Annotated in this window: 51 protein-coding genes (2 of these 51 running past the window's edge); 19 read left to right on the top strand and 32 right to left on the bottom strand. The window is 65.2% G+C overall.

Annotated elements, in window-relative coordinates:
- The 3 genes from G4D77_RS23385 to pbpC form a co-directional block, all read left to right on the top strand.
- Positions 1-764: the 3' portion of an endonuclease/exonuclease/phosphatase family protein gene (locus G4D77_RS23385; RefSeq protein WP_154833672.1), read on the top strand. Its footprint begins 106 nt before the window's first position; the window shows 764 of its 870 coding nt (coding positions 107-870); the start codon falls outside the window, past its left edge; its stop codon occupies positions 762-764.
- A gap of 94 nt (positions 765-858) precedes the next feature.
- Entirely contained in the window at positions 859-1,419 is a 561-nt protein-coding gene (locus tag G4D77_RS23390; protein ID WP_012207099.1) for an HdeD family acid-resistance protein, read from the top strand.
- Between the two features lie 33 nt (positions 1,420-1,452).
- Positions 1,453-3,777 (top strand): penicillin-binding protein 1C, encoded by a 2,325-nt coding sequence (pbpC, locus tag G4D77_RS23395; RefSeq protein ID WP_154833673.1) that lies wholly within the window; start codon positions 1,453-1,455, stop codon positions 3,775-3,777.
- A 49-nt stretch (positions 3,778-3,826) separates the two neighbouring features.
- Here the strand turns inward: pbpC and G4D77_RS23400 are convergent, their stop codons facing one another.
- Positions 3,827-4,792, bottom strand: a complete 966-nt coding sequence (locus G4D77_RS23400) for a bifunctional helix-turn-helix transcriptional regulator/GNAT family N-acetyltransferase (protein ID WP_154833674.1) — start codon at positions 4,790-4,792, stop codon at positions 3,827-3,829.
- 155 nt (positions 4,793-4,947) lie between these two features.
- Positions 4,948-6,606 carry an L-lactate permease gene (locus tag G4D77_RS23405; RefSeq protein ID WP_016447838.1) on the bottom strand — a complete coding sequence of 553 codons (1,659 nt, stop codon included), beginning with the start codon at positions 6,604-6,606 and terminating at the stop codon, positions 4,948-4,950.
- A 219-nt stretch (positions 6,607-6,825) separates the two neighbouring features.
- Here G4D77_RS23405 and G4D77_RS23410 point away from each other — a divergent pair, with 219 nt between their 5' ends.
- A complete protein-coding gene (locus G4D77_RS23410; protein WP_016447837.1) occupies positions 6,826-8,001 on the top strand; it encodes an alpha-hydroxy acid oxidase in 1,176 nt (391 codons plus the stop codon).
- Positions 8,002-8,065: 64 nt separating this feature from the next.
- On the opposite strand, the gene G4D77_RS23415 is transcribed toward G4D77_RS23410, so the two are convergent.
- Complete coding sequence (locus tag G4D77_RS23415) at positions 8,066-9,766, bottom strand: 2-isopropylmalate synthase (RefSeq protein ID WP_154833675.1); 1,701 nt, start codon at positions 9,764-9,766, stop codon at positions 8,066-8,068.
- 296 nt (positions 9,767-10,062) lie between these two features.
- Between G4D77_RS23415 and G4D77_RS23420 the strand changes: the two genes are divergently transcribed.
- The gene (locus G4D77_RS23420; RefSeq protein WP_016451140.1) at positions 10,063-10,920 is read left to right on the top strand and encodes an AraC family transcriptional regulator; all 858 of its coding nucleotides are present in this window, start codon (positions 10,063-10,065) and stop codon (positions 10,918-10,920) included.
- A gap of 19 nt (positions 10,921-10,939) precedes the next feature.
- Here the strand turns inward: G4D77_RS23420 and G4D77_RS23425 are convergent, their stop codons facing one another.
- Positions 10,940-11,488, bottom strand: coding sequence for a DUF3455 domain-containing protein (locus G4D77_RS23425; RefSeq protein WP_016447834.1), 549 nt, complete (start codon positions 11,486-11,488; stop codon positions 10,940-10,942).
- A gap of 304 nt (positions 11,489-11,792) precedes the next feature.
- Here G4D77_RS23425 and G4D77_RS23430 point away from each other — a divergent pair, with 304 nt between their 5' ends.
- The 5 genes from G4D77_RS23430 to G4D77_RS23450 all read left to right on the top strand — a co-directional run bounded on the left by G4D77_RS23430 (position 11,793) and on the right by G4D77_RS23450 (position 17,520).
- Entirely contained in the window at positions 11,793-12,377 is a 585-nt protein-coding gene (locus G4D77_RS23430) for an RNA polymerase sigma factor (RefSeq protein WP_016447833.1), read from the top strand.
- A 37-nt stretch (positions 12,378-12,414) separates the two neighbouring features.
- Positions 12,415-13,242, top strand: a complete 828-nt coding sequence (locus G4D77_RS23435; RefSeq protein WP_154833676.1) for an anti-sigma factor — start codon at positions 12,415-12,417, stop codon at positions 13,240-13,242.
- 232 nt (positions 13,243-13,474) lie between these two features.
- Positions 13,475-14,413, top strand: coding sequence for a DMT family transporter (locus G4D77_RS23440; RefSeq protein WP_017404187.1), 939 nt, complete (start codon positions 13,475-13,477; stop codon positions 14,411-14,413).
- A gap of 42 nt (positions 14,414-14,455) precedes the next feature.
- Positions 14,456-15,769: a Y-family DNA polymerase gene (locus G4D77_RS23445; protein ID WP_016447830.1), complete on the top strand. Its 1,314-nt coding sequence runs from the start codon at positions 14,456-14,458 to the stop codon at positions 15,767-15,769.
- A 191-nt stretch (positions 15,770-15,960) separates the two neighbouring features.
- Entirely contained in the window at positions 15,961-17,520 is a 1,560-nt protein-coding gene (locus G4D77_RS23450) for a methyl-accepting chemotaxis protein (RefSeq protein ID WP_016447829.1), read from the top strand.
- A 132-nt stretch (positions 17,521-17,652) separates the two neighbouring features.
- Here the strand turns inward: G4D77_RS23450 and G4D77_RS23455 are convergent, their stop codons facing one another.
- The 26 genes from G4D77_RS23455 to G4D77_RS23580 form a co-directional block, all read right to left on the bottom strand.
- The gene (locus tag G4D77_RS23455) at positions 17,653-18,423 is read right to left on the bottom strand and encodes a hypothetical protein (protein ID WP_154833677.1); all 771 of its coding nucleotides are present in this window, start codon (positions 18,421-18,423) and stop codon (positions 17,653-17,655) included.
- Positions 18,424-18,495: 72 nt separating this feature from the next.
- Positions 18,496-19,479: a phosphatidate cytidylyltransferase gene (locus tag G4D77_RS23460; protein ID WP_046239605.1), complete on the bottom strand. Its 984-nt coding sequence runs from the start codon at positions 19,477-19,479 to the stop codon at positions 18,496-18,498.
- Complete coding sequence (locus G4D77_RS23465; RefSeq protein WP_154833678.1) at positions 19,476-20,069, bottom strand: lysophospholipid acyltransferase family protein; 594 nt, start codon at positions 20,067-20,069, stop codon at positions 19,476-19,478. Before G4D77_RS23465 ends, G4D77_RS23460 begins: the two co-directional genes overlap by 4 nt.
- Before the next feature lies 1 nt (position 20,070).
- A complete protein-coding gene (locus tag G4D77_RS23470) occupies positions 20,071-20,817 on the bottom strand; it encodes a CDP-alcohol phosphatidyltransferase family protein (RefSeq protein ID WP_154833679.1) in 747 nt (248 codons plus the stop codon).
- Positions 20,818-20,853: 36 nt separating this feature from the next.
- Positions 20,854-21,399: a hypothetical protein gene (locus tag G4D77_RS30920; protein ID WP_227740921.1), complete on the bottom strand. Its 546-nt coding sequence runs from the start codon at positions 21,397-21,399 to the stop codon at positions 20,854-20,856.
- Entirely contained in the window at positions 21,357-22,379 is a 1,023-nt protein-coding gene (locus G4D77_RS23480) for a T6SS phospholipase effector Tle1-like catalytic domain-containing protein (RefSeq protein ID WP_227740923.1), read from the bottom strand. The genes G4D77_RS30920 and G4D77_RS23480 overlap by 43 nt, the downstream gene beginning before the upstream one ends.
- Positions 22,339-22,632, bottom strand: coding sequence for an RHS repeat-associated core domain-containing protein (locus G4D77_RS23485; RefSeq protein WP_080649843.1), 294 nt, complete (start codon positions 22,630-22,632; stop codon positions 22,339-22,341). Before G4D77_RS23485 ends, G4D77_RS23480 begins: the two co-directional genes overlap by 41 nt.
- A 27-nt stretch (positions 22,633-22,659) precedes the next feature.
- On the bottom strand, positions 22,660-23,205 hold the full coding sequence (locus G4D77_RS30925) for a hypothetical protein (RefSeq protein ID WP_227469494.1): 546 nt from the start codon (positions 23,203-23,205) through the stop codon (positions 22,660-22,662).
- A complete protein-coding gene (locus G4D77_RS23495) occupies positions 23,163-28,442 on the bottom strand; it encodes an RHS repeat-associated core domain-containing protein (protein ID WP_284071106.1) in 5,280 nt (1,759 codons plus the stop codon). Before G4D77_RS23495 ends, G4D77_RS30925 begins: the two co-directional genes overlap by 43 nt.
- Positions 28,442-29,374 carry a TadE/TadG family type IV pilus assembly protein gene (locus G4D77_RS23500; protein ID WP_154833680.1) on the bottom strand — a complete coding sequence of 311 codons (933 nt, stop codon included), beginning with the start codon at positions 29,372-29,374 and terminating at the stop codon, positions 28,442-28,444. Before G4D77_RS23500 ends, G4D77_RS23495 begins: the two co-directional genes overlap by 1 nt.
- 59 nt (positions 29,375-29,433) lie before the next feature.
- The gene (locus tag G4D77_RS23505) at positions 29,434-30,597 is read right to left on the bottom strand and encodes a hypothetical protein (protein WP_026062979.1); all 1,164 of its coding nucleotides are present in this window, start codon (positions 30,595-30,597) and stop codon (positions 29,434-29,436) included.
- Between the two features lie 157 nt (positions 30,598-30,754).
- Positions 30,755-31,135, bottom strand: a complete 381-nt coding sequence (locus tag G4D77_RS23510) for a DUF192 domain-containing protein (RefSeq protein ID WP_223275333.1) — start codon at positions 31,133-31,135, stop codon at positions 30,755-30,757.
- Between the two features lie 5 nt (positions 31,136-31,140).
- Entirely contained in the window at positions 31,141-32,073 is a 933-nt protein-coding gene (locus G4D77_RS23515; RefSeq protein WP_154833681.1) for a type II secretion system F family protein, read from the bottom strand.
- Positions 32,074-32,083: 10 nt separating this feature from the next.
- Positions 32,084-32,953: a type II secretion system F family protein gene (locus G4D77_RS23520; protein WP_016451158.1), complete on the bottom strand. Its 870-nt coding sequence runs from the start codon at positions 32,951-32,953 to the stop codon at positions 32,084-32,086.
- Positions 32,950-34,707, bottom strand: a complete 1,758-nt coding sequence (locus tag G4D77_RS23525) for a TadA family conjugal transfer-associated ATPase (RefSeq protein WP_016451159.1) — start codon at positions 34,705-34,707, stop codon at positions 32,950-32,952. The genes G4D77_RS23520 and G4D77_RS23525 overlap by 4 nt, the downstream gene beginning before the upstream one ends.
- Positions 34,704-36,932, bottom strand: coding sequence for a secretin GspD/PilQ domain-containing protein (locus G4D77_RS23530; RefSeq protein WP_250134230.1), 2,229 nt, complete (start codon positions 36,930-36,932; stop codon positions 34,704-34,706). The genes G4D77_RS23525 and G4D77_RS23530 overlap by 4 nt, the downstream gene beginning before the upstream one ends.
- A gap of 51 nt (positions 36,933-36,983) precedes the next feature.
- Positions 36,984-38,000: a Flp pilus assembly protein CpaB gene (cpaB, locus tag G4D77_RS23535; protein ID WP_016447815.1), complete on the bottom strand. Its 1,017-nt coding sequence runs from the start codon at positions 37,998-38,000 to the stop codon at positions 36,984-36,986.
- Between the two features lie 10 nt (positions 38,001-38,010).
- Positions 38,011-38,190 (bottom strand): hypothetical protein, encoded by a 180-nt coding sequence (locus G4D77_RS23540; RefSeq protein WP_016447814.1) that lies wholly within the window; start codon positions 38,188-38,190, stop codon positions 38,011-38,013.
- Entirely contained in the window at positions 38,187-38,918 is a 732-nt protein-coding gene (locus G4D77_RS23545) for a hypothetical protein (protein ID WP_227740929.1), read from the bottom strand. The genes G4D77_RS23540 and G4D77_RS23545 overlap by 4 nt, the downstream gene beginning before the upstream one ends.
- Positions 38,919-38,932: 14 nt before the next feature.
- Positions 38,933-39,745: a S24/S26 family peptidase gene (locus G4D77_RS23550; protein ID WP_126310827.1), complete on the bottom strand. Its 813-nt coding sequence runs from the start codon at positions 39,743-39,745 to the stop codon at positions 38,933-38,935.
- Positions 39,742-41,217 (bottom strand): pilus assembly protein TadG-related protein, encoded by a 1,476-nt coding sequence (locus G4D77_RS23555; RefSeq protein WP_046987435.1) that lies wholly within the window; start codon positions 41,215-41,217, stop codon positions 39,742-39,744. Before G4D77_RS23555 ends, G4D77_RS23550 begins: the two co-directional genes overlap by 4 nt.
- 12 nt (positions 41,218-41,229) lie before the next feature.
- Positions 41,230-41,496: a Flp family type IVb pilin gene (locus G4D77_RS23560; RefSeq protein ID WP_034363829.1), complete on the bottom strand. Its 267-nt coding sequence runs from the start codon at positions 41,494-41,496 to the stop codon at positions 41,230-41,232.
- Positions 41,497-42,247: 751 nt separating this feature from the next.
- Entirely contained in the window at positions 42,248-43,096 is an 849-nt protein-coding gene (gene queF / locus G4D77_RS23565) for an NADPH-dependent 7-cyano-7-deazaguanine reductase QueF (RefSeq protein ID WP_213757746.1), read from the bottom strand.
- A gap of 156 nt (positions 43,097-43,252) precedes the next feature.
- The gene (locus G4D77_RS23570) at positions 43,253-44,137 is read right to left on the bottom strand and encodes a 2OG-Fe(II) oxygenase (protein ID WP_154833684.1); all 885 of its coding nucleotides are present in this window, start codon (positions 44,135-44,137) and stop codon (positions 43,253-43,255) included.
- Positions 44,138-44,215: 78 nt separating this feature from the next.
- Positions 44,216-45,001 (bottom strand): peroxide stress protein YaaA, encoded by a 786-nt coding sequence (yaaA, locus tag G4D77_RS23575; RefSeq protein ID WP_016447806.1) that lies wholly within the window; start codon positions 44,999-45,001, stop codon positions 44,216-44,218.
- A 107-nt stretch (positions 45,002-45,108) separates the two neighbouring features.
- On the bottom strand, positions 45,109-48,231 hold the full coding sequence (locus G4D77_RS23580; RefSeq protein WP_154833685.1) for an Rne/Rng family ribonuclease: 3,123 nt from the start codon (positions 48,229-48,231) through the stop codon (positions 45,109-45,111).
- 535 nt (positions 48,232-48,766) lie between these two features.
- On the opposite strand from G4D77_RS23580, the gene G4D77_RS23585 reads away from it, so the two are divergent.
- Genes G4D77_RS23585 through G4D77_RS23600 form a run of 4 tightly spaced genes read left to right on the top strand, consistent with a single transcriptional unit; the run spans position 48,767 to position 52,005 of the window.
- Positions 48,767-49,828: an RluA family pseudouridine synthase gene (locus G4D77_RS23585; protein ID WP_016447804.1), complete on the top strand. Its 1,062-nt coding sequence runs from the start codon at positions 48,767-48,769 to the stop codon at positions 49,826-49,828.
- Between the two features lie 24 nt (positions 49,829-49,852).
- Positions 49,853-50,539, top strand: coding sequence for an HAD family hydrolase (locus G4D77_RS23590; RefSeq protein ID WP_016447803.1), 687 nt, complete (start codon positions 49,853-49,855; stop codon positions 50,537-50,539).
- A 49-nt stretch (positions 50,540-50,588) separates the two neighbouring features.
- The gene (locus G4D77_RS23595; RefSeq protein ID WP_016451170.1) at positions 50,589-50,957 is read left to right on the top strand and encodes a Rieske (2Fe-2S) protein; all 369 of its coding nucleotides are present in this window, start codon (positions 50,589-50,591) and stop codon (positions 50,955-50,957) included.
- Position 50,958: 1 nt separating this feature from the next.
- The gene (locus G4D77_RS23600; protein ID WP_016447801.1) at positions 50,959-52,005 is read left to right on the top strand and encodes a S49 family peptidase; all 1,047 of its coding nucleotides are present in this window, start codon (positions 50,959-50,961) and stop codon (positions 52,003-52,005) included.
- Between the two features lie 81 nt (positions 52,006-52,086).
- Here G4D77_RS23600 and G4D77_RS23605 read toward each other — a convergent pair whose 3' ends face one another.
- Together G4D77_RS23605 and G4D77_RS23610 are read right to left on the bottom strand one after the other, a co-directional pair.
- Entirely contained in the window at positions 52,087-52,878 is a 792-nt protein-coding gene (locus tag G4D77_RS23605; RefSeq protein ID WP_046985932.1) for an SAM-dependent methyltransferase, read from the bottom strand.
- Positions 52,875-53,495: a Maf family nucleotide pyrophosphatase gene (locus tag G4D77_RS23610; RefSeq protein ID WP_046985931.1), complete on the bottom strand. Its 621-nt coding sequence runs from the start codon at positions 53,493-53,495 to the stop codon at positions 52,875-52,877. The genes G4D77_RS23605 and G4D77_RS23610 overlap by 4 nt, the downstream gene beginning before the upstream one ends.
- Positions 53,496-53,520: 25 nt before the next feature.
- Between G4D77_RS23610 and G4D77_RS23615 the strand changes: the two genes are divergently transcribed.
- The 5 genes from G4D77_RS23615 to fabD all read left to right on the top strand — a co-directional run.
- A complete protein-coding gene (locus tag G4D77_RS23615; protein WP_154836327.1) occupies positions 53,521-54,078 on the top strand; it encodes a YceD family protein in 558 nt (185 codons plus the stop codon).
- A gap of 137 nt (positions 54,079-54,215) precedes the next feature.
- A complete protein-coding gene (gene rpmF / locus G4D77_RS23620; protein WP_012207072.1) occupies positions 54,216-54,398 on the top strand; it encodes a 50S ribosomal protein L32 in 183 nt (60 codons plus the stop codon).
- A gap of 113 nt (positions 54,399-54,511) precedes the next feature.
- On the top strand, positions 54,512-55,552 hold the full coding sequence (gene plsX, locus G4D77_RS23625; protein WP_016451174.1) for a phosphate acyltransferase PlsX: 1,041 nt from the start codon (positions 54,512-54,514) through the stop codon (positions 55,550-55,552).
- Positions 55,553-55,557: 5 nt separating this feature from the next.
- A complete protein-coding gene (locus G4D77_RS23630; protein ID WP_016447796.1) occupies positions 55,558-56,535 on the top strand; it encodes a beta-ketoacyl-ACP synthase III in 978 nt (325 codons plus the stop codon).
- 57 nt (positions 56,536-56,592) lie between these two features.
- Positions 56,593-56,801 carry the 5' end (the start) of an ACP S-malonyltransferase gene (fabD, locus tag G4D77_RS23635; RefSeq protein ID WP_026062373.1) on the top strand. It continues 736 nt past the right edge of the window, so the window shows 209 of its 945 coding nt (coding positions 1-209); the start codon lies at positions 56,593-56,595; its stop codon lies off the right edge, out of view.

Genomic DNA, 56,801 nt, shown 5'->3' on the forward strand with positions numbered 1-56,801 from the left:
TGCTGTGCCTGCAGGAAATCGCCATCCACTACCCCGGCCTGCAGGGCGCGCCCGGCGACCAGGTGGCGCAGATCCGCCAGGCCCTGCCCGAAGGCTGGAAGGTCTTCTTCGGCGCGGCCGTGGACGAGTTCACGGCCGTGGGCCGGCAGCGCTTCGGCAACCTGGTGGCCACGCGCCTGCCGGTGCTGCAATTGGCCCACCACCGCCTGCCGTATCCGCACGACGGCGGCGTGCGCAGCATGCCGCGCTGCTGCACGGCGGCCACGGTGATGGATGTCGCGCTGGGCCCCGTGCGGGTGATGAGCACCCACCTCGAATATTTCTCGCGCCGCCAACGCATGGCCCAGGCGCTGGCGCTGCGTTCCCTGCAGATCGAGGCCCTGGGCCAGGCCGAGGCGCCGCCCCAGCCCGCCAGCGACGGCTCGCCCCAGCAGACCAAGCCGCACACGCCGCATGCCGTGCTCTGCGGCGACTTCAACTTCGAGCCGCACGAGGATGAATACGCCGGCCTGTCCGCCCCCTGGGCGGCCGGCGAGCAGGGCGCCCTGAGCGCTGGCCAGTGGCACAACAGCTGGAGCGTGCTGCACCCGGACCAGCCCCAGCCGCCCACCTTCCGGTTGTTCGACCGCCAGTGGGGCCCCGAGCCCGGCGCCTGCGATTTCGCCTGGGTCAGCGACAGCCTGCGCGGCCATGTGCGCGGCTGGGCCGTGGACAGCGACACAAGGCTCTCCGACCACCAGCCCGTGCTGCTGCAGCTGGATTGATCCAGGTCAGGGACCGCCGCCAAGCCGGCCTTGGCCTACAGACAGTGCCGCAGGCCTGCTCCAAGGTCATGGGGACTGTTTTGAAGGAGCATCCATGAGCCCCAATCCGCTGTCCACGATTCTTCACCGCACCTGGTGGGTGCTGCTGCTGCGCGGCCTGGTCGCCATCGCCTTCGGCGTGCTGACCTGGGCGCAGCCGGCGGTATCGCTGGCGGCGCTGGTGCTGACCTTCGGTGCCTTCACCTTCGTCGATGGCCTGCTGGGCGTGTATTCGGCCATCCAGGGGCGCGACCAGATGCGCCATTGGTGGGTGCTGCTGCTGTGGGGTCTGGCCGGCGTGGTGGTGGGCGTGCTAACGGTGGTCGCGCCCGGCGTCACGGCCCTGGTCATGACGCTGTACATCGGCGCCTGGGCCCTGGTCACGGGCCTGCTGCAGATCGTGGCGGCCGTGCGGCTGCGCAAGGAGATCACGGGCGAGTGGCTGCTGATCCTGGGCGGCGTGCTGTCCGTGCTGTTCGGCGCCTTCGTGCTGGCCCAGCCGGGCGCGGGCATGATGGCCATGCTCTGGGTGCTGGCCACGTATGCGGTGGTCTTCGGCGTGCTCATGGTGCTGCTGTCCTTCAAGCTCAAGAAGGGCATACGCCATTCTTCCTGAGCCGCTGGTGCAAAGGCGGACAATGCCGGCTCCATGATCGAATCCCGGCGACCTTCTCCCTTCATGCGTCTTCCCCGCGCGGCCCTGGCGGCCGCGCTGCTGTTCGCGGCGGCCGGTGCCGCCCAGGCGCTGCCCAGCTTTTCCGAAGTCCGCGAAGGCCACCGCTCCTCCGAGACCGAACTGCTCTCGCGCGAGGGCGAGGTGCTGCAGCGCCAGCGCACCGACGCCAGCGTGCGCCGTGGCGACTGGGTGGCCCTGGCCGACATCTCTCCCGCGCTGCGCACGGCCCTGGTGCTCAGCGAGGACAAGCGCTTCTACGAGCACGGCGGCGTGGACTGGGCGGCCGTGTCCGCCGCCGCCTGGGGCAACCTCTGGAACCAGCGCACGCGCGGCGCCAGCACCATCACCATGCAGTTGGCGGGCCTGCTGGACGGCGACTGGCGCCAGGGCCCGGGCGGGCGCAGCGTGGTGCAGAAACTGGGTCAGACCGTCTCTGCCCAGGTGCTGGACCGGCGCTGGCGCAAGGACCAGATCCTGGAGGCCTACCTGAACCTGGTGCCCTTCCGGGGCGAGATCGTGGGCATCGATGCGCTGTCGCGCACCCTGTTCGGCAAGGCCGCGCACGGGCTGGACGCACGTGAGGCCGCCATTGCCGCCGCCCTGGTGCGCGCGCCCAACGCCTCGCCCGAGCGCGTGGGCCGGCGCGCCTGCGGCGTGCTGCAGTCGCTGGCGCCCGAGGATGCGGCGGCGCGCGACTGCACTGCCATGGAACTGCTCACCGCCAGCGTGCTGCTGCGCCGGCAATGGGCGGCCAGCGAAGGCCAGGCCCCGCATCTGGCGCGCCGCCTGCTGGCCGAGCCGCAGTCCAAAGGCCAGGCCCGCGTGCGCTCCACGCTGAGCGCGCCCGTGCAGCGCTTTGCCGTGCAAAGCCTGCAGCAGCAACTGCGTGAGCTGCAGGGCCGCAACGTGGAGGACGGCGCCATCGTCGTGCTGGACAACGCCACGGGCGAGGTGCTGGCCTGGGTGGGATCGTCGGGCGAATTGAGCCAGGCGGCCGAGGTGGATGGCGTCACGGCCATGCGCCAGCCCGGCTCCACGCTCAAGCCCTTTCTCTATGCCCAGGCCATTGCCGAGCGGCGGCTGACGGCGGCCTCGCTGATCGAGGATTCATCGGCCCACATTCCCACGCAGAACGGGCTCTACATCCCGCAGAACTACGACCGGCGCTTCAAGGGCTGGGTCTCGGCGCGCACGGCGCTGGCGTCGTCGCTCAACGTGCCGGCCGTGCGCACCCTGGTCATGGTCACGCCCGATGCCTTCTTCTCGCAACTGCAGCGCCTGGGCCTGCCGCTGCGCGAAAGCGGCGGCTACCACGGCTTCAGCCTGGCGCTGGGCAGTGCCGAGGTGCCGCTGCTGCAGCTCACCAACGCCTACCGCGCCCTGGCCAACGGCGGGCAGCTGACGCCCGTGCGCTGGGCGGCGCAGCCCACGGGCGCGGGGTCCGCAGCGCAAAAGCCGGCTGCGCCCGTGCAGGCCATCGATGCACGCGCGGCCTTCATCGTGGGCGACATCCTGTCCGATCCCATGGCGCGCGCGCCCACCTTCGGCACCGACAGCGTGCTGGCCACGCGCTTCTGGACGGCCGTCAAGACCGGCACCAGCAAGGACATGCGCGACAACTGGGCCGTGGGCTGGTCGCAGCGCTACACCGTGGGCGTGTGGGTGGGCAATGCGCGCGGCGAGGCCATGCACTCGGTCAGCGGCACCAGCGGCGCGGCACCTGTCTGGGCCGCCGTGATGGGCTTCCTGCACGCCCACACGCCCAGCCGCGCGCCCAAGGCGCCGGCGGGCGTGCTGCAGCAGGCTGTGCGTTTCGGTCCCGATGCCTCGGGCCTGCCGCTGGAGAGCGCGCGCAGCGAATGGTTCGTGGCGGGCACGCAGCAGAGCCTGTTCGCCATGGCGGGCAGCGGCCTGCCTGCCGCATCCGCATCAACACGCGGGACTTCGGCCGCCTCGCGCGTGCGCATTGCGCGCCCGGCCAACGGCACCATCCTCGCGCTGGACCCCGACATTCCGCCAGACCGCCAGCGCGTGCAGCTGTCGGCTCGCCCGGCAGGCACGGCCGCCACGCAGGAATGGCAGGACGCCAGCCTGCGCTGGCGCATGGTCAGTGCTGCCGCGCCCGGCGCGGCCGAGCCGCCGCCCAAGGAGATCGGCCGGGGGGCTGCCGCCGCCTGGATGCCCTGGCCCGGCCGCCACCGGCTGGAGCTGGTCGATGCCAAGGGGCAGGTGCTGGACAGCGTGCAGGTGGAGGTGCGCGGCGCCGGCGTGGTGGCTTCGCGCGCGGGCGGGCGCTGAAGGCCGCAGTGCGGCATCAGTGAGGCATCAGTGCGGCCCCAGGGCAGCATCAGGGCCGAGCCCGCACGAAGCGCTGCTCGGTCACGGTCTCGCCCCATTGCTGGCCCGGCCATTCCTCTGCCAGGGTGAAGCCTGACGATTCGTAGAGCCGGCGTGCCGCATCCAGGCCGCTGAACGTCCACAGCTGGGTGGCCTCGAAGGCCTGCTGGTCGCAGAACGCCAGGGCCTGCTGCAGCAGCTGGCGCCCCGTGCCGGCGCCGCGCAGGCCGTCGTCCAGGATGAACCAGCGCAGGTGCGCCTGGCGGTCCTCGGGGTGCTTGGCCAGGTCTTCGCCATCGATGGCCACGGAGCCCACGACGCGGTCGCCGTCCAGCGCTGTCCACAGCTGGTTGCAGGGCTTGTCCAGCCGGCTAGCGAACTCGGCCAGGCCGCTGGCCACGCGGCTTTCGAAGAAGACGCCGAAACCTGCGTGGCGTGCATAGAAGCGCGCATGCATTTCCACGATGCGGCCGATGCAGCCGGGCCGGTATCCGGGCAGGACCTGTATCTGCGCGGGTGCGGGCAGGGGCTCCGCCTGCCGATGCGCCTGCAGTGCCTGGGCGTAGAGGGCCAGGCCGCGCGAGACCGCCTGTTGTTGCGGCGGCTGCATGCGGTCCAGCGCGGCCGTCACCTGCTGGCGCCCGAAGGCCTCGATGGCGGCCAGCGTGCGCCGGCCCTTGGCGGTGAGGGCCAGCCGCTTGACGCGGCCGTCCTCGCCATCGGCGGTTTCCTTCAGCTCGCCGGCCTCCACCAGCTTGCGCACCATGCGGCTGACGCTGGATTTCTCCAGCCCCAGCGCCTGGGCCAGCTGCGAGGCCGCCATGGACCCCTGCGCGCCGATCTCCAGGATGGCGTGCACGGCCGAGGGCGGATAGTCCGTGGCCGCCAGCGTGGCCTGCATGAAGCCCAGCTCGCGCACCATCTGGCGCGAGGCGGCGCGGATGTCGTCCACCAGGGAAAGATCGTGCTGCGGCATGGGTGCTCCTTGGGGCCGTGCAGGGTTTGAATATGGTTGCATGGTACAACCATAAATGCCGCTGCGCATCTGTTGATGCAGCGATGCGTACCCCAGGCGCAAAAAAGCCGCCCGGCGCATGCGGGCGGCTGGGGCCTGACGCAGATGCGCAAGGCTCAATTGACCATCAGGCGGAACGGCCAGACATAGGCCTGCAGCGTCACGAAGATGCCCATCAGGCAGGCCAGGGCGACGGAGTGGAAGAACACGTAGCGCAGGATGTCGCCCTCGTGGTTGAACCAGCGCGTGGCCGTGGAGGCGACGACGATGGACTGCGCATCGATCATCTTGCCCATCACGCCGCCCGAGCTGTTGGCCGCGCCCATGAGGTTGGGCGACAGGCCGAGCTGCTCGGCCGCCACCTTCTGCATGCCGCCGAACAGCACGTTCGATGCCGTGTCCGAACCCGTGAGCGCCACGCCCAGCCAGCCCATCAGCGTGCCGAAGAAGGGGTAGAACACGCCGGTGTTGGCGAAGGCCAGGCCCAGCGTGGTGTCGGTGCCCGAGTAGCGCGTCAGCGTGCCCAGCGCCAGCATCAGCACGATGGTGATGAGCGAATAACGCACCAGCCAGAGGGTGCGCACGAACTGGCTGACCAATTGCACGGGGTTGTACTTCATGACCAGGCCGCCCACGATGGCCGACAGCAGGATGCCCGTGCCCGTGGCCGACAGCAGGTTCAGCGTGTAGATGGCGCCTTCCTTGGTGGGCTGGCGCACCACGGGCGGCACCTTCTCGACCATGTTGTGCAGGCCTTCCATGGGAAAGGCCGGTGCGAACAGGCCATTGAGCGCCGCCTTGACCGAGGGCAGGCCCCAGATGAAGACGAAGACCGTGAGGATGGCCCAGGGCGTCCAGGCGCGGATCACGTCGGCGCGCGGGTGCTGGGTCACGGCGCGGGGCGCCTGGGCTTCGCCGCCGCTGCTCTCATGGCCCTTGAGCGAGGTCGAGCGCCAGATGGTCCTGGGCTGCCATATGCGCAGGAAGCCGACCGTGCAGACCATGGAGACGATGGCCGCGATGATGTCCACCAGCTCGGGGCCGATGAAGTTGGACACCAGGTACTGCGGAATGGCGAAGGACACGCCGGTCACCAGGATGATGGGCCAGATCTCCATCATGGCCTTGCGCCCGGCAAAGGCCCAGATCAGCCAGAACGGCACCAGCACCGAGAAGAACGGCAGCTGGCGGCCGACCATGGCCGTGACCTCCATCAGGTCGTAGCCATGGACCTTGGCCAGCGTGATCACCGGCGTGCCCAGCGCGCCGAAGGCCACGGGCGCGGTATTGGCGATCAGCGACAGGCCCGAGGCGGCCAGCGGCGAAAAGCCCAGGCCGATGAGGATGGCCGCCGTCACGGCCACGGGCGTGCCGAAGCCGGCCGCGCCCTCGAAGAAGGCGCCGAAGGCGAAGGCGATCAGCAGCAGCTGGATGCGCCTGTCCTCGGTGATGCCGGCAATGGAGTCCTGCAGGATCTTGAAGCTGCCGTTCTTCTCGGTCAGCTGGTGCAGGAAGATGATGTTCAGAACGATCCAGCCGATGGGCAGCAGCCCCGTGAAGCCGCCGAACAGCGCCGCGCGCCCGGCCATGCCGGCCGGCATGTTGTAGACGAAGACCGCGATCACCAGCGCGGCAACCAGCCCGGCGCCGGCCGCCAGATGGGCCTTCATGTGCAAAAAGCCCAGTCCCACCAGCATGACCACGACCGGAATGGCCGCAAGCAGTGTGGACAGCCACATGTTGGAAAGAGGGTCGTAGACCTGTTGCCAAACCATAGGAGCTTCTCCTGAAGAGTTTTTAGGATGTTGTGCGGGGCGGATCGTTACTCCCATGGCGGTTTGGCGCACTAGCGTTAGCCCTGGGTTGGGCTGCGAGAGAGAAAATTTCAATCGGCGCACAAATCACTTCAAACCCGAACGGGTGGCCGGAGCCCGCGCACGGCACTACCATGCTCGGCAGTCCCGCGGCATGCGGGTTCCAGAAAGCCAGCAAACGTGTCCACCGACCTTTCCAAAATCACCTGCATCGAAGACCTGCGCGTCGTGGCCCAGCGCCGCGTGCCGCGCATGTTCTATGACTACGCCGATTCGGGTTCCTACACCCAGGGCACCTACCGCGCCAACGAGGACGACTTCCACCGGATCAAGCTGCGCCAGCGCGTGGCCGTGAACATGGAGGGGCGCAGCACGCGCACCACCATGATCGGCGAGCAGGTCGCCATGCCCGTGGCCATCGCGCCCACGGGCCTGACCGGCATGCAGCATGCCGACGGCGAGATCCTGGGCGCGCGCGCGGCCAAGGCCTTCGGCATTCCGTTCACTCTGTCCACCATGAGCATCTGCTCCATCGAGGACATTGCCGAGCACACGGGCCGCCATCCGTTCTGGTTCCAGCTCTATGTGATGCGCGACCGCCGGTTCATGGAGCGCCTGATCGAGCGTGCCCGCGCGGCCAACTGCTCGGCCCTGGTGCTGACGCTGGACCTGCAGATCCTGGGCCAGCGCCACAAGGACATCAAGAACGGCCTGTCCACGCCACCGAAGCCCACGCTGCGCAACCTGGCCAACCTGGCGACCAAGCCGCACTGGTGCCTGGGCATGCTGGGCACCAAGCGCCGCACCTTCGGCAACATCGTCGGCCATGTGGATGGCGTGGCCGACATGAGTTCGCTGTCGTCGTGGACCGCCAGCCAGTTCGATCCCAGCCTGAACTGGGGCGACGTGGAGCGCATCAAGAAGCTCTGGGGCGGCAAGCTCATCCTCAAGGGCATCATGGACGCCGAGGACGCGCGCCTGGCGGCCGACAGCGGCGCCGACGCGCTCGTCGTCAGCAACCACGGCGGGCGCCAGCTCGACGGTGCACCCTCGTCCATCGAGGCGCTGCCGGGCATTGCCGAGGCGGCGGGCAAGGACATCGAGGTCTGGATGGACGGCGGCATCCGCAGCGGGCAGGACGTGCTCAAGGCGCGTGCCCTGGGCGCCCAGGGCACCATGATCGGCCGCAGCTTCCTCTACGGCCTGGGTGCCTACGGCGAGCATGGCGTGACGCGCGCCCTGCAGATCATCCAGAAGGAGCTGGAGACCACCATGGCCTTCTGCGGCCACACGCAGATCGATACCGTGGACCGCAGCATCCTGCTGCCCGGAACCTATCCGGGCGCCGTGCGCTGAACCGGCAAAAGCTGCACGAGAAAAGGACCGCCTCGGCGGTCCTTTTCTCCTTTCAGGCTGCGCCTCAGGCTTGGGCAGGTACGCGCCGGTTTTCCGGCTGCGCCGCCACCAGCCGGCCCGCCGCATGCAGCACGGCCAGGATGGACGCGGTCACGATGTTGGCATGGCGCCCCGCACCGAAGCGCGTGCCCGCCACGCCGGGCAGGGCGGCCTCGACGATGGCCAGCGCCGTGGCGCCGGCGCCCTGGCCCAGGCTGCGCTCCTCGTAGTGGTCTATGCGCAGCGCCACGCCCAGGTGCTGGCCGATGGCAGCGGCCACGGCGTCGATGGGACCGCTGCCCTCGCCATGCAGCTGCATTCGAAGCCCGTCCGTCCGCACCACTTCCAACGCAATGCCCTGGCCCTTGGCGCTGTCGAACAGATGGTGGCTGTGGTAGCGCCAGGGAAGCTGCCGGGGTGCGAGGTAGGTGGACTCGAACAGCTCCCACAGGTCTTCACTGGCCAGCTCGGCCTCGCTGGCGTCGGCCTGGCGCTGCACCACGGCGCTGAATTCCACCTGCATGCGCCGGGGCATGGTCACGCCATGGTCGTGCTGCAGCAGGAAGGCGATGCCGCCCTTGCCCGACTGGCTGTTGACGCGCACGATGCTGTCGTAGGTGCGGCCCAGGTCCTGCGGGTCGATGGGCAGGTAGGGGACGCGCCAGGGCGCATCGGGCCGTTGCGCCGCAAAGCCCTTGGCGATGGCGTCCTGGTGCGAGCCCGAGAACGCCGTGAACACCAGGTCGCCCACATAGGGGTGGCGCGGGTGGATGGGCAGGGCCGTGCATTCCTCCGCAATGCGCGCCACGGCGGCGATGTCCGAGAAGTCCAGTCCCGGCGCGATGCCCTGCGTGTACAGGTTGAGCGCCAGCGTCACCACATCGAGGTTGCCGCTGCGCTCGCCATTGCCGAACAGGCAGCCTTCCACGCGCTGGGCGCCGGCCAGCAGCGCCTGCTCGGCGCAGGCCACGCCCGTGCCCCGGTCGTTGTGCGGGTGCACGGACAGCACGATGTGCTCGCGCCGCTCCAGGCGGCGGTGCATCCACTCGATCTGGTCGGCGAAGACATTGGCCGTGCTCACCTCCACCGTGGTCGGCAGGTTGATGATCATGGGCCGCGCGGGGCCTGCATCCCAGGCGCGGATGGCCGCGTTGCACACGGCCAGCGATACCTCCAGCTCGGCCATGCAGAACGTCTCGGGCGAGTACTGCAGAACCCATTCGGTCTCGGGGTGGGCATCGGTGAGTTCGCGCAGCAGGGCGATGTGCCGCTCCACCATGGCGATGATCTCGGGCACCTGCATGCCGAAGACGATCTCGCGCCAGGCCGGTGCCACGGCGTTGTAGAAGTGCACGATGGCGCGCCGCGCGCCGGCCACGCTGTCCACCGTGGCGCGGATCAGGTCCTCGCGCAGCTGGGTGATGACCATGGGTGTCACATCGGCGGGGATCAGCCCTTCGTCGATCAGGTGGCGCACGATGGCGTAGTCGGTCTGCGAGGCAGAGGGAAAGCCCACCTCGATCTCCTTGAAGCCTATGCGCACCAGCTCGTGGAACAGGCGCAGCTTGCGCTCGCGGTTCATGGGCTCGAACAGGGCCTGGTTGCCGTCGCGCAGGTCGGTGGACAGCCACACGGGCGCCTGGCTCAGCTGGCGCGAAGGCCATTGGCGGTCGGGCAGGTCGACGGCGGGGAAGGGAAGGTATCTGGACGCGGGATTCTTCAGCATGCGGGCCTCGCAGGAAACGCTGGGTATGCAGCCACCGGATCGGCCGGCAGCCCCGCTCTCCTGGCTTCCCGGTGTGGGGAAGCTGCGCCAGGCCGGGATCAGGGAGAGTCGGTGCGAAATGCGGCGCCTGCGCAGGCGCCCGGACCCCGGCCATGGGCCAGGGATGGTAGGGAGGGCGAGGGCAGGCGGTGCATGGTGCGATGGCGGTGAATCACAGGGAACGGGTGCCAGTTTGCGGGCAGGGCATTTGTCTGTCTTTATAGAATTTCTCATTTTCTCCATGGATCTGGACAAACATGCGCACTGCCGCCGACCTTCCCGCCGTGCCCTGTGGCCATGCCGGCCTGCCTGAGCTGCAGGCTGCCGCGCCCTTGCCCGTCACGGGCGTGGCCGGTGACTATCCGGCCGGGATGGAAGTGCAGGAGCACTCCCACGAATGCTGCCAACTGCTCTATGCCGTGCAGGGCGTGCTGGAGGTGCGCGCGCGCAGCGGGCGCTGGGTGGTGCCACCCACGCGCGGCGTCTGGCTGTGCTCGGGCGTGCCGCACAGCCTGCGCATGCGTGGTGCCGTGCAGGTGCGCAGCCTGTTCGTGGATGCCCAGGCGGCGCAGGGGCTGCCGGTGGCGGACTGCGTGATCGAGGTCTCGCCGCTATTGCGCGAGCTGATCAGCGAGGTCGCGCGCTGGCCGGCGGCGCCGCAGCGCGGACAGGATGAAACGAGAAACCGGCTGGTCGTCGAACTGCTGCTGCAGGAATTGCGCCAGCCGCCTGTCGTGCCATTTCACCTGCCCTGGCCGCAGGATGCGCGCATGGCGGCTGTCTGCCGCGCGCTGGCCGAAGAAGGCCAGGCCGTGGGCCAGGGCGGTGAACGGGCTGAAAACCTGGCCGCCACGGCCGCCGACTGGGCCGCACGGCTGGCCATGGGCGAGAAGACCTTCCACCGCCATTTCCTGCAGGCCACCGGCCTGAGTTTCGGCCGCTGGCGGCAGCGCGCGCGGCTGCTGTCGTCCATGCAGGCCCTGCTGGCCGGCCGGCCCATCGTGCAGGTGGCGCTGGAGGCCGGCTATGAAAGCCACAGCGCCTATTCGCTGGCCTTCAGGCGCCAGTTCGGCATGCCGCCCTCGGCCTTCGGGGCAGGGGGCGGGCAGCCGTAGCGGCACCGGTGGCGGCGGATCAGGAAGCCTTCCAGATGATGTAGTCGGCCTGGTACTGCACCACCTGCTTTTGGCCCAGCGTGGAGCTGTTGCAGGCCATGGCCGGCGCCACGCCGCCGCGCGTGGCCACGCGCTGGATATAGGTCACGCCCTGCATGGCGCCCATGCCGGTGGCAGGTTCGGCCTTGACCAGTTGCAGGGGGATGTTGCCTGCGCTGGACGGAGCCACCGCGACCTGGGTGGCCGTGACCTTGGAGCCGTCCTGGTGCGCCCAGGTGGCGGGCGGGCCGAAGTAGCGGCCGATGACGCGGCCCTGGCGGTCCGTCAGGCGGGCATCGGGGCCGACGAAGGCCCACTCCTGCTCCATCGCCTGGTCCTTCTTGGCGCGGCACTCGTAGGTGATCTGGCCGATGCCGACGGTTTCCATGGCGACCTTGTGGCCTGCGGGCACCTGCACGGCGGCCGGCAGGCCGGACTGGGAATAGCTCTTGCTCATGTCCATGGAGGAGCAGGCGCCAAGCGTCAGTGCAGCCATGGTGGCCAGGCCGAGGGGGAGGATGTAGCTCATGAGGTTCTCCAGGTCGAGGGGTTGAGGGATGTCGCCTTGGACCGCTGTCCGGGGCGCGACACACGGAATACGCAGCATGGGTGAGGTTGGATTCACCTGGGTGCAAAAAAAATTTATCCGCATCCGGTTCGCAATGTGCTGCGTATTGCCCAGTGAGAGCCGGCGCAGGCCGGCAGACCGGTACCAGACCCCCTGCAGGCCACCGATATGACCCCTGCAGCCGATTGAAGGACACGACAAGCCCCCCGGGGCGGCGACGCAACAGTGCGGGCCACGGGGCCGCCCGCTCGCCCACAATGCGTGCATGGGCACCACACCAACCGACCAAGAGCTGATGGACCTTCTGGACCGCATCGCAGCGCAGGACGAGCCCGCGCTCCGCAGCCTGTACGAGGCCACCTCGTCCCGGCTGTACGGGCTTGCGCTGCGCATCCTGCGGCACAAGGACTGGGCCGAAGACGTGCTGCAGGACAGCTACCTGCACATCTGGCGCAGCGCCTCGGGCTACCGGGGCTCGCTGAGCCCGCCGCTGGCCTGGATGGGCCTGGTGGTGCGCAGCAGGGCGCTGGACTTCCTGCGCCGGCGCCGCGCCGAACGCCTGCACCTGAACGAGGAGTTCGATGAGGCGCAACTGGCGGCCCATGGCGGCGGTAGCGATGAAAGCCAGGGCCCGCTGCAACTGGCCGAGGCCAGCGAGCAGGCGGTGGCGCTGTACCAGTGCCTGGAGCGGCTGGAAGGCCGCCAGCGCGAGGTGGTCAGCCTGGCCTACCTGCGTGACCTCAGCCACGGCGAACTGGCCGGCCAGCTGCAGTTGCCGCTGGGCACGGTCAAAACCTGGATCCGGCGCGGCCTGGAGCAGTTGCGCCGCTGCCTCTCGCGCCATGCGTGATGCAGATGACATGCTCTGAGCGGCCCAAGGATTTGCCATGAATATTTCCCGACACCCCGAACTGCTGGACCGGCTGGCCGCCGCATACGCCCTGGGCACGCTGCGCGGTGCGGCACGCCGCCGCTTCGAGCAACTGGCCCGTGACCAGGCCCCGGTGCGCGCCGCCGCCCTGCTGTGGCAGGGCCGCTGGTCGGCCCTGTCCGAAATGCAGGCTCCCGTGCGCCCCGACGATGCGGTCTGGGTCCGCTTCGACAACCTGCTGCAGGCCGAAAAAGCCCGCGCCGCCCAGCCGCACCGGCGGCGCGCCGTTGATGGGCAAGGCCTGGACGAACGCGCGAAATCCGGCGTGGGCCGTGCCCTGGCCTGGTGGCGCGGCGCGGCCCTGCTGGGCGCCTGCGCCACCGTGGCGGCCGTGGCCGTGGGGCTGTGGTCGCACCAGGACCTGCGCCAAAGCGGTGAGCGCCAGCTGGCCGTGCTGCGCAACCAGCTGCAGGCCGCCCAGGTCGCGCTGCAGGCAACGCCCCAGATCCAGTACGTGGCCGTGCTGGCCGACGACAAGGCCGATGCCTCCATGCTCGTGACCTTCGACCCCGGCAAGAACAGCCTGGTGCTGCAGCGCGTGGGCGACTTCCACGAGGCCGCAGACAAATCGCTGCAGCTGTGGGCCCTGCCGCCCCAGGGCGGCCCGCAATCGCTGGGCGTGCTGGGACGCGACAAGCTCGTGAAGCTGACGGCAGCGGCCGCCGAAGTCCAGGGCGTGCCTGCCTTGGCCATCAGCCTGGAGCCCAAGGGCGGCGTGCCCAGCCAGACCGGGCCCACGGGACCGGTGCTGTTCAAGGGCGCGCTGATCCGGCGCGACCTGTAGCGCGCCGCGCAGGCCCGCTCGCCATTGGCGACGGCCGTGCTGCTGCACAACGCAGCCTGCTTGCCCTGGCCAGAGCAGGGCGCGCGTGCAGCGTTGGCTGGCCGGCCTCTGTTTCGCTGCCGGGCGCGGCAGCCTTCTCCAAGTGCGTGCGCCTGGTGCCCGACCGGCGGCTATGCTGGCCGGCACTCAGTCGCCCGCGCCATGCCGGCGGTGCCTTCCCTTTTTTGCCGACATGCTTTCTTCCCTCCAAGACCTGACCTGGCTGTGGGTGCCCGTGGTGCTGTTCGCCGCAGCCGCCCAGACTGTGCGCAATACGGCCCAGCGCTCGCTGACCTCCGAACTCGGCACCCTGCCGGCCACCCTGGTGCGCTTTCTCTACGGCCTGCCGTTTGCCGGCATCTACCTGCTGGCGCTGTACCTGGGAGGGGACGGGGCCTGGGCGCTGCCCCGGTTCTCCTGGGCCTACCTGGGCTGGATCGCGCTGGGCGCCTTCTTCCAGGTAGCGGCCACGGCGGCCTTGCTGCTGGCCATGAAGGAGCGCAACTTCGCCGTGGCCGTCACCCTGTCCAAGACCGAGGTGCTGCAGGTCGCCCTGTTCGCAGGCCTCTTCCTGCACGAGCTGCCCACGGCCGTGGCCCTGCTGGCCATGGCGCTGGCCACCTTGGGCGTGCTCATCCTGTCGCTGCCGCCGCGCGGCCAGATGCTGTCGCTGTCGGCCTGGGCCAGCCGCTCGGCGCTCTACGGCCTGGCCTGCGGTGCCTGCTTTGCCATCGCCACCGTGGGCTACCGGGGCGGCGCCGTGGAACTGGCGCGCCTGGGCGAGATATCTCCCTGGCTGTCGGGCGCCTGGGGCGTGCTGATTGCCCAGCTCATGCAGACCCTGGGCCTGGGCGCTTGGATTGCGCGCACCCACGCGCAGGGCCTGCGCCCCATCTTCCGCGCCTGGCGCGTGTCGCTGCTGGCCGGCGGCATGGGCGCGGCCGCCTCGCTGGCCTGGTTCACCGCCTACGCCCTGCAAGGCGCCGCGCCCGTGCGCACGCTGGGCATGGTCGAGGTGGTGTTCAGCTACATCGTCTCGCGCCGCGTGCTCAGCGAAAGCCTGAGCCGCCAGGAGAAGATCGGCATGGCTCTGATGGTGCTGGGACTGGTCCTCATCTGCCTGCAGGGATGAATGGTCCAGGGCCTGTGGGAACAAGCCCTGCAGGCTGTATGAATGCACAGTTGCCGCAATAATGGCGGCGTGCCTGAAACGACACCCACGACACCCGCAAGCCCTGCCGATGCTGCGCCTGCGCGCCGCATCGCCCACCTGGACATGGACGCCTTCTATGCCTCGGTGGAGCTGCTGCGCTATCCGCAGCTCAAGGGGCTGCCCGTGGTCATCGGCGGCGGGCGCCGCGCGCATGACGAGGCGCTGGATGCGCGCTACGCCGGGCGGCTGCACGAGATTCCGGTGGACGAGTTCTCGCGCCTCAAGGACTACGTCGGCCGGGGCGTGATCACCACGGCCACCTACCCGGCGCGCCAGTTCGGCGTGGGGTCGGCCATGGGCATGATGAAGGCCGCGCGCCTGTGCCCCCAGGCCATCATGCTGCCCGTGGACTTTGCCGAGGTGCGGCGCTTCTCGCGCATGTTCAAGGAGATCATCGTCTCCATCGCCCCGCTGATGGAGGACCGCGGCGTGGACGAGGTCTACATCGACTTCACCGACGTGCCTGGCGGCCAGCGCGAAGGCGGGCGCGTGCTGGCCCGGCTGATCCAGAAAACCATCACCGACGCCACGGGCCTGACCTGCTCCATCGGCGTGGCCCCCAACAAGCTGCTGGCCAAGATGGCCAGCGAATTCAACAAGCCCAACGGCATCTCCATCGTCCAGCCCGAGGACCTGCAGACCGTCATCTGGCCGCTGGCCTGCCGCAAGATCAATGGCATAGGCCCCAAGGCCGACGCCAAGCTGCAGGCGCTGGGCATACGGACCATCGGCGAGCTGGCCGCGCAAAGCCTGCCCCAGCTCGTGCAATGGTTTGGCCGCGCCTACGGCAACTGGCTGCATGGTGCCTCCTGGGGCCGTGACGACCGGCCCGTGGTCACGCACAGCGAGCCCGTCTCCATGAGCCGCGAGACCACCTTCGAGCGCGACCTGCATGCCGTGCGCGACCGGGCCGAACTGAGCGCCATCTTCACCGACCTGTGCGAACGCCTGGCCCAGGACCTGCAGCGCAAGGGCTACATGGGCCGCACCGTGGGCATCAAGCTGCGCTACGACGACTTCAAGACCGCCACGCGCGACCACACGCTGGAGCTGCCCATGGCCGATGCCGCCACCCTGCGCCGCGCCGCAGGCCAATGCCTCAAGCGCGTGCCCCTGGCCAAGCGGCTGCGCCTGCTGGGCGTGCGCGTGGGCAACCTCGTTCGCACGGCCGACTGGAACGCCACCGCCCACGACCCGCTGGCGCGCGAGCAACTGCTCAGGGGACCGGCCCAGCCCGCGCCGGACAGCGATCCCTTTACACCTCAACTGTTCTGAATCATCACCACAAATCTGGCGCACACGCTGTAAAACCATGCACCAGTTCCGAGCATGGGACTGGGGTTGCCGTGCTGTGAGATGATTTGGAAATGTGAATTTGTGTTTCCGTTTGATGGATTCCGGTGGCTTCAGAGCGCTTCGCCTTGCCATTTCACAAGAACAAGAGACATCCCAAAGGAGTGGTACCCATGCGCGTGAATTTGCCCGTCAGCCAGCTCAACTACGACTTTCCGGGCGATGAGCTGCTGGTATCCGTCACCAACACCAAGGGCGAGATCACCCATTGCAACCCTGCCTTCGTGCGGGTCAGCGGCTATACCTACGAGGAGTTGATCGACCAGCCGCACAACCTCATCCGCCATCCGGACATGCCGGCCGCCGCCTTCAAGGACATGTGGCGCACCATCGCCCACGGCTACCCGTGGACCGCCCTGGTCAAGAACCGGCGCAAGAACGGCGACCACTACTGGGTGCGCGCCAACGTCACGCCCATCATGGAAGGCGGCCGGCCGCGCGGCTACCTGTCCGTGCGCACCAAGCCCCAGGCGGCTGAGATCGAAGCCGCCGAAGCCCTCTATGCCCGCATGCGCGCCGAAGCCGATGCCGGCCAGGAAACCCTGCGACTGCGCGGCGGTGAACTGCGCCGCCTGGGCCTGGCCGGGCTGTGGGACCGCCGCGGCGACCTGGGCCTGACCGCGCGCATGGCGCTGATGCTGGGCGGCGTGGGCCTGGCGGCCATGCTGCCCGACCTGCTGGGCTGGCAGGGAGCCGCAGCCTGGGGCACGCGCCTGGCCGCCTTGCTGGCGGGTGGCAGCTTTGTGCTGTGGCGCTTCCAGCAGCGCTGCGTGGCGGGCCTGGAGCAGGCCAGCGGCTTTGCCGCCGACATTGCCAGCTGCCAGCTGGGCACCAACATGCAGCACGACTACAGCGGCCCCATGGGCGCCCTGATGCAGCGGCTGCAGCAGATCCAGATCAACCTGCGCGCCGTGGTCGGCGACGTGCGCACCGAAATGCGCGGCTTTGCCACGACGGCCCACGAGATCGCCCAGGGCAGCTTCGACCTCGCGCAGCGCACAGAATCCCAGGCCACCAGCCTGCAGCAGACGGCGGCCTCGATGGAAGAGATATCGGGCACCGTCGCACAGACCGCCGACACGGCCCAGCTCATGGCCCATGAAAGCGACCAGAGCCGCCAGGTCGCCGGCAAGAGCGGCGCCGCCATCCAGGAAGTGGGCGCTGCCATGGAGCACATCCGCGGCTCCTCGCGCCGCATGGGCGAGATCATCGGCGTGATCGAAAGCATTGCCTTCCAGACCAACCTGCTGGCCCTGAATGCCGCCGTCGAAGCGGCACGCGCAGGCGAGCAGGGCCGCGGCTTTGCCGTCGTGGCCGGCGAAGTGCGGGCCCTCGCCCAGCGCAGCGCCTCGGCCGCCAAGGAAATCAGCGGCCTCATCAACCGCACCGTGGACGGCATCAACGATGGCAACGCCCGCATGGACGCCGCAGGCCGCACCATCGACGGCATGGTCGACGCCGTGGGCCGCGTCAGCGACCTGGTCCACCAGATCAGCATCGCCACGCGCGAACAATCCGTAGGCATCGCCCAGGTCAACGACGCCGTGGCCCAGCTCGACTCCGTCACCCAGCAAAACGCCGCCCTGGTCGAACAATCGGCCGGCGCGGCGGGCTCGCTGCGCGCCAGCGCCCAGTCGCTGGAGCGGTCGCTGGAGGTGTTTACGTTGAGGTGAGGGGGAGGGGCCGGTAGGAGGGGGCCTGCTTGGGCAGCCCACGGTCAACGCTGTGGCCGTTGCATGTAGGCCCTGCAATATTTTGGTGGTTCGAAAGCGAGGGCCCCCGCATTGAATGATGCTTTTTTGAGTCTATCGGCAATTTATGCCTTTACTTGTGAACGCGATATTTAATTTTTCACCTGATGGAGTGAATTTAATTTTCTGATCTGCAACGTCCAAGGTAAATTCTTGATTTTTTTGGACTGCCGGGATGGTTATTGTCTTATCGAAGCCCTTGGCAATAACTCTTAGTTGCTCTGGAATCACCGGTAAGCTACCTCTTACTTCAAGTGGAATGAATAGTTCGGATGGCCATCCAATGACGATTCTTTTTTGTAAATTTGATTTACTTTTATCGATATATTCAAATTCATAGTATTTCTGTGTAATGTCTAATATGTGTGACGAATGATCGAGTATTCGCTTTAAGTCATATTTATCCCAAGGGATAATGATAAGTGTCAAGGGGTCTATGCTGGGTATGAACACTCTTGCTGGATAAAAATATCTATCAGTGCCAACAAATGTCTTTCTGGTGAAAATCCATTTTTCTTTTGGTATGGCTTGAGCCAGCAGTTTATCTGCATCTTTAAATATTTTTTCAATGTCATACATCTGGCTTGAAGATGACATTCCGTTGGAACAGTTTTCCTTTGAAAAATATGCTGAGTCACCATAGCCTCCAGACTTGCACCAATGACATTGGTTGATTTTATGCTGCGCTTCTACAAGCTGTCCCTTTGCGTAGGGTGGGTCCTTGAATCCATCATAAGGTCTCCAGATTCCACAGCCGGAAACCAGCGCAGAAGAAAATATCGCTATAGCATAGGAAATTAATTTTTGGGCAATAATATTTCTCATAATTGATATGTGTTTTTTGAAATGAGTATAAACAATTAAGATGATGATATATAGATCGATGGTCTGTCGAATTCATGCATAGGCATAGCGCACAACATGAAAGAAGACGGGGGCAGAGAACACCACTGAATCCAGGCGATCCAGCATGCCCCCATGGCCTTGAATCATCTCGCCCCAATCTTTCGCTTTCAGGCTGCGCTTGACGGCTGACAGGGCCAGACCTCCCAGAAAACCGCACAGCACGATCAATAGGGAGAGCAGTCCTGATTCAACCGGTGTGAAAGGCGTGATCCACCACAATCCCATTCCCACCAATGCCGCACTCAGGCCACCTCCTATCAGGCCTTCCACGGTTTTCGACGGGCTGACCTGGGGGGCGAGCAGGTGCTTGCCAAACAGCTTGCCAAACACATATTGCAGGACATCGCTCAACTGCACGACCAGCAGCAGATAAAGCAGCAGCATCAGGCTCTGGCCTTCGTAACCAGGGATCTGCAAGAGCATCAGCGCCGGAGCATGGCTCAGGCAATACACCGTGAGCATCAGGCCCCATTGGACCTTGGCACTGCGCGCCAGAAAATCCGTGGTATCGCCTGACAGTGCAGACACCGCAGGCAGCAGCAAAAAGGCATAGACAGGAATGCAGATGGAGAACAGGCCATACCAGTCCGTGCCGATCAGCCAGTACTGCAACGGGATCGCTACATAAAAGCAAAGACACAAGGCAAGATGGTCTCCGTGCCGCGTCGGCGTCAGCGAGATGAATTCGCGCAGCGCAAAAAACGAGAGCATTCCGTATAGCGCCAGCGTGACGGGTTTGCCCAGCAAGAAGCTGATGACCAGAATCGCGACCATCAGCCACCAAGACCGTATGCGTGCGTTGAGGTTCTGGACCACTGGCCCGGGGCGGTAAAGCGACAAGGCCGCGCCTGTGGCGCTGGCCACGGAAAGCAGCCCCAGCAGGGAAACGAAGATCCACCAGAAGCTGTCGGGCACACGTGCGTTGGTGGCGACCACCAAAGAGGCGGGAAGGTAGTCCTGGAATGGAGTGCTCATGCCATGCTCTCCACTGCGGCGCGGGCGCGTTCCAGAAAATCCAGCCGGCTCTCGCCAGGCTGCAGTTCAACGGGTGGCCCGAACCATGCGGTGCAGATCAGCGGCAGAGGCACCACACTGCCTTTGGGCAGGCAGCGGCGCGCATTGTCCAGATAGACGGCAATGAATTCCACTTGAGGAAAACGTTGTGCCAGGTGGTAGAGGCCGAACTTGAATGGCTGGGGCACGGTCTCCTGATGGCGCGTGCCTTCGGGAAAGAGGATCAGTGAATCACCACGCTCCAGTGCCTCATACAGCGGCTGCAACGGATCTTGCTCGGGTTGGGCGCGGTGGCGGTCTATTAGCACGGCATTGAAGCCGCGCAAGGCCAGCAGGCTGTGCAATCCACGTCCCCAGTAGTCCCGGGCGGCTACCGGCCGGGTACGGGCGCGCAGATGGCGTGGCAGTGCTGCCCATAGTGCCACCGTGTCCAGATGGCTGGCATGATTGGCAAAGTAGACGCGTTGGCGCGACTGTGGGCTTGAGCCCTGCCAGCGCGGATAGGCGCCAATGAATATCCGTGCCGATGCGGCAAGCAGGTGCGGCAGCATCTCAGTCCCCTTTCAACAGCCTGGCGATCGCCTGGGTGCGGGCAACACAGGTCAAGAGGGCTCCGAGTGCTATGCCCCAGGCTGCAGTGCCCAGAATGGGGCCAGCAACTTCGTGGCCCAGCAGGCCCAGGCCTGCGGCCAAAAGGCAGGCCGCTGTCAGCACCGCCATGCGATGCTGCTTGGCCATCGGGCCGCGAAAATCCTGTTCCAGACCCAGGCTGGCGCCCGTTAACCGCACATAGGCGGTCAAGGCAGCCAGCAGGGCGCCCAACCATCCCAGCCAGGACTGCCCAGCTGCAGTGCCCAGGCCCAGCAGCAGCAGCGAATCTGCTATCCGATCGGGAAACTCGTTGTAGAGCGTGCCGGTTGGGGTTTGCTTGCCCCCTTCCACGGCCACCATGCCATCTAGCAGATTGCACAGCAGGCGCAATTGCACACAGGCTGCGCAGCCAAGCCACCCCATGGGCGTCGGCATCCACACCAGCATGGCGGCGCCTGCTCCTGCAAACAGAACACTGAACACAGAGATCTGGTTGGGCGTGATCGCACACCGCGCCAGCGCAGAGCTCAATGCCCGCGCCCAGCCATGCTCCCGGGCGGCGATGGGGCGACGATGCATGGTGGGCGGCTCTGCTGCAGTCTCGGGCATACCGTTGTCCGAACTGACTCTGGCATGGCTGTTGTACGCCTGTCTTACGGGGTTTGCATCCATATCGTCATGGATGGGCTGGAGTTTATTTTCCTGCATATGTCCCTTATTGATTTTCTGAGTAACTGCTTCTGTTTAGCGCCACTTATAAGGTTCGGCGATGATTTCCAATTTGTCATCTCGAAATATGACAATCATCTTTAACTGAGTGTTCTCCCGGTCTGCTTGGACTTTTTCGATGAGCTCTGGAGTCAGAATGGGAGTCAAATCTACGCGCTGTATGTAATGAGGGTTTGCAGCCCATAGTTGTTCATAGATTTTTTCATTTTCAATGGTGTATTTTTCCTCGCGGGATGTGCTTTTTGACCACGCGGTATATTCCTTGCTATGAAGAATCCACTCTGCCTCTACGAGTTTCGGGACTCCGCTTTTAATGTCTCCTGGCATGAAGCTCATATTTGCGCCACCTCCACCAGGGCCAAGATAGCCAGGTATTGGCCCTCGTTTTCCGTCAAAATCAAATCTTCTGGTTACCAGCGGGCGAGAACCTTTATTATAAAATTTCAGCGATAAGCCGAAGCCTGTTTCCCGATGCGCACAACCAATCAGAGACGAAGCGATTGTCGCGCAGCAATATCTTATTGCAGCGCGACGGTCAGTCCATAATTTTCTTTGAGCCATTGGGCGTACTCCTTCATGTTGACGTCACCGGTGATGCGCGAAGATCCATCTGAATCCAATCCCGGCCTGGTTCTGTATATGATGAATTTCTGGCTTTCCTCAGAACTCATGCCACCAGGACTGAGCTTTTTTCTGGGAACACAATCTTTTGCTCTTCCATTGTTTTCTCTTATGCAAAAGGCACTGTCTTCGGGAGGATCAGAATAGATATAGCTTTTGTCGTGGAGAACTGGCTCTGTTACCTTGCCCCATTTTGCATCTCCCACATCCTTCCAATCATTCATAGTGATACCACTTTCTTTTGCCATTTCAGCGATCCAGTTCAACGCCACATTCGATAGATCTCCGGTGCCAAAGCTGCCACCGATATCTGCATGGCTTCCTATGAATCCCAGTTGAGTGCCTCGGGTTATGCCCTCTCCTGGGAACAGGTAGCGATGCTCATTGAGTGCTACTGCATGAAAAACATGCTGCACTTCCGAAGGAATGGCCAGTTGCCATTGATCATTGTGTAGCCCATTTGCACCAAATTGCGCCACTGTGTCCCATAAACCCAAGAAATTCAGCCCAACGCAAGCGGATTCCTTTTTCCAATGCTGTTCTTTGATACGGGTGGCAACCCGGTTCGCAAAGTCCCGGCCCATGGCTGCACCACGGCTGAAACCCACGATATCGATACTGACCTTTTTGCCATCTGAAAACGTATGCTCCTCCATGAATTTATCAAGATTTTTCAGCATATGGTCCACACGTGCACGTGCGGTAGTGGCCACTTTGTAGTCATTTTTTGGTGCGATGATTTTTCCCTCCTTGTCATCGCGGCCCACACCGTTCATGTACCATTTCTCCCCGTTTGATTTTTCGTCATACGCTAAATAAAACTTGTAGACGTTGGAAAAAGTATCGCCCTCGGGTGGTGGATTTGAATTATTAGTCCCATCAAACGCAAACAGAATCAACCCCTCCGGATCGATCCACATACCGCAGCGGATTGCCCCGCACATAGCCATAAGGATTAGGCCCATCCGGCGTGCCTAGCGGATCGGGCGTGAGGTATTGGCCCCGGTCCGGGTCGTAGTAGCGGTGCAGGTTGTAGTGCAGCCCGGTTTCGGCGTCGTGGTACTGGCCCGGCAGGCGCTGTCCGATACCTTTGCCAGTACCTGCTGCTGCCCAAGATGCGTTGCTCTGGGCGCCACGTCCTGCTGGTCCAGGGTACGCCAGCCTGCCTCTCATATGCGGAATTGCTCCGAATGCAGAAATTCATCGCCACTTATAAGGTTCAACGGTGATTTCCACCTTGTCATCTCGAAATATGACAATCATTTTTAACTGAGTGTTCTCCCGGTCTGCTTGGACTTTTGCGATGAGCTCTGGGGTCAGAATGGGAGTCAGGTCTACGCGCTGTACGTAATGGGGATTGGCGGCCCAGAGTTTTCTATAGATTTCACGATTTTCCTTTGAATATCTTTCATTGTCTGGAGTATTTTTTGACCAAGCTAGAAACTCCTCACTATGAAGAACCCATTCTGCCTCTACAGATTTCGGCACTCCGCCTTTAATGTCTCCTGGCATGAAGCTCATATTTGCGCCACCTCCACCAGGGCCAAGATAGCCAGGTATTGGTCCTCGTTTTTCGTCAAAATCAAATCTTCTGGTTACCAGCGGGCGAGAGCCTTTATTGTAAAATTTCAGCGATAAGCCGAAGCCTGGCTTCCGATGCGCACAACCAATCAGAGAGGATGCGATTGTCGAGCAGAAATAGACTATTGCAGTGCGACGGTAAGACCATAGTTTTCTTTGAGCCATTGGGTGTACTCCTTCATGTTGATGTCTCCGGTGATTCGGGAAACTCCATCTGAATCCATTCCCGGTCTGGTTCTGTAAATGATGAATCGTTGACTTTCTTCATGACTCATGCCGCCAGGGCTAAGCTTTTTCCTGGGGATACAGTCTTTTGATCTTCCATTGTTATCTCTTGTGCAAAAGGCGCTGTCATCTGGTGGATCTGAGTAGATGTAGCTTTTATCGTGGAGAACTGGCTCTGTTACCTTTCCCCAAGCCTCATTGCCAATTTCATCCCATTTTTTCATTTTCAAACCGCTTTCCTTTGCCTTCTCAGCGATCCAGTTCAACGCCACATTAGATAAGTCTCCAGTCCCAAAGCTGCCGCCAATATCCGCATGGCTGCCTATGAATCCGAGTTGAGTTCCTCGGTTTATGCCCTCTCCTGGGAATAGGTAGCGATGCTCATTGAGTGCTACTGCGTGGAAAACATGCCGCACTTCAGAAGGAATGGCCAGTTGCCATTGATCATTGTGCAGTCCATTTGCGCCAAATTGCGCCACTGTGTCCCACAATCCCAAAAAATTTAGCTCCATGCACTCGGATTTCTCTTTCCAATGCTGTTCTTTGATGCGGGTGGCAACCCGGTTCGCAAAGTCCCGGCCCATGGCTGCACCACGGCTGAAACCCACGATATCGATGCTGACCTTTTTGCCATCTGCAAACGTATGCTCCTCCAGGAATTCATCCAGATTTTTCAGCATATGGTCCACACGCGCACGTGCGGTAGTTGCCACTTTGTAGTCATTTTTTGGTGCGATGATTTTTCCCTCCTTGTCATCGCGGCCCACTCCGTTCATGTACCATTTCTCCCCGTTTGATTTTTCGTCATACGCCAAATAAAACTTGTAGACGTTGGACAAAGTATCGCCCTCGGGCGGTGGATTGGAATTATTGGTCCCATCAAACGCAAACAGAATCAACCCCTCCGGATCCACATACCGCAGCGGATTGCCCCGCACATAGCTGTAGGGATTGGGCCCATCCGGCGTGCCCAGCGGGTCGGGTGTGAGGTATTGGCCCCGGTCCGGGTCGTAGTAGCGGTGCAGGTTGTAGTGCAGCCCGGTTTCGGCATCGTGGTACTGGCCCGGCAGGCGCAGCGGCATTTCAAAGCCGGGCTCCGATGCCTTGGACAGCACCTGCTGCCGGCCAAACGCCGTGTAGCGTGCACGCCAGATCAACTGGCCTTGCGTGTCGGTGGCCGCTTCCACGGCACCCAGGTGGTTGGTGTGCAGCCAGGCCAGGCGTTCGCCGCCGCCCACCCAGCGGCCCGCGATGGTGCCCAGGTCCTGCACGATGCGCCCCAGCGTGCCGGGGCCATCCGCAGGCTTGCGGCCTTGGGGCGTGTCGATGACGGCCAGGGGCCACTGGCCCAGGTGGATGTACTGGCGCGTGATGTGGCCCTGGGCATCGAGTTCGGCGCTGAGTTGGCCGGATTCGTAGAGGTACGCCCGGCTGCCTCCTTGGGCCTTGCCGGTGTGCTTGGCAATGCGCTCGCCCCGGTGGTTGTAGCGGTAGCGGGCCAGCGAGGCGCCCTGTTCGCTGACCTGTTCCAGCCGCCCCAATGCGTCCCAGCGGTAGCTGCGCGGGCCTGCCTGCAGGGGCTGGCCGTTGGCGTTGTACTGGGTGCGTTGCGTGGTTGTGTCTTTCTGGTCCGCTGCACGCTCGGCACTCCAGCGGTGGCTGCCTGGCAGGTAGGCGATGGCCCGCGTGCCCGCCTGCAGATCGCCGGAGGCCACGTTCTGCTGGTCCAGGGTGCGCCTGCCGGCCTCGTCATAGTGGTAGCGGCTGGAGCGCAGTTCCTGGCCAGTGCGCTGGACCTGGACGATCAGGCGGTCGTGCATGTCGTAGGCATGGCTGTCCTGGTGCAAAGTCTGCGGGGCTTGGCTGTAGTGGTCCTGGCGCAGCAGCAGGTTGCCTTGGCTGTCCCACAGGTAGCGCATGTCCAGCAGGGCTTGGGGGTCGGTGGGCTGGCCCAGGGCTCCCGGCTGGTCGGGCGCCGGTTCGGCTGTCGTTTGCGCGGCAGTTGCTGCAGTGGCCTGTGCCTTGGCTTGCATGGGCTCGGCCGCATGGGCCGGGGTCAGGCCTAGCAGTTGCTCTGCAATGTCGGTGGGCCGGGCACCCAGCATCCAGTCATGGGATGTGCCAGAGGCAGTGCGTGTGTTGTTCTTGCCGGTCTGGCGGTAGACGATGCGCGCCAGCAGGCCTTCGCGGCTGCGCTGATAGCGGGCCTCGATGCCGTTGCCTGCCTGCCAGCTGCGCAGTCCCACCAGGTCGCGCTCGAATCCGGTGGCAATGGTTTGCGCCGGGCTGAGCCAGCGCAGCCAGGGAGTGCGCACGCGCTGCCGCTGCAGGCCGGTGATCTGGCCATGGCCGTCGCGCAGGTAGTGCAGCCAGCTGCCGTCGGGAAGGCTGGCGGCGGAGAGTCTGCCGTGGCTGTCGTATTCGTAGTGGAGGGTGTGGTGCTGGCTGCTCTCCCCGCTTTCACCGTTTGCACCGCTTTCTTCATGGCGGGTGATGCGCTTGCGCACGCGCAGGCCCCTGTCGTTGTATTCGCAGGCCTCGCTTTGCTCGGGATGCTCCAGCGCCACCAGCCTGGGGCCCTGGTAGCGCCAGCGGGTGGTGGTGGTGCGTGGCCGCGCGCCATCTTGCGGCAGTTGCGTGATGGTTTGGCGCAGGATGCGGCCGCGCAGGTCGTATTCGTAGCGCGCCTGCTGGCCCAGGGCGTCGCGGCCCGAGACCAACCGGTCGGTGGCGTCGTAGCCGCGAATGCTCAGGCCGCTGTCGGGGCTGAGGGTGGCGACGCTGCGGCCGAAGTCGTCGTAGAACTGGCGTGCCTGCGGTGCAGTTTCAGTGCCGGCCTTGTCTGCGGCGGATGGCGGCTGCTCTGGCGCGCCGGGCTGGTAGGTCTGCACCTGGGCCATGAGGCGGCTGCCGCCATCGGCGCGGCCACCGTAGCGACCGGACTGCAGCAGGCGGCTTTCCGTGTCGTAGCGGTGCTGTGTGAAGCTGCCTCGGACATCGGCGCTCCACAGCAGGCGGCCCAGGGCGTCATGGTGCTGGCGGCTCTGGGCCGCATAGGCGGCATTGCCCGTCTTGTCCCCGTTGCCGGGCCAGCCGCCGGTGCCGGTTTCCGTGAGGTGGCCCAGCGCGTCGTAGCGCCAGCTTTGCTCTTGCAGCACGCTGGCGTCGGGGGCCAGGCTGCGCATGGCCACCAGTCGGGCCTGGGCGTCGTGGCGCAGTTCGGTGCGCCAGCCCGTTTCGTCCTCCTTGGCCGAGGGATCCCGGCTGTGCATCTGGATGATGCGCCCGGCCTTGTCATGCTCCAGCGCCACGGCGGTGCCATCGGGCTGCAGCACGCGCGTGACGTGGCTGCCGCTGCGGTCCCAGCGCAGCCGCGTGAGGTCGTTCTGCGCCGGGCTTCCGTCGTCATAGCCTGCCAGCGAGGTGGGCAGCGGCCCGTCGATGTCCACCAGCACGCTGCGGCCGTTGATCTCGGTGTAGCGGTAGCGCGTGCTGCGTTCGATGGGCGTGGCGCCGTCCGCATTGCCTGCGGGCTGGCCCTGGGCATCCAATGGGCTGAAGCCCGTCTCGGTGATCTGCAGCGGCTGGCGGCTGCTGTTGTAGCGGATGCGGATCTGGTGTTCGCGCCCGGGCACGACGCTGGGCCGGGCGATGAGTTCGGGCGCGTATTGCTTCCAGGGGTCCTTGCCGTAGCCGTAGCGCACCTGCAGTTGCGGGGCCCGGGCTTGGCCTTGTGTGTAGGCGATGCGGTATACGGCCAGCGGGCGGCCGAAGGGGTCCAGCTCGGTGCGCGTGCCTTCCAGCGGGCGGCCTGCGGGATCGAGCCGCGTGGCTTCGGTCAGGCGCCCTTGCGCGTCGTACCGGTAGCGCATGTCGCCGGGGCCGCAACTGGCGCAGCCCGGGCCGCGCACTTCAAGCAATCGCCATTGCCCGCCGATGGTGTCGTAGTGGTAGGTGGTTGTTTGCCCAAGGCTGTTGGTGAGGGTGTTCTTCCAGGGCTGGCTGAGGTCCAGGGTGACTTTTTCCTGCTGGCTGTCCGGCGGGCCGCGCACGCTCAAGATGGCGCGGCCGGTGTCGCCGTAGGCGTAGCTGGCGATGCGCTCGTCCATGGGCTTGCCGTCGCTGCCCTGGCCCTGGACGCTGATGCCCGTGAGCAAGGTGGGGTGGCGCGGGTCCTCATAGTGGTAGTGGCGCTGGACCGGGGCTTGGCCATCGGCCGACGGGAGGCTGACCTGCACGAGGCTGGCGTTCAGCTTGGCCTGGGGCTGGGTGCTGCCGGGCAACGGTGCGCTGCCGTGGCGGTAGTCGATGCGGCCCAGCGGGGTGTCGATGGCCTGCACGCCGGTGAAGCTGCCCTCGCCCGAAGATTGGGCGTAGTGCAGGCGCAGGCTGCGGCCCTGCGGGTCGGTGACCTTGAGCAGGCGGTTGCCCTTGGCGTTGTAGTCCAGGCGGACCTGTTCGCCCGAGGGCAGGCTGATGCGGGTCAGGCGCCCCCGGTGGTTGAAGCGCAGCTCGCGCCCGTCCATCCATTGCCAGGTGTAGTGCCTGTCGGGGCCGGCTTCGGCGGCCTTGGCACCCTGGCCTTCGATGCGCACGATGCCGTTGCCCGGCTGCTCGCTGGCGCACAGGCTGGGATGCTCGCGCAGCTTGCTGAAGATGATGCGGGTGCCGTCGGCCTGCACGATCTGCAGGTTGGTGGGGTGGTCGTACAGGCGGGCCTCGTAGCTGAGCAGCCAGCCGCGGCCGAGCAGGCCTGGCGGCACGTAGGCCCGGCTGTAGCTGCTGTTGTAGTGGCGCACGACTTCCAGGCCGAGCACGCCTGGCAAGGCGGGCATGTCCACTTCGCGCTGGTATTTGTTGCCGTTGATGAGGTGGATGGGGTTGCCTGCGCCCTGGTTGGTACTGCTGGAGTTGCCCTGGGTGGCGGGGCCGGCGCCGCCGCAGGGGCTGCCGCCGGGCGTGGGGGTGCAGGTGCCGCCGCCCGAGCCGCCACCGCCACCGCCGAGGTCGATGCCGCCGCCCGTGCCGGGGGCGCAGCTTTGCACGGTGGGGTCGCATTTGCTGGAGCCGCCGCCCAGGTTGGGGGCGGCGGCTGCGGGGGAGGCCTGGGCCAGCAGTGAGGCGATGCACAGCAGGGCGCTGCCCAGCAGGGGGGTGAGATGGGGTCTATTCAACATCATGCGTCTCCCGTGCAGTTGGGGCAGTCAGCCCCTTTACAGTCGTTGTCGTTTCCATCTCCATTGCCTCCATCTCCATTTCCATCTCCTCCATCTCCGGTGCCATCGCCGCCGTCGTCTTCATCGCCCTCATCGCCCGGCCCCGGCGGCCCGACCGTGGTGCAGCCCACGGTTTCGCAATCGGGCGGTTCACCGGGTTCCGATGTATCGGGCTGGCCTGGGTCCTGCGGATTGCCCTTGTTGCCTGTGTCGGGGATGGATACCGTGGCATCGCTTTCCATAGCGTCGCTTTGCATGTGCAAGGTGGCCTGCGCGACGATGGGCAGTCGACCGTGCTGGATGAGTTCGGTGTGGAAGGGGTCGCTGCCGTCGTCCAGCCAGCGCAGGTAGTGCTGGTAGATGCCGCGCACCAGCGGGATCTTGAGTTCGTAGCCGTGGGTGACGCGGATCTTGAGCAGGTTGGCGTCCTGAACGCTCTGGGCCGACTTGCTGCCTATGTCTTTTTTGTCCCGGTGCGCCAGGCCGGCGTTTGGAATGGCTCGCACGCCATATTTCTCTTTCAGGTGGGGCTCGCTCCAGTCCTCGAAGCTCTCGCGCGTGGGGTTGATGAGGTCGATGCGCAGGTGGTCTTTAAGGTCGGCCTTGGCCTTGGCCTTGGCATCCGCCAGTTCGGTGCTGTTGCTGCCACCGCCATACAGCGGAACCATGGCGCGCAGATAGGCCTCGCGGATATCGTCCATGCGCGCATGGGCCATGGTGCCCGCGCGGGCGGCCATGAAGCTGGCGTGATTGATCTGGTTCTTGTTGAAGAAAACCAGGCCGTACTGCAGCAGGGCCAGCCCCAGCAGGGTGATGATGGGGCCGACCACGGTGAACTCGACCATGGCGCTGCCGCGCTGGCGCGGCCTGCGGAATGAGGTGCTCTGGCGCATGAGGATGCCTGCAGGTTTGCGGCCGGCGGACGGGCTTGTATCCACCCGCTGGCCATGCTTCAGGGCCTGTTTGGGTGTGGCAGGGGGATGTGGATGGGCACGTCCGGTCCGGCCTTGTCCTTGCGCATCAGCATCAATTGCATGGTGCCCTGGGGGCCGGCGCCGAGGATGTGGATGATCTCGGCCTGCTTGCCGGTGATTTCGCCTTCGAGGCCATCGAGGGTGTAGTCCTGCCGGGTGAGGGGTGTGTCGGGCCGTGGAGCATCTGCGCGGACGTCGCTCGCAGGGCCTTCCAGCACGACGTTGATGCGTTGGCTGCGCGAGTCAGGGATCAACTGCGAGTTCACAAACGTCAGCTCTGGCACTTCCATCACTGTGCGCCTCTGGCTTTTGGGGTCTGTGTAGTCGATCTTTACGCCAGTGAGCTTGCCCGTGGCCGTATTGAATTCCGCCTCGTAGTTGACGCCGGTGTTCAGTATGTCGGTGGTGTACGGGTCCAGCCGTTGTGCCGTGCCGGCCAGCGTGCTGACACTGCCGATATAGGTCACGGTCGGCTCGCTCGGCGCCTGGCTCTGGTCGGTGAGCAGTCTGATGGCGGAAATCCAGTTGGTGTTTTCGCTGCGCATGTTGGGCATGCGGCCGACCATGCTGAGGTTCTGGCCTTCCGAGAAGGTGGTGCCCCAGATGCCTTCCTCGTGCTGGTCCGGTGGTCCTACGAGGAAGATGACGCCTGCATCGCCGCTGATGTTCTTGTAGTGGCTCTGGCCCGCCTCCGGGTAGTGCGTGACTTGCGGGTACTGCCTGCCCTGCACGATGAAGGTGTTGCGCCCTACCTGGAAGTCGCGCCTTGCCATGCCGTAGGAGCTGTAGATGAAACTGCTTTCGATGGCCTGGCCCGGCTGCTGGCTATAGGTGAGTGTGGTGTTGTGGATCACACCCATGCCGCTGAAATCGATCAACGACGTTTGTGCATCGGGATCGGTGATGAGTTTGATCAGGTCAGACTCCTCAATGGCCGATGAGGTGGGTTGCAGACAGCTGCCCGTGCTGCTGAGTTTGGTGCACAGCGGGCCTGAGGGGGCGATGAAGACGCCGGAACTGGCGGTGCCTCCGGGGCCTGGGTCTCCCGCGCCGCCTTCGTTGCCGGAGCCGCCACCGCAGGCGGTCAGGGCCAGACCAGCGGCGCAGGCCAGTAGCCAGGATGAAGGGTGTGTCAGCCGCATGTGCGTGGCACCGTGGTCTGTGGGAGAGGTGATGGATGGATGGTGCATGTCCGTCGGTTTTTCAATGCGTAGTGGAGGAAGGCCGGCAGGGCCGGCTGGCAATTCACTTTGGTGTGTTCTGGGCAATGCGTTGTGTGGGCACCTCCGCGGCGTTGCATTAGGAGTTGGACCCGTCAGGGGTGAAGGCGCAGACGTTCAGCGCAGCCCCGGCACCTTCGATGGGCCAGGGCTGCAACTGCATGCCCGACACCAGGCCCTGGCAGGCGATGGCGCCTGCACGCATCTCCAGCACATGCCTGCTGCCGCGTTCGCCCCGGCTGAGGCGCCAGGGCGCAACGCCTGGACGCAGGCCGGTGATGCGGCCCTGCCGATCGAGGTAGACGATGTCGATGGCCTGCCGCATGAAGCAGGTGTGCACGCTGGTGCAGCGCGCGATGAGCAATGCGCAGCGGGCGGCGGGTTGGGCCTGGCCCATGAGGCCGGCAAGGCGCTGCCAGAAGCCGCAGGCCTGGCGCACCAGGAAGGGGGAGGGCGGCATCTGCATCACAGTCCCGAGTTCAGCAGCTTCATCGCTATGGGGAACAGCAAGACGATGAAGGTGCAGGGAAAGATGAAGGCGATCAGCGGAAACAGCATCTTCACGGGCGCTTCCATCGCGAGTTTTTCCGCGCGCATGAAGCGTTCGGAGCGGCGCTGATCGGCCTGTGCCCGCAGCACGGGGCCGAGGTTCATGCCCATGCTCTCTGCCTGGATCACGGCGGAGGTGAAGTTGGCGACGCTCGGTTCGTTCAGGCGCTCGGCCATGCCGCGCAGTGCTTCGGCACGCGCCTTGCCGGCGCGTATATCGCGCAGCACGCGCTGGAATTCGTCGCGCACCAGTCCCTGGGGGCCTTTGGCCACGGCCTGGGTCATGGCGCCCTGCATGTTCAGGCCGGCTTCCACGCACAGCGTGATGATGTCCAGGAAGAAGGGCAGCATGCGCAGCAGTTCGCGCCGGCGCACGGCGATGCGATCCCTGAGCCAGATGGCGGGGTAGGCCCAGCCCAGCAGTGCGCCTGCGGCCATGGCCTGCAGATAGATGGGCAGGGCGATGTGGCGTACACCGCCATCGGCGCCCCGGGGCAGGCCGTCGAAGCTGGAGACCAGCCACCAGGCCGCCAGCGCGGCCACCCCGGCGCCGACGATGCGGCTGGCGATGAACTGCGCAGGACTGAGCGCGTAGTCCAGTCCCGCCTGTCGCAGCCGCAGTTGCACGGCTTGCGCGGTTCTGCCCGTTCCGAGCCGGGGCGACAGGTGGTGGCTGATCCACTGGATGGGCCACCAGACCATGCGCAGGGCCAGTGGCGGCGGATCCTTGTAGCTGCGGTCCTCGGCGGGAACGCTGCTCATCGAGTGGCCCAGGAGCCAGGCCACCAGGGCAGCACTGAGTCCGGCTGCCACAGCGATCAGGGCGAGTATCACGGTGTTGGAGTCCATGGTGCGGCCTTCAGACGTCGATGGCGACGATCTTTCGGATGACATAGATGCCCATGGCCTCGAAGCAGGCGATCACGGCCAGCGCCCCCCAGCCCACGCGGGAGTGCCAGAGCATGGACATGGCTTCAGGCTCCATCCGGTCGAGGATGAGCATGAGGACGAGGGGCAGGGCGCCGACGACCCAGGCCTGCAGTTTTCCCTGGGCGGTGAGGGAGCCGATCTTGGCTTCCATTTGCAGCCGGCTGCGCACGGTGGAGGCCGTGCGTTCCATGGTCTCGGCCAGGCCGCCTCCGGTTTCGCTGGCGATGCGCATGGCCGAGGTGATGAGCACGGTGCTCTGGGTGGGCACGCGCAGGCTCAGGTGATTGAGTGCCTGTTCCAGGGATACGCCCAGGCGCTGCTCGCGCAGCATCAGCGAGAACTCCTGGCTCAGCGGCGGGCGGGATTCGGCTACAAGCTGGGCGATGGCGCTGCTCAGGCCAATGCCGGCGCGCAGGCCGCCGCTGAGCATCATCAGCGCATCGGGCAACTGCTCTTCAAACTTGCGCAGCCGGCGCTTGCGCATGTGCCGGTACAGCAGCCGGGGCAGCAGCCCCAGCGCGAAGAAGGCGGGCACAGCCAGCAGATGGCTGCCGCTGACCAGCCACACCAGCACGCCGCCCAGCGACATGACTGCCAGGTTGGCCAGGAAGAGTTTGCGCGGGTCGATGAAGAGGAAGAATTCCGCGGCCTGAAAGCCGGCGCGCTCCGTGAAGCCGGCCCGGTAGCGCCTGAGCGTGGAGCCTCCCAGGTCCAAGGCCAGCCATGTCAGCAGACCGACGCAGAGGGCGACCACGGCCGTGATCAGGGCCAGGACGGTGTCTGGCGAGAGCCCGCTCATGGCCGCTCTCCGGCATGCAGGTCCGCGCTCTCGGCGCCCGGACGGAAGATGTCCAGGTCCAGCGCATGGCCGCTGGCGCGCAGTTCGTCGTAGAAGTGGGGAACGACGTCGCAGCCGGTGAACAGGCCCTGCACCTTGGCCAGGCCGTTGGCCTGGGCGGCGTAGCCTTTGTTGGCAAAGCGGAACAGCTCCTGCAGCTGGATCTTTCCGCTTTCCATGCCGCTGACTTCGCAGATGTGGGTGACCAGGCGTGTGCCGCAGGCAAAGCGGGTCTGCTGCACGATGATGTCCACGGCGCTGGCGATCTGCTCGCGTATGGCTGCCAAGGGCAGTTCCATGCCGGCCATCAGCACCATGGTCTCCAGCCGGGCGAGCCCGTCGCGCGGGGTGTTGGCGTGCAGCGTGGTCAGAGATCCCTCATGGCCCGTGTTCATGGCCTGGAGCATGTCCAGCGCCTCGGCGCCGCGGCATTCGCCGACCACGATGCGGTCCGGGCGCATGCGCAGGGTGTTGCGCACCAGTTCTCGGATGGGCACGCCGCCCTTGCCTTCGACATTCGCGGGGCGCGACTCCAGGCTGATCAAATGCTCGTGGGCCAGCTTGAGTTCGGCGGCGTCCTCGACGGTGATCACGCGTTCGCCGGACGGGATGAAGTTGGACAGGATGTTGAGCAGCGTGGTCTTGCCAGACCCCGTGCCGCCCGAGACGATGATGTTCTTGCGGGCCTCCACGCAGATGCGCAGGAAGTCGGCCATGGCCGGGCTGAGCGCGCCGAACTGCACAAGGTCGGCGGCATTGAGCTTGCGCCTGGCGAACTTGCGGATGGTCAGCGTGGAGCCCTTGAGCGCCAGCGGCGCGATGATGGCGTTGACGCGCGAGCCGTCCTTGAGCCGTGCATCGACCATGGGCGAGGATTCGTCGATGCGCCGGCCCAGCGGTGCCACGATGCGCTCGATCACGCCCATGACGGCGCGATCGCTGGTGAAGCTCAGGGCATGCTTTTGCAGGCGCCCCGCGCGCTCGACATAGATTTCGTCGAAGCGGTTGACCATGATTTCGCTGACCGTTTCGTCGGCCAGCAATTCCTCCAGCGGCCCCAGCCCCACGGCCTCGTCCAGAACCTGCCTGCGCAGCGCGTTGCGGTCCAGCTGGGCCGGTATCTCGTCGTCCATGTCCTGCAGCGTTCTGGCGATGAGCCGGTCCGCCTCGGCGCGCAGGTGTTCGTCGGACATGCTGGAGACGTCATGGCGGCGCAGGTCCATGGTGTCGATGAGCTTGGTGTGCAGGCGCTTGCGCCATTCGAATTGCAGCGCCTGCAAGTGGGCGTCCCCGGGCTCGGCTGCCGCAGGCTCGGGCGCGTCGGCAGGCGCTGCCAGCGGCGTGTCCTGTGTGCTCTGCATGGGCGCTGTGGTGGCGGCATGCGCTGCGGCCGGTACAGGAAAAGCCGCGGCTTGCGGCTCTTCACCGCTGTTCAGGATGCGCAACTGGAACGGGCCAATGCCGATGAGGTCGCCGTTTTGCAGCGGGCCGTATTGGGCGGTGATGCGCTGACCGTTGACCAGCACGCCGCCGAAGCTGCCTGCGTCGTCGATCAGCACGCCCGAGGGGCTGGTGAAAAGGCGTGCATGCTCCTTGGCAAGGCGCCAGTTGTCCAGGCGGACTTCGCACTGGGAGCCTTTGCCGATGGAGCACATATCGGGCACGCTCAACGGCTGGTGCCGGCCGTCGGGGTGGATGATTTCAAGGTCGATCATGGGGGGCTGCCGGTTGCGGAGGTCAGGGGAGAAAGCCACTGGGTCTCGGCCCAGCCCAGCCGGTCATTGATGCGCACGGCCGAGAACTGGGCCTGCGGGGCCTGGGGCAGCACCTGCACAAGGCTGCCCACGGGCAGGTTCTGGAGGACGGGGGCGTTGATGTCGGGGGACACGCGAAGGGCAAGCCGATCAAGGCCCACACGGTAGGTGCCTGGTGCGGAGTGGCCCGTGGTGGCGCCGGATTCATGGGGCGTGAGAGCCCGGCCTTGCCGCGCCTGGCGCGCATGGGGTCCGTCGGGTGCGGGCTTCATGCCGGGGACGTGCGCGACGGGCTGCAGGCTTTCATCGCGCACCCAGCCCGTCAGGGCTGCGACCGCCACCGCGCGCCAGCCGGAGTGCGGGTTGTGGGCGGCAGATGAACCGGGTGCGGCACGCACGAAACTGCCTTGGCCCAGTTGCAGCAGGGTGTCGCTTTGCGCCCGAGGTTCGGCATGCAAGGCCAGCCCGTCATGCACCACGCGCCAGTGGTTGACCAGCGGCTGGTCCGCTGCTGCCGCGGAGGCCAGCGGGTTGCCGGTGTGCGGCAGGGCGGGCCAGTGTTCGGGCAGGGTCGCGGTGGCCGGTGCGGGCAGGGGCCGCACTGGCGCGGGGAGTTCCTGCACAGGCGCCGCGATGCTGGCGCTTGCGCTGGCCACAGGCAGGGGCGCCAGCCGGGGAGGATGCTCGGGCGCAGGGCCGGGTTCGGTCAGGTAGGGCTGGGGACCGTAGCGCTGGCCCAGGCGCGCACCGGCGTCTTCCACGCGCTGCAGCAGGCCCGGCGATCGGCTGTTGATCACCGTGGGCGTGACGAAGACCACCAATTCGGTCTCTTCGTTCTGGAATCGCTGGGACCGGAACAGAGCACCCAGCACGGGCAGGTCTCCCAGGAAGGGAACCTTGTCGACGTTGTCGCCACCCTTGCGCGACAGCAAGCCGGCCAGCACCATGGTCTCGCCGTCCTGGACGTTGAATTCGGTGAAGGTGCGCCGAGTGCTCAACCCGGGCCCCGAGGGCGTGGAGAACGATGGGTCGATGTTGCTGACCTCGCTGTCGATCTCGGCCCTGATGACGCCGTTGCGGTCCACGCGCGGCGTGATGCGCAGCTTGACGCCGTAGGGCTTGAACATGACCACGGGGCCGTAGATCGTGGCCACGGAGTACGGATATTCGCCACCGGCCAGGAACTCGGCCTTGGAGCCGTTGCGAGCCGACAGCTGGGGCTGGGCAAGAATGCTGGCCTTTCCGTCGCGGGCCAGCAGGTCCAGCTTTGCGGTCAGGCCCATGTTGACGGCGGTGAGGATGTTCAGGCCTTGGGGCAGCGGGCCTTTGTCACCGCTGTCCGGGGTGATTGGCGGGTTCTGGACGCCGATGACCAGACCGGGCTGATGGCCGCGCCGCGCCGGCGCCCAGATGCCTCCCACGCTGGCCCCGCCCTGGGCGGTCCAGCGCAAGCCGAATTCGCGCAGCTCATTGACCGGGAATTCGACCACCTTCACGTCCATGAGCACCATCTGCTCCCAGCCGATCTGGTTGGTGAAGTTGATGATCTGCGGGTAGTGCTTTCTGAGGTCTTCGATCTTCTTGAGATCGACATCGCTGAGATGGTCCCCTTCGACCACGACCTTGTCACCGATGATGGAGGCCCGCGCGTTGGGGATGGTGCTGAGAAAGGCTGCGATCTCGCGCGCATGGCGGCTTGTGTCGCCGCGCACCACATGGATCTTGACGCGCTGATATCGGCCGTCGGCGTTCCACACGAACAGCGAGGAGGTGCCGATCTCGTTGGCGAAGATGATGACCTCGCGCTCGTCCAGCGCGGCGGCCGTCAGCACCCGGCCATTGCCCACGGCAATGCGCGCCACGCCGGGGCTGGGGAAGACGCGCGATTCGCCCACGAACATCTCGATTTCCGGCACCTGAGCCTGGTCGTCCGGTTTCTGTATGGGGCGGTACGGCTGGCCCGCCGCTGCCTCGCGGCTGGGCACGCCCTGCAGCATGGGCGCGAATCCACCCGGCATGCCTAGGGACTGCGCAGAGCTTGTTGCATCCTCTGGTATCTGGGCTGTTGCCGGGCCGGCCAGGCTCCAGCCCAGGGTCAGCACGAAGCCGCAGCGCAAGGCATGCAGAAAGGGCGTTGGACTGGAGCGGGCGGACAGGGATGCAGTGTGGGCTGAACGGATGGACATTGGGATCAGGCGCATGGAGCGATGAAGAAGGCAGGAGCAGGTGAGGCGCCTTCAGCGAGGCAACGCGCTTGGCTGGATCGGGAAGGACGCAGGGAAAAGAGGAGCCTGGCCTGGTTGCAGTGCGGCTTGCAGGGCTGGCTGCACAGGCGTGGGGGCTGCGGCTGCCTCGGGCGGGCCTTCGCCGGCATCGTGGGCCTTGTCCTGGCGCAGCAGCAGGTCTTCGGGCTTGAAGTCCATGCGGCGTCCGCCATAGAGCACGGGAACGGCTCGGCCCGGTGATTGCGCTGCGCCCGCTGTCTGAATCAGGGACTGCACGTCGCCTGCCAGGCCCAGCAGGGCGGCCATGGCAGCGCTGTCTTCTTCGACAACCTCCGAGTCCTTGGGATTGCGCAGCAAGGCGGTGATCTTTCCCGCCTCGCGCGCGATGATCACGCTGCGGGCCTGCGCCTTGGAGGTGTCCAGCGTGACCGTGGAGTACTGGCGCCGCTCACCGCTTCTGGGGTCATCCACGGACCGCTGGCCGGTGGCCATGACCTGGACGTTCTGCAGCAGTGGAAAGGTGGTCTTGCGGCCTTTCTGATCCAGGGTGAGCATCAGGTCGATGGCATCCCCCGGCTCCAGCAGGCCGGAGATGGAGTTGATCTCGTCCACATGCACGGTGATGGCGCGCCGTCCGACCTCGATGCGGGCCGAGAAGGTCGGCACCTTGTCGCCTTCGAGCAGGTTCCACAGCAGGATGTCGCCGTGCTGCATGCCATGCTCCAGCGCGCGGCCTGCAATGCGGGAAAAATCCTCGGGGCCGATGGCCAGCGAGTGCGCGTAGTCATGGGGAACGTCGCGCACGGCAATGGTCTCCTTGGAGATGGGATCACCTTTGCTGAGATTGCGCTTGGCAACGATCAGCGGCCGGGTTTTGCTTTTTCCGCGCGCTTCTATGGCCTCCATCTGGCGATGCAGGTAACTGCGTGCAATGACGGCTGCGCCCAGGCCGATGGCCAGGGCCATGGCAAGAGCGACCCAGGTTTTGTTGGGACGCAGGGCGGTGATTCGGGCGAGTGCGGAGTTCATGGCTGACGGGTCAAATGGGCAGGGAGAGGGCGAAGCTGAACTTCTGGTAGGCAGCCTGCAGGGCGAGCAGCAACTGGTGCAGCACGCTGTTGCTGTCCACCATGCCGACGCCCAGCGCGAAGGCCAGGGCCGCGCAGACCACGGCGTACTCCACCGAGGACTGGCCGCGCAGGCGATGGGCAAGCTTCATGGCGCGGTCTCCACCGCCACGCTGGTGACGAGAACGATGCTGGTGAGGCCCAGCGCATTGCGGGAAATGACGGCCGTCGCCTCTTTGCCCGGGCCGCGCATCAGCACCGTGATGGCGCCGGTCTCAGAGCCGAACGCGTGGGCCTTGGTGTCTGTGGCGGCGTCGAAGCGGCGTTCCAGCGCATAGCCCTGCTCCTGCAGCGCCGCAGTGAGGCGTTGCGCATTGAGCGCCTCGCCGTGCCTGTTCGTGGCAACGAGATGGGTGGACAGCTGGCCACCGTCCTGGGTGTTCAGCAGGCTGGCGATCTCGGTTCCCGCTGGCAGCAGGCGCCGCCATCGGGCTCTTTCCTCCTGGCTGCGGGCCTTGCTGCGCAAGGCTGCGCGCAGGTGGGTGACAGCGACAAGGCCGCGCGTGCCGCCGTCGGGGGCGGGTTCCAGTCGGATGGTGAGGTAGTGCTCGCCCTGGGCGCGGCCCAGAATGCGCTGGCCATCGCGCTGGTCGTCCATCAGGGGCTGGCCCAGGGTGCGAACAAACCAGTCGCCGGTCTGCCGGGGTGTGCTGCGGGTGGCGAAGCCGGTCAGCCGCATGGGCAGGCCGTCCAGGTCCATCTGCTGGCCGATGTGGTAGCTCCTGGCGTGTTCGGGCAGCGGGATCTCGGGCCAGTTGGCCTGGGCCAAGGCATGGGTGAGCCCTGGCGTCAGCAGGCCCAGGCAGATGGAGCGGAGCATGCGGGCCGTTGTCATCATTCGGCCCTCAGCCTGTCTGCCGGAACGATGTCCTGCCACCGGTCCAGGCGTCCGAACTTGGGGGCCGGCACTTCCATCAACTCGAAGACCGGTATGGCCACATCCAGCAGCGTCTCCACCGGGGAGAACAGGCTGTTGAGCGGCGCCAGCCGGCCGAACCGATCCATGGTCTGCTCCACGGAGCGCGAGGCCCAGGGCTCGATAAGCACGCTGGTGTGGCGTGTGACGCGCAGGTTCAGTTGGTCGAAGGGGGTGTAGCTTTGGATGCCTGCGGGCAGGTTGGCCAGGGGCACGGAGATGTTGGCGCGGTATATGCCCTGGGCGCGCAGGTCAAGCTGTGTGTGGCTGGCCAGGGGGACTATGCGAAATGGCACGCCGTCCCTGCTGGCCTTGAAGGCATTGCTGTGCGCTGTGGACTGGCTTTCGCCAAAGCTGACCGAGATGGTTGAAAAACGCGGGATCAGCGGATTGCCTGCAGGGTCCGTCCACAGCGGATTGCGGTGCGCGTCGAAATCACCTGCCGTGTCGCCCGTCTTGATGGGGGCATCGGGGCGGCTGAAGTAGCGCCTGCGCACTTCGGCTGCCAGTTGGGCAGGCGGCTTGGAGCTGCCTGCCGCGTCGTTGTGCACCGTGGCATCGAAGGCCGCATAGCGGCTGGCCATCTGGGTGGCATGGGCAATGTCCTGGTACTTGCCGATCATGGGCATCAGCAGGAACAGGCCCAGCAGGGGCGCTGCCATGGCCAGGAATTCGACCAGGGCCTGGCCTGCCTGCCGCCTTGGGTAGCGGGCGCGGTTCAGGAGGTTCATGGGATCAGCCCTCGCTGGCGCATCTGCTGGCCAAGTACATCGGGTTGGGAGTGGATCAGGCGCACCTGCCAATACGGGTTGAACAGGCTGGGCAGCTCCAGGGGGAGACCCTGGCTTGCGCCATAGCGGTTCTGACGCTGTGCCAGAGGGCGTTCGAAGAACACTTCGGACGTGGCAACGGCCACCATTTCGCCTTGGGCGACCTGGCTCTGATAGGCGTTGATGCGGCTGTCTGAAGTGCTGGTTATCTGGCTGGCGCTATCGGAGGTGCGCAATTGGCTGTGCGCCCGCGACAGGCGCACGCTGAACCGCAGCGTGGGGTCGTTCTTGTCCAGTTGCGGCTGGCTCAGGTCGTAGTAGCTGGGCAGGCCGGTGTATTGGCGCCACTTGTTGGATGAGGCCTGGCTGGACGCCTTTGCGTTGGTGCGCGCACCTCCCAACCAGGCGCCTGAATCATCCTGATCCTCGGGATGGGCCTGCTGTTCGCCCCAGGCAATGGGCTCCTCCCTGAGCCGGCAGCGTGGGATGAGTCCACCCCTTCGCTGGGCGCGCCAGAAGGACTCAGTGTCTTCGGCGATCCACTCGTCGTAGTTGACCAGTTCGGTGCCGCCGCGTCGGCGCACCTCGCTTTTGCGCTCTCTCGCAATGCAGATCTCGTCTGGGCCGGGCACTTCTGCCTCGGCCGTCCAGACGCGTTCCTTGGTGAATCTGTCGCTGTGGGCCGCATACACGGCCAGCTCTGCCATGCGGCCCCGGTCCTTGCCGGTATAGCTTTGGGTAAATCCATCCAGGTCGTCAGTCAGCGCCACGGCGATGCCAGGGCCCAGGGGCAGCACCTTCACGCTGCCGTCGCCCGCGTAGTTGGCCTGGGCCACGTCCTGCATAACGCTGCGGCGAATGCTCTGCAGGTAGGAGCGGGCGTGCAGCAGGTTGTGCGCCTTCTGTATTGCCTGTTTGTTGGCCTCCACGGCTGTGACCGTATCGAATGCCAGCGACGGCACCATCTTGGCCATCTGCTGGATGTACTGGCCCGCGTACTGCACGGTGGCGTAGCACATGATCGCGTACATCTCGTTGTAGTGGAATGCAGCACCGATCAATGCGCCCCAACCGGTGTAGTCAGCACATTCGGGGAACTGCGTGGGCAGGTTCTCCGCGTGGGTCTGTGCGTATTGCGCCCACGAGGACAGGCTCACCATCTGCGCCACCAGCACCTCGTTGGCGATCAGGGCGCGATTGCCGTAGGCCTTGAAATTCATCGCCCGCGCGTGCATCACGCCGGCGCTGTAGGCCACGGCATCGGCCGTGCTGACGAGCTTGGTTTTTTCCTGGGAGAGCTGGCCGGTGTTGAACAGAAAGAACAGCGAGGCCAGTGCACCGATCAGGACAAAGATGCCGTAGATCAGTGCCTGCCCGCGTTGCCCGTCCCGCCTCCGTATCCGACCGCCGCGCAGGGTGGTGATGGTGCACATGAGCAGGCCCGCTTACTTGTTCTCGTAGGCGTCGAGGCCTTTTTCCTTGCGCTCTATATCGGCATTGCCGGCGGCGGCTTTTGCGTCCTTGATGGCCTCCTTGGCGGACTTGCCCGCGACTTCGTTGGCGATGCCCGATGTCTGGGCGCGGATGGTTTGGCCAAAGTATTGGTAGACGGCAATGGCGGCCACACCAATCAGGGCCACGATGATGATGTACTCGGTCATGCCTTGGCCGCGTTGCTTGCGAGATTGCAGTGATGTATTGAAGGTGGTCATGCAAAAGCTCCTGTGCTGGTGGAAGAAATCTGTAGGGACGTGAGCAGGCAGACGCAGGGCCGCAGCCGTGCATCGCAGAAAACGGGAAAAAGGGAAAACGCAATTCATGAATAAGCGGGCACCAGGGCGGTGGCTGGCGGTTCTTCCGAATTGCGCATGTGCAGGGAATCAGCCTTGCCCAGGCACAGGGCCTTGGCGTCAGCGCACTGCGTCAAGGCGCTGAATGAAAGCGATGCATGGATGGTCTCTCCCTCAAGGTTGGCGGTGGACTGCCGCTTTGGCGCTGTGCGCCAGGACAGTTCTGCGTGGGGCATTGGCAGGAAAAAGGCACCTGCCTATGCCTGACTTTCAGGCGGCGATTCATTGCTGCCTGAAGTCATTTCTTGTGCCGCCAAGCCTATGAACTTTTTTCTCGCTTGTCTCTAAGACAACTCCTGACGATGTTTCTGAATGCATCGACGGAGATTTTTGCTGCCATTTCAATAGCAAGCTATTTAATGAATTCCGTGTTTTCGACGATCCATCCGTGGCAGATAAATCGAGGCGAAATAGGCTCAAATTGGGTGATCTGAAAAGTCAATCTGAATCGATGCAGGACGATTCCTGTTTTTCAGAATTCAGGTGCGGGCCGCCGACAGGAGCCTGGGCGCGGGGCTCGATGGGCAGGAGTGCGGGCATGCCGCTGCGGCGTCGGCATGCCGGTGAAAAGCTTGAAATGACGGCCGGCCTGAGGATGGCCGGCCGCGTCCTTTTACTGCCGTGCAGAGCGCACGTTGGCCAGCAGCGCGCCAGGATGGCTGGTGCGGAACGGGTTGATGTCCAGGCCGCCACGGCGCGTGTAGCGTGCGTACACCGAGAGCTTGATGGGGCGGCAGCGGGTCCAGATGTCCATGAAGATGCGTTCCACGCATTGCTCATGGAATTCGTTGTGGTTGCGGAAGCTCACCAGGTATTGCAGCAGGCCTTCCTGGTCGATCTGCGCGCCGCTGTAGCGGATCTGCACGCTGCCCCAGTCGGGCTGGCCTGTGACCAGGCAGTTGCTCTTGAGCAGGTGGCTGACGAGGGTCTCGGTGACGGGCGCTTCCTCGTGGTTGGCGTGCAGCAGCTCTGGGGCGGGCTGGTACTGCGTGCATTCCACGTCCAGGCGGTCCAGCAGCAGGCCGTCCAGTTCCTGCACCATTTCCTGGTCGAAGCGGTCCAGGCCGATGATCTTCACGCCGATGCTGCCCTTTTGCTCGCTGCCTCGCCATAGCGCTTCGGCCAGGTCGGTGCGAAGGCGTGCCTGGACTTCGGCAGCGTCGGACAGGCGGGTGTTGTTGAAGCTGTTGAGGTAGAGCTTGAACGACTTGCTTTCGATGAGATTGGGGGTCTCGCAGGGGATCGTGAAATGCACGAGAGCCACCTGCGGCTTGCCGCGCAGGTTGAGCCAGGACAGTTCGAACGCCGTCCACAGGTCGGCGCCGAAGAAGGGCATCTGGCTTCCCTGAATGCCGATTTCCTCGCGCTTGGGCGCGCGGGGCAGGGGGAACAGCAGCGAGGGGGCGTACTGGTCGATGTAGGCAGAGCTTTTGCCCAGCTGGGATTGTTCGGGAGTGTTCATGGAAAAAGGGCCGGCCGTGCCGGCGCTGGTCAGGCCTGGACGGTCCGCGCGGAGCGCGTGGACCCAGGCTTTGAAGCTAACTGAATTTCCATGCCCGCAGGCATGGGCGGCCATATAAGGTCAATAAGGGTGGGTACGCCCGGGTTCGCTGGCTCTTCAGTGGAATTCGCGCTCGCGCAGCCATTTGGTGGCGATCCATTTTTCGCCGGCCAGCACGGGCGCGCCGCCGTGCAGGGTGCGCGTGGAGGGGTCGGGGCGCTCATAGCTGAAGAAGACGGCGTTGCCCCGGCGCGGAACCACTTGAAGCGGCACTTCGGGGAAGATGGTGGCGCCGCCGCGCTCGGGCTCGTTCAGGTAGATGACCAGCGTGCCCACGCGCTGGCCGCCGCGCTTGAGGATGGTGGGCGTGCCGGGTTCGCCGGGCGCGAAGTAGTCGTGGTGGGGCTTGTACTCGGCGCCCGGGCCGTAGTGCAGCACCTGCAGGCCTTCGCCGTGGTCCAGCGGCCAGCGCAGCAGGCGGGCGATGCGTTCTTCCAACTGGTGGACGATGCCGGTTTCCCCGCGCTGGAAGAACATGCCGTTGCTGGTGCGGTCGTCATTGATCTCTTCACCGCCGCTTTGCGTGGCCACGGTGAGCGAGCGCGCCATGCGCGGACGCGCGGCGGCGATGATGGCGTCGCACTCCTCATGCGAGAGCAGGTTGCCGAAGACCACGATGCGCGGGTTGCGCATGCTGACCAGTACCTGGACCTTGCGGTCGCCGACATCGATGCTGGTGGGGTCCTGGGAGAGGTCCGGCTCCGGCAGCGAGGAGGCCGAGACGACGACGGCCGGTGGCGCCGCTTCGCCTTGGTGGGGTAGGTCCAACGCCCGCCGGGCCAGTTCTTCGCTCCAGCCCACGTCGCGCATGGAGCGCAGCAGGGCCGCAGGCCCTATGCCCGATGCGCGCTGTTCACGCACCCATTGCATGAGTTCAGGCGTGAGACCCGCCGGCAGGTCCTGCGCGGTGCTCGGGGAATCTGGTGAGGATTTGAGGCTCATGGCGTGCAGTGCGGCCCTTGCCGCAGTGAATGGACTCCAAAGGCATCGAGGCCGGGGCCGGCCGGTGGCCGGCGAGGCTCAGTCAGCGGTCTTGCGGCGGAACACCAGGCGCGCAGGCGTCGAGGAAGCTGGCGCCAGTGCGTAGCCTTCCAGATCGAAGGCTTCGAGTTCAGCCGCGCTGCGAGCGCGTTGCTGTATGGCAAATCGTGCCATCAGCCCGCGCGCGCGTTTGGCATGGAAGCTGATGATCTTGTAGGCGCCGTTCTTGTAATCCTCGAACGCGCATTCCACCACCGGGGGCTTGAGGTGCTTCAAGTCTACCGATTTGAAGTATTCCTGCGAAGCCAGGTTGACGACGACGCGCTCGCCCGCCGGCTGCCGGGCCGCGCGCTGGTTCAGGTACTCGGCAATGCGGCTGCCCCAGAACTGGTAGAGGTTGCTGCCATGCGCGGTCTCCAGCCGGGTGCCCATTTCCAGGCGGTAGGGCTGCATGCGGTCCAGCGGACGCAGCACGCCGTAAAGGCCGCTGAGGATGGCGATGTGCTGCTGCGCCCAGTCCAGGTCTTCGGCGTCCAGGCTGCGCGCCTGCAGGCCTTCATAGACATCACCGTTGAAGGCCAGCAGCGCCTGGCGGGCATTGGTGGCCGTGAAGCGAGGGCTGAAGGCTTCGTAGCGCGCCACGTTGAGCGCAGCCAGCTTGTCGCTGATGCCCATGAGTTCCGATAGTTGCTGCGGCGATTGGCGGCGCAGCACTTCGATCAGCTCCAGCGGCTGTTCGGAGAAGACGGGAAGCGTGTGTGGCAGCTTCGGCGGCAGCGGTGTGTCGTAGTCCAGCGATTTGGCGGGGGAGAGCAGCAACAGCATGGCGGGACGCAAGCTCCAGGATAGAGAGGGAGGAAAGACAGATGGACGGTGGTGGCGGCAGAAACAAACAGGGGCCGCGAGGGCCCCTGTGTCGTCACTGTCTGTGGTCAGACATGGGCCACGCCCTGCGGTTGCTGCTCGAATGGCAGCTGCAGGTCGCTCAGGTCCTTGCGTGTTTCCACGAGGATCAGAGGACCGTCATCCAGCACGACCATGGGCGGGCGCTCGCGCACGACGCGCTCGGGCTGCGGTTCGGCCGCGATGGCTGCCTGCGCAGCGGCCACCTTGTCGGCATCGGAGCCCACCCATTGCAGGCCCGAGGCGGCGGCCAGCGCCTGCAGCTCGGACACGGGCAACTGGTAGGCCTGGACCTTGGGCAGGCCGCGTTCTGCGGTTGCCTCAGCGGCCTTGGCTGCAGCGGGCTCGGCTGCGGCAGAAGCAGCAGAAGCGGCAGGTGCAGCAGGTGCAGCAGGTGCTGGCACGTCTGCCGTCACGGCAGGGGCCGCCACGGGGGCCGGTGCGACCGGCGCGAAGGCCGCGCTCTGCTGCTCGGGCACCGCGACGGGTTGCTGCACTTCCACAACTGCCGCAGGCTGTGCGGCCACTGGGGCTTCGGCCACGGCTTCGGGGGCCTGGACTTCGGCAGCAGAGTTGGCGGCGTTGAAGTAGCTGCGACGGGCTGGCTGCTGGTCCTGCTCGGGCACGGAGGCCTCGAAGGACTGCACGGCTTCGCCTTCGGCTTCACGCGGCGCGCGCTCTGCACGGTCACCGCGATCGCCACGCTCGCGGCGGTCACGGCCGTAGCGGTCGCGCGAACGACGCTGGCGCGGCTGCTCTTCGCCGGAGGCGGGAGCAGCGTTGTCCAGGGACTGGTCCTGCTGCTGGGCCTGGTTGTCCAGCTTTTCTTCGGACTCGGGCGCGACTTCGAACTGACGGGGCTGGCGCTCGCTGCGTTCACCGCGTTCGGCGCGATCTCCACGCTCGCCTCGTTCACCGCGCTCGCGGCGGCCTTCGCCGCGTTCCTGGCGGTCGCCACGCGGCGCGCGCTCGGGACGCTGCTCGAGGGTGCTGCCATCTGCCGCCAGGGCTGCGGAGGCGTTCACGGCCTCCAGCGGCTGGCGGTTTTCGCCGTCGCGGCTGCGCTCGCCACGGCCGCGGCGTTCGCCGCGGTCGGTGCGTTCACCGCGCTCGCCACGATCCGGGCGCTCACCACGTTCACCGCGTTCCGTGCGCTCGCCACGCTCGGCATTGCGGCGGTTGCGATCGCCACCGCCAGCCTGGCGCTCGGCGTTGGGGGCGCCTGCGCGCTCACCGCTGCGCTCGGTGCGCTCACCACCACGCTCGCCATTGCGTTCGTTGCGGCGGCCACGGCTGTCGTTGCGGCCGTCACGGCGACCTTCGCGTGCGGGGGCTTCGGCAGCCGGCACGGGCGCTGCGACCGGCGCAGGTGCCGCGCCAAAGCCGAACAGGCTCTTGAGCCAGGCAAAGAAGCCTTGTTCGCGGACCACGACGGGGGCGGCGGCCGGTGCGGGCGCTGCCGCCGTGGCTGCAGGCTTGGCGTCGCGCTGCTGGCCGTTGGCCGGGCGGTTGCGGCTGCCTTCGGGGCGAGGCTCGGCAATGGGAGCCGGCATGTCCGGCAGCACACCCTTGATCATGGGTGTCTGCTTGTTGGTGGGCTCCTGCGAGCGGCGTGTCACCGTGGTTTCGGTGTCCAGCTCTTCGGCCAGCTTGTAGCTGGCTTCCATGCTTTCCAGGCGCGCATCGTCGTGCTTGAGGCGCTCGAGCTTGTAGTGCGGCGTGTCCATGGACTTGTTGGGGACCATGATCACGTTGACGCGCTGCTTGAGTTCGATCTTGGTGATCTCGCCGCGCTTTTCGTTGAGCAGGAAGCTGGCCACTTCCACGGGCACCTGGCAGTGCACGGCGGCCGTGTTGTCCTTCATGGACTCTTCCTGGATGATGCGCAGGATCTGCAGCGCAGAGCTTTCCGTATCGCGGATATGACCGGAGCCGCCGCAGCGCGGGCAGTTGATGTGCGCGCCTTCGGACAGGGCGGGCTTGAGGCGCTGGCGGCTCATTTCCATGAGGCCAAACTTGCTGATGGTGCCGAACTGCACGCGCGCACGGTCCTGGCGCAGCGCGTCGCGCAGGCGATTCTCGACTTCGCGGCGGTTCTTGCTCTCCTCCATGTCGATGAAGTCGATGACGATCAGGCCGCCCAGGTCGCGCAGGCGCATCTGGCGCGCGACTTCGTCGGCGGCTTCCAGATTGGTGCGGGTGGCGGTTTCCTCGATGTCGCCGCCCTTGATGGCGCGGGCCGAGTTCACGTCGATGGAGACCAGGGCCTCGGTGTGATCGATGACGATGGCGCCGCCCGAGGGCAGGGTCACGGTGCGCGCGTAGGCCGATTCGATCTGGTGCTCGATCTGGAAACGGCTGAACAGGGGGGCATCGTCGCGGTAGCGTTTGACGCGGGCGGCGTGCTCGGGCATGACGTGCTGCATGAACTGCTGCGCCTGCTCGTAGATGTCGTCGGTGTCGATGAGGATGTCGCCGATGTCGCCGTTGAAGTAGTCGCGGATGGCGCGGATCACCAGGCTCGATTCCTGGTAGATCAGGAAGGCGCCCTTGGCCGACTTGGCTGCGCCATCGATGGCGTTCCACAGCTTGAGCAGGTAGTTCAGGTCCCACTGCAGCTCGGGCGCGGTGCGGCCGATGCCGGCGGTGCGCGCAATGATGGACATGCCCTTGGGGTACTCGAGCTGGTCCATCGCCTCCTTGAGTTCGGCACGGTCCTCGCCCTCGATGCGGCGCGAGACGCCACCGCCGCGCGGGTTGTTGGGCATCAGCACCACATAGCGGCCGGCCAGCGAGATGAAGGTGGTCAGGGCCGCGCCCTTGTTGCCGCGCTCTTCCTTCTCGACCTGGACGATCAGTTCCTGGCCTTCACGGATGACTTCGTTGATGCGGGCCTGGCTGGGGGAGACGCCTTCGGCGAAATACTGCTTGGAGATTTCCTTGAAGGGCAGGAAGCCGTGGCGGTCTTCGCCGTAGTCGACGAAGCAGGCCTCAAGGCTGGGCTCCACGCGCGTGACCACGGCCTTGTAGATGTTGCCCTTGCGCTGCTCGCGTCCTTCGATCTCGATCTCGTAGTCGAGGAGCTTTTGTCCATCGACGATGGCAAGGCGCCGCTCTTCCGACTGCGTGGCGTTGATGAGCATCCGTTTCATGATGCGTTTCCTTTATTCGTTTTCTCTGGGGCGCGCCGGGGTGCAGCCTCTGCTGCCAGACCGTCACGCCTTTGACTTGTAATCAAAGACAGGCTCGCGAGGGAGCCGAGATGCCGGACTGACGCATTGAAACGAAAGGAATCGCCGAATGCCTTGCTTCTTGAGACCTGGCTCAAGTCAGCAATGGGGGCAAGGGCAGGGGGACGAGAGCGATGAGAGAGGCACGCCGTCCAGCTTCAAGCGAAGCTGCTGCACGTGCAGGGCAGGCGGGAGGCTTGGGGGCGGCAATGATCCTGGGCGCAGGCGTTTTCCTGCTCCACAGCGTGACCATCCATGCCCAAAAGATCCACATGCTCGCTTTTGATCCGCTGGCAGCGGCGGACGCCGGGTCCGACCCCTTCTGCCAGCTTGAGATTCCGTATCAGTGTTTCAATTCGTCAGCCACAACCGATGCAACGACGAACTTCGCAGGCCATCTTTTCCTGCTGTTTCGCGTGCATGACACCGGATGGCATCGACCTGCCTGTGCGGGGAAATGGTTGTTTGGACTAAACTCCATGAGAATCAACCACTTATAAATAGTTCGGCACAGGTGAAACACATTATAGAGGGCAAACCGGCAGACGACCGTTCCCTGAACGCAGCCACTGCCGCAGTGCGGCTGATCGAAGTCGATGACGATTCGGCCGGACAGCGGTTGGACAACTTTCTCATACGCCATCTCAAGGGCGTTCCCAAAACCCATGTCTATCGCATCATCCGCAGTGGAGAAGTGCGCATCAACAAGGGGCGCGTCAGTGCGGAAACCCGCGTCTCGACCGGCGATGTCGTTCGCGTGCCGCCCGTGCGCATTTCCGAAAAAGTCGCCGAAAAGGCCGAGCGGCCTGCGCCCGCCAGGGATTTCCCCAGTCTGCTGGAAGACGAGCATCTGATTGCCATCGACAAGCCTGCCGGTGTGGCCGTGCACGGGGGCTCGGGCGTGAGTTTTGGCGTCATCGAGCAATTGCGCCAGGCGCGGCCGCAAAGCCGCTTTCTGGAGTTGGTGCATCGGCTCGACCGCGAGACATCCGGCATCTTGCTGGTGGCCAAGAAGCGCTCGGCGCTGACGCATCTGCAGGACCAGTTCCGCGAGCGCGAAACCGGCAAGACCTATCTGGCGCTGGTCCAGGGCACCTGGCCTGCCAATCGCAAGGTGATTGATCTGCCGCTGCACAAATACCTGCAGGCCGACGGCGAGCGCCGCGTGCGGGTGACCACGGCCGATGATCCTGACGGCATGCGCTCCGTCACGCTGGTGCGCGTTCGCAGCACGCTGGCGCCCCAGCCCCTGCTGGGTCTGCCGGCCATGAGCCTGCTGGAGGTGACCATCAAGACCGGGCGCACGCACCAGATCCGCGTGCACCTGTCCAGCCAGGGGCACCCGATTGCGGGGGATGACAAGTACGGGGACTTCGACCTGAACCGCCGGTTGCAGAAACAGGGGCTCAAACGCATGTTCCTGCACGCATGGCGGCTACAGTTCACACACCCGTCCAGTGGTGAGCGGGTGGAATTGCGCGCCGAGCTTCCCGAGGAGCTGGCCCGTTTCGCCGGCTGACGCCGGATTTGACTCCTTGCAGACATGACAACTCCTGGTTCTTCCGAGATATACCGTGCGCGCCGCTTCGACCTCATCGCCTTCGACTGGGATGGGACGCTGTCGGATTCCACCGCGGTGATCGTCAAGTGCATTCAGGCGGCCGTGGCCGATGTGGGAGGCACGCCCCCCAGCAATGAGGCGGCCTCCTATGTGATCGGCATGGCGCTGATGCCGGCATTGGCGCGTGCGGCGCCCGATGTGTCGCCCGAGAAATACCCCGAGCTGGGCAACCGCTATCGCCACCATTTCATCAAGCACCAGGACGACATCAGCCTGTTCGCCGGCGTGCTGCCCATGCTGGCGGCGCTGCGTGAGCGCGGCCACCTGCTGGCCGTGGCCACGGGCAAAAGCCGGCGCGGTCTGAACGATGCGCTGCAGGACCCGCAACTGCGCGGCATGTTCGACAGCTCGCGCACGGCGGACGAAACCGCCGGCAAGCCCAACCCGCTGATGCTGCATGAGCTGATGGCCGAATTCGGCGTGGAGCCTGGCCGCGTGCTGATGATCGGCGACACCACGCACGACCTGGAACTGGCCCGCAATGCTGGCTGTGCCAGCGTGGGCGTGGGCTATGGCGCGCATCCCACCGACGGCTTTGGCGTGCTGCAGCCGTTGCATGTGGCGCAGAGTGTTGCGGATTTGCATCAGTGGCTGCTGGCCCATGGTTGAGTCGTCATGCCCGCGTCAGCGCGGGAATCCATGCTTGTGAGGTGCGCTGGTGACCGTTGATCGCATCGTTTTGTGTGCCAGCGAGGCCTTGCAGGAAGGTGCGAATGCCGTGCCTTTCGACGTGGTCTACGCGGGGCATGCCTGTCGCGCATTCGCCATCCGCTTCGAGGGACAGGCGCATGCCTATCTGAACCGCTGCACGCACGTGGCCATGGAGATGGACTACCAGCCAGACCGCTTTTTCGATGATTCCGGGCGTTGGTTGCTGTGCGCAACCCATGGTGCGGTCTATGCGCCGGACAGCGGCGCCTGCGCTGGCGGCCCCTGCCGTGGCGGCCTGGTGAAAATCTCCCTGAGCGAAAGCGCGGGGGTGGTGCACTGGCATACTGCCGATAACCTGAAACCCGTCGAGTTCTGACATGACTTCCCCCATACCCCCGGAAAATCCTGGCTCCACATCGCACCCTTCCCCGGGTGCGGACCTGTGGGCCCGGGCCACGCCCGCCGCGGCGGCTGCCGATGCGCGAACGGCGGCATCGAGCGGCTGGGAGCGGGACGTGCTGGAAAAGCTGGTCTTCGCCACCATCAACGAGCAGCGCGCCTCGCGCCGCTGGCGCCTCTTCGGCCGCCTGCTGTGGACGGCACTCATCCTGGTGGTCCTGTGGGTGCTGTTTGCCAAGGACACGGCGACCACGACCAGCTCCTCTCCGCATACCGCAGTGGTCGAGGTCAAGGGCGAGATCGCTGCAGGCGCCGACGCCAGCGCGGAATTCGTGGTGGCCGCCATGCGCAGCGCCTTCGAGGACTCGGGCTCGCGTGCCGTCGTGCTGCTGATCAACTCGCCAGGCGGCAGCCCGGTGCAGGCCGGCATCATCAATGACGAAATCGTGCGGCTCAAGGGCAAGTACGACAAGCCCCTGTATGCCGTGGTGGAGGAAACCTGCGCTTCGGCTGCTTATTACATTGCTGCGGCGGCCGACGAGATCTTTGTCGACAAGGCCAGCATCGTGGGCAGCATCGGCGTGCTCATGGATGGCTTCGGCTTCACGGGCGCCATGGAAAAGCTGGGCGTGGAGCGCCGCCTGCTGACGGCTGGCGAGAACAAGGGCTTCCTGGACCCGTTCAGTCCCATGTCCGAAGCACAGCGCGCCCATGCCCATCAGATGCTGGGCCAGATCCACTCGCAGTTCATCAATGTGGTCAAGGCCGGCCGTGGCGATCGCCTGCACGAGACGCCCGAGACGTTCAGCGGCCTGTTCTGGACGGGTCAGCAGGCCGTGGAGATGGGCCTGGCCGACAAGCTGGGCAGTCTTGACTACGTGGCCCGTGAGGTGGTCAAGGCGGAAGAGGTGGTGGATTACACGCGCCGCGACAACGTGGCCGAGCGCCTGGCCAAGCGTTTTGGCGCGGCCTTCGGTGGAGGTGCCGTTCAGGCGCTGCGCTCCAGCCTTCCGTCTCTGCGCTGATTTCCCTGGCGTCTGCCAAGATGCAAAAAGCCCGCCTTCTTGTGGAAGGCGGGCTTTTTTTGCTCATCGAGTAAGACAGTCTCAGCGACCGATGGAAAACACCACCGGCGTGCGGTTGTCCGGCACTTCCTTGTGCTGGCGCCATTCGCGCACCAGACGGCTTTCGATGCGGGCGCTCTCCAGTGTCAGGCCGCAGGCCAGCGCCAAACGGGTATGGGGTTGCAGCGTCTGCAGCAGGGCCTGCCACAGCGCGGCGTTGCGGTAGGGCGTCTCTATGAACTGCTGGGTCTGGCCTTGGCGCAATGCCAGGGTTTCAAGCTCCTTGATGCGCTGAACCCGCCCGCCAGCGTCCTGCGGCAGGTACCCCACAAAGGCATAGTTCTGTCCGTTGAGTCCGCTGGCGGCCAGGGCAAGCAGCAACGACACCGGACCGATCAGGGGCACGACCCGTATGCCCAGATCATGCGCGGCGCGCACGATGGAGCTGCCGGGGTCGGCCACGGCGGGCATTCCGGCCTCGCTGACCAGTCCCATGTCGTGGCCCAGCAGCAAGGGGGCGAGCAGTGGCTTGGCATCGAAGACCGCTGCGCCCTTGTCGCCGTGGTCGCCCTTCTTGTGGGCCTCGCGCGGCAGTTCTGTGATCTGCTGGGCTTGCAAGGGTTGGGCCAGGGCGTGCAGTGCGTCAATGCGCTTCAGGTAGGCGCGCGTGCTTTTGGCGTTTTCGCAGATCCAGTGGGTCAGGCGTGCAGCGGTGCGCAGTGTTCCATCGGGCAGGACCTGCGTCAGCGGCATTTGCTCGTCGCAGCCGAAGTCCAGCGGCGCGGGCACCAGATAGAGCGTTCCTTTGGTGGGTTGGGTTGCAGCATCGTTCATGGCAGCACGGCTCCTGCGGCGCGCAGCAGCTGGCAGGTGCGGATCAGCGGCAGGCCGATCAGCGCCGTGGGGTCGTCGCTGACGATGGCATCCAGCAGCGCGATGCCCAGTCCTTCGCTCTTGGCGCTGCCTGCGCAGTCATAGGGCTGTTCGGCGCGCAGGTAGCGTTCGATCTCCGCGTCGTTGAGATCACGAAACCGGACCTGGACGGTGACCGCATCGGTCTCGGCAAAGCCGCTTTCCCGGCAGACCACGCTCACGGCGGTGTGGAAATTCATCTGGCGCCCGCTCATCTGGCGCAGTTGTTCGGTGGCGCGCTCGTGGGTGCCGGGCTTGGACAGCGGCATGCCATCCAGTTCGGGTACCTGGTCGGAGCCGATGACGACGGCGCCCGGGTGCAGCGCCGCCACGGCCTGTGCCTTGGCCAGGGCCAGTCGCAACGAAAGTGCATGCGGTGTTTCGCCGGTCAGCGGTGTCTCATCGACTTCCGGGGACACGGTCTGGAATGGTAGTTGCAGCCGCTCCAGAAGTTCGCGGCGGTAGCGTGAGGTGGAGCCAAGGATCAGGGGGCGTGCCAGGCCGGGAGCCTGGGCTAAGGCGAGGTGGGAAGCTTGCATGCCCGGATTCTCTTACACTGCCCGCATGAGCAAGGAATTTTCTGCGGTCCGTCTCGATGTTCGCGCTTTTGCGCAATCGGCGGGCCATCTCCAGGGTCAGTCGGCGCTTTCGGCCTTTCCTCGTCTGGCCGAGGATGCGCAGCCGGATGCCGCTGATGGGCACGGCGAGGTGCACTGGCAGGCTGACGGCGAACTGGTCGAGCAAACCGGCGGTTCGGGCCAGGTCTGGCTGCATCTGCAGGCCGATGCTGTCGTTCCGATGGTGTGCCAACGCTGCCTCACTGTGGCGCCCATCTCCCTCCAGGTCGATAGGTCTTTCCGCTTTGTTGCGGACGAGACCACGGCCGAGTCCGAGGATGACGAGAGCGACGAGGACCTGCTGGTGCTCAGCCGCGAATTCAACCTGCTTGAACTCATAGAGGATGAGCTGCTCATGGAGTTGCCCGTGGTGCCACGCCACGACAGCTGCCCCGAGCCGGTGAGCATGCAGTCCAGCGACGCAGACTTCGAGCAGGCCATCGAGGACAAGCCCAATCCATTTGCCGTGCTGCGCGGGCTGGATGTGGGCAAGTCAGCCGACTGATTGCGATGTCCGGAAAAAAGGCCGAGGCCGGGAAAAGCGATTGCGCTATAATCAAGGGCTTCGCGCGAAACCCCCTCGTGTCTTTAATGGGCTGATCGCGTTTTTTACCAACCCTTTTCAGATACACAGGAGCCATCATGGCTGTTCAGCAGAACAAGAAGTCCCCCTCCAAGCGCGGTATGCACCGTTCGCACAACGCACTGAATGTGCCTGGCATTGCCGTGGAACCCACCACCGGTGAAACCCATCTGCGTCACCACATCAGCCCCAACGGCGTGTACCGCGGCCGTCAAGTGCTGAAGAACAAGTCCGAAGCCTGATCTTCGACCGTTCCCGCAGGGCCCGCGGCTACAGTTTTCGTAGCGCGGGCTTTTGTTTTTTCTGATGGTTGCTCCTATCTTTCCAGGCCTTGCAACAGGCTTGCCAGTCGCACATGATCACTTTGGCCGTTGACTGCATGGGGGGTGATCACGGCCCCCGCGTCACGCTTGCGGCGTGCCGCCAGTTCCTCGATTCCCACCCCGATGCCCGGCTGCTGCTGGTCGGCCAGCCCGATGCGCTGGCTGGCTTTGCGCATGAGCGCGCCAGTGTGGTGCCGGCCTCGGAAGTGGTCGGCATGGATGATCCGATCGAGATGGCGCTGCGCAGGAAGAAGGATTCCTCCATGCGCATCGCCATCCAGCAAGTCAAGGATGGCGCGGCTGCCGCTGCTGTGTCGGCTGGAAACACGGGTGCGCTGATGGCCATCTCGCGCTACCTGCTCAAGACACTCGATGGCATTGATCGCCCTGCCATCGCGCCCCAGTTGCCCAATGCCAAGGGCGAGGCCACCACGGTGCTGGACCTGGGGGCCAATGTGGACTGCTCGGCCGAGCATCTGCTGCAGTTCGCCGTCATGGGCTCGGCCCTGGTGTCTGCCCTGAACAACGAAGAGGCGCCCTCGGTGGGTCTGCTCAACATTGGCGAGGAGCAGATCAAGGGCAGCGAGGTCATCAAGCGCGCTGGCGAACTGCTGCGCGCGGCCGGCAAGGCCGGTCATCTGAATTTCTACGGCAACGTCGAAGGCAACGACATCTTCAAGGGCACGACCCAGGTCGTGGTCTGTGATGGCTTTGTGGGCAACGTGGCTCTCAAGTCTTCCGAGGGGGTGGCGTCCATGATCTCCAATGCCCTCAAGCAGGAGTTCAAGCGCAACATCTTCACCAAAATGGCGGCCATCGTTGCCTATCCGGTGCTAACTGCTTTGATGAGGCGCGTGGATCATCGCCGCTACAACGGCGCGGCGCTGCTGGGCCTTCGCGGGCTGGTCTTCAAAAGCCATGGATCGGCCGATGCCTTGGCTTTCGAGCACGCGCTGAAGCGCGCGTATGATGCGGCCCGCAACAACCTGCTCGACCGTGTCCGTACCCGTATCTCCGCAGCCCTGCCTCTGTTGCTGGCTGCGCAGTCGGAATCGGGACCGTCGGCGCCCTAATACAGATGAGACGCTACGCACGCATCACCGGCACGGGCAGTTACCTGCCACCCCGCCGACTCACCAATCACGATCTGGCAGCCGAACTGGCCCAGCGCGGCATCGAGACCTCGGACGAGTGGATCGTCGAGCGCACCGGCATCCATGCCCGACACTTTGCCGCGCCAGAAGTGGCCAGCAGCGATCTGGCCTTGGAGGCATCGAAGAAGGCGCTGGAAGCCGCCGGCTGCCAGCCGCAGGATATCGATCTGATCATCGTCGCCACATCGACGCCGGACATGGTCTTCCCGTCCACGGCATGCATCCTGCAAAACAAGCTCGGCGCCAATGGCTGTGCGGCCTTTGATGTGCAAGCCGTATGCAGCGGCTTTGTCTACGCCCTCACCGTGGCCGACGCCATGATCCAGTCCGGCGCTGCGAGCCGCGCGCTGGTGGTGGGCTCCGAAGTATTCAGCCGCATCCTGGACTTCAACGACCGGACGACCTGCGTGCTGTTCGGTGACGGTGCCGGAGCCGTGGTGCTGGAGGCGTCCGAGCAGCCAGGCATCCTGGCTTCCGACCTGCATGCCGACGGCAAGCATGTCGGCATCCTGTGCGTGCCAGGCAATGTCTCCGGTGGCCAGATCCTCGGTGATCCGCTGCTGAAGATGGATGGGCAGGCCGTGTTCAAGCTGGCGGTCGGCGTGCTGGAGAAGGCCGCTCGCGCCACGCTGGACAAGGCAGGGCTCACCGATGCCGACATCGACTGGCTGATCCCCCATCAGGCCAATATCCGCATCATGCAAAGCACGGCGCGCAAGCTCAAGCTGTCCATGGACAAGGTGGTGGTGACGGTGGACCAGCATGGCAACACGTCGGCTGCCTCGATCCCCCTGGCGCTGGACCACGGCGTGCGCAGTGGCCAGGTCAAGCCCGGTCAGACCGTGCTGCTGGAAGGTGTTGGCGGCGGCTTCACCTGGGGCGCGGTACTTCTCAAGATGTGATGCGGGATGCCTGCCTGAGGGCAGGCGCCCATGGCGCGGCCTTTTTTTTTGAAAATCATGAAGAAGTTTGCATTCGTTTTTCCTGGTCAGGGTTCGCAATCGGTAGGCATGCTCGACGGATGGGGTGACCATCCCGTCGTGGCCCAGACCTTGGTCGAAGCCTCCGATGCCCTCGGCGAAAACATCGGCCAGCTGATCCAGCAGGGGCCGAAGGAAGCTCTGGCGCTCACCACCAATACCCAGCCTGTGATGCTGGTGGCCGGTGT

Source organism: Delftia sp. WY8, from assembly GCF_018437695.1.
GTDB classification, from domain to species: Bacteria; Pseudomonadota; Gammaproteobacteria; order Burkholderiales; family Burkholderiaceae_C; genus Comamonas; species Comamonas tsuruhatensis.

Coding starts and splice junctions, on each gene's coding strand:
- G4D77_RS23540 (WP_016447814.1), bottom strand. CDS start 38,190: ATGAAGCTTGCCCATCGCCTGCGCGGCCAGTCCTCGGTGGAGTACGCC.
- G4D77_RS23430 (WP_016447833.1), top strand. CDS start 11,793: ATGGGCACCACACCAACCGACCAAGAGCTGATGGACCTTCTGGACCGC.
- G4D77_RS23515 (WP_154833681.1), bottom strand. CDS start 32,073: ATGGACTCCAACACCGTGATACTCGCCCTGATCGCTGTGGCAGCCGGA.
- G4D77_RS23465 (WP_154833678.1), bottom strand. CDS start 20,069: ATGCTGCCGCACCTGCTTGCCGCATCGGCACGGATATTCATTGGCGCC.
- G4D77_RS23600 (WP_016447801.1), top strand. CDS start 50,959: ATGACTTCCCCCATACCCCCGGAAAATCCTGGCTCCACATCGCACCCT.
- G4D77_RS23450 (WP_016447829.1), top strand. CDS start 15,961: ATGCGCGTGAATTTGCCCGTCAGCCAGCTCAACTACGACTTTCCGGGC.
- G4D77_RS23555 (WP_046987435.1), bottom strand. CDS start 41,217: ATGTGCACCATCACCACCCTGCGCGGCGGTCGGATACGGAGGCGGGAC.
- G4D77_RS23525 (WP_016451159.1), bottom strand. CDS start 34,707: ATGATCGACCTTGAAATCATCCACCCCGACGGCCGGCACCAGCCGTTG.
- G4D77_RS23550 (WP_126310827.1), bottom strand. CDS start 39,745: ATGAACCTCCTGAACCGCGCCCGCTACCCAAGGCGGCAGGCAGGCCAG.
- G4D77_RS23630 (WP_016447796.1), top strand. CDS start 55,558: ATGAGACGCTACGCACGCATCACCGGCACGGGCAGTTACCTGCCACCC.
- G4D77_RS23420 (WP_016451140.1), top strand. CDS start 10,063: ATGCGCACTGCCGCCGACCTTCCCGCCGTGCCCTGTGGCCATGCCGGC.
- G4D77_RS23435 (WP_154833676.1), top strand. CDS start 12,415: ATGAATATTTCCCGACACCCCGAACTGCTGGACCGGCTGGCCGCCGCA.
- G4D77_RS23505 (WP_026062979.1), bottom strand. CDS start 30,597: ATGCGGCTGACACACCCTTCATCCTGGCTACTGGCCTGCGCCGCTGGT.
- G4D77_RS30925 (WP_227469494.1), bottom strand. CDS start 23,205: ATGGCTCAAAGAAAACTATGGTCTTACCGTCGCACTGCAATAGTCTAT.
- G4D77_RS23510 (WP_223275333.1), bottom strand. CDS start 31,135: ATGCCGCCCTCCCCCTTCCTGGTGCGCCAGGCCTGCGGCTTCTGGCAG.
- G4D77_RS23495 (WP_284071106.1), bottom strand. CDS start 28,442: ATGTTGAATAGACCCCATCTCACCCCCCTGCTGGGCAGCGCCCTGCTG.
- G4D77_RS23480 (WP_227740923.1), bottom strand. CDS start 22,379: ATGTGGATCGATCCGGAGGGGTTGATTCTGTTTGCGTTTGATGGGACT.
- G4D77_RS23590 (WP_016447803.1), top strand. CDS start 49,853: ATGACAACTCCTGGTTCTTCCGAGATATACCGTGCGCGCCGCTTCGAC.
- G4D77_RS23460 (WP_046239605.1), bottom strand. CDS start 19,479: ATGAGCACTCCATTCCAGGACTACCTTCCCGCCTCTTTGGTGGTCGCC.
- G4D77_RS23485 (WP_080649843.1), bottom strand. CDS start 22,632: ATGAGAGGCAGGCTGGCGTACCCTGGACCAGCAGGACGTGGCGCCCAG.
- G4D77_RS23530 (WP_250134230.1), bottom strand. CDS start 36,932: ATGTCCATCCGTTCAGCCCACACTGCATCCCTGTCCGCCCGCTCCAGT.
- rpmF (WP_012207072.1), top strand. CDS start 54,216: ATGGCTGTTCAGCAGAACAAGAAGTCCCCCTCCAAGCGCGGTATGCAC.
- G4D77_RS23610 (WP_046985931.1), bottom strand. CDS start 53,495: ATGCAAGCTTCCCACCTCGCCTTAGCCCAGGCTCCCGGCCTGGCACGC.
- G4D77_RS23545 (WP_227740929.1), bottom strand. CDS start 38,918: ATGCTCCGCTCCATCTGCCTGGGCCTGCTGACGCCAGGGCTCACCCAT.
- plsX (WP_016451174.1), top strand. CDS start 54,512: ATGATCACTTTGGCCGTTGACTGCATGGGGGGTGATCACGGCCCCCGC.
- G4D77_RS23455 (WP_154833677.1), bottom strand. CDS start 18,423: ATGAGAAATATTATTGCCCAAAAATTAATTTCCTATGCTATAGCGATA.
- G4D77_RS23390 (WP_012207099.1), top strand. CDS start 859: ATGAGCCCCAATCCGCTGTCCACGATTCTTCACCGCACCTGGTGGGTG.
- G4D77_RS23615 (WP_154836327.1), top strand. CDS start 53,521: ATGAGCAAGGAATTTTCTGCGGTCCGTCTCGATGTTCGCGCTTTTGCG.
- G4D77_RS23400 (WP_154833674.1), bottom strand. CDS start 4,792: ATGCCGCAGCACGATCTTTCCCTGGTGGACGACATCCGCGCCGCCTCG.
- pbpC (WP_154833673.1), top strand. CDS start 1,453: ATGATCGAATCCCGGCGACCTTCTCCCTTCATGCGTCTTCCCCGCGCG.
- G4D77_RS23425 (WP_016447834.1), bottom strand. CDS start 11,488: ATGAGCTACATCCTCCCCCTCGGCCTGGCCACCATGGCTGCACTGACG.
- yaaA (WP_016447806.1), bottom strand. CDS start 45,001: ATGCTGTTGCTGCTCTCCCCCGCCAAATCGCTGGACTACGACACACCG.
- G4D77_RS23445 (WP_016447830.1), top strand. CDS start 14,456: ATGCACAGTTGCCGCAATAATGGCGGCGTGCCTGAAACGACACCCACG.
- cpaB (WP_016447815.1), bottom strand. CDS start 38,000: ATGAACTCCGCACTCGCCCGAATCACCGCCCTGCGTCCCAACAAAACC.
- G4D77_RS23440 (WP_017404187.1), top strand. CDS start 13,475: ATGCTTTCTTCCCTCCAAGACCTGACCTGGCTGTGGGTGCCCGTGGTG.
- G4D77_RS23605 (WP_046985932.1), bottom strand. CDS start 52,878: ATGAACGATGCTGCAACCCAACCCACCAAAGGAACGCTCTATCTGGTG.
- G4D77_RS23405 (WP_016447838.1), bottom strand. CDS start 6,606: ATGGTTTGGCAACAGGTCTACGACCCTCTTTCCAACATGTGGCTGTCC.
- G4D77_RS23520 (WP_016451158.1), bottom strand. CDS start 32,953: ATGAGCGGGCTCTCGCCAGACACCGTCCTGGCCCTGATCACGGCCGTG.
- G4D77_RS23560 (WP_034363829.1), bottom strand. CDS start 41,496: ATGACCACCTTCAATACATCACTGCAATCTCGCAAGCAACGCGGCCAA.
- G4D77_RS23570 (WP_154833684.1), bottom strand. CDS start 44,137: ATGAGCCTCAAATCCTCACCAGATTCCCCGAGCACCGCGCAGGACCTG.
- G4D77_RS23585 (WP_016447804.1), top strand. CDS start 48,767: ATGGTTGTTTGGACTAAACTCCATGAGAATCAACCACTTATAAATAGT.
- G4D77_RS23580 (WP_154833685.1), bottom strand. CDS start 48,231: ATGAAACGGATGCTCATCAACGCCACGCAGTCGGAAGAGCGGCGCCTT.
- G4D77_RS30920 (WP_227740921.1), bottom strand. CDS start 21,399: ATGGCTCAAAGAAAATTATGGACTGACCGTCGCGCTGCAATAAGATAT.
- G4D77_RS23470 (WP_154833679.1), bottom strand. CDS start 20,817: ATGCAGGAAAATAAACTCCAGCCCATCCATGACGATATGGATGCAAAC.
- G4D77_RS23500 (WP_154833680.1), bottom strand. CDS start 29,374: ATGCGCCAGAGCACCTCATTCCGCAGGCCGCGCCAGCGCGGCAGCGCC.
- G4D77_RS23415 (WP_154833675.1), bottom strand. CDS start 9,766: ATGCTGAAGAATCCCGCGTCCAGATACCTTCCCTTCCCCGCCGTCGAC.
- queF (WP_213757746.1), bottom strand. CDS start 43,096: ATGAACACTCCCGAACAATCCCAGCTGGGCAAAAGCTCTGCCTACATC.